General features: G+C 63.2%; 52 protein-coding genes (2 of these 52 only partly in view). 15 read left to right on the top strand and 37 right to left on the bottom strand.

The features are described from left to right. Together IPM12_10000 and IPM12_09995 are read right to left on the bottom strand one after the other, a co-directional pair. On the bottom strand, nucleotides 1-755 hold the 5' portion of the coding sequence (locus IPM12_10000) for an ABC transporter permease (GenBank protein MBK9148131.1). 127 nt of this gene lie to the left of the window's left edge; only the first 755 of its 882 coding nucleotides appear in the window; it begins with the start codon at nucleotides 753-755; the stop codon falls past the left edge of the window. Next, a complete protein-coding gene (locus tag IPM12_09995; protein MBK9148130.1) occupies nucleotides 752-3,169 on the bottom strand; it encodes a polysaccharide biosynthesis tyrosine autokinase in 2,418 nt (805 codons plus the stop codon). The genes IPM12_10000 and IPM12_09995 overlap by 4 nt, the downstream gene beginning before the upstream one ends. 384 nt (nucleotides 3,170-3,553) lie before the next feature. Here IPM12_09995 and IPM12_09990 point away from each other — a divergent pair, with 384 nt between their 5' ends. The 5 genes from IPM12_09990 to IPM12_09970 all read left to right on the top strand — a co-directional run bounded on the left by IPM12_09990 (nucleotide 3,554) and on the right by IPM12_09970 (nucleotide 7,442). Next, nucleotides 3,554-4,102 (top strand): archaeosortase/exosortase family protein, encoded by a 549-nt coding sequence (locus IPM12_09990; GenBank protein ID MBK9148129.1) that lies wholly within the window; start codon nucleotides 3,554-3,556, stop codon nucleotides 4,100-4,102. Between the two features lie 8 nt (nucleotides 4,103-4,110). Next, nucleotides 4,111-4,611, top strand: a complete 501-nt coding sequence (locus IPM12_09985; GenBank protein MBK9148128.1) for a hypothetical protein — start codon at nucleotides 4,111-4,113, stop codon at nucleotides 4,609-4,611. Between the two features lie 64 nt (nucleotides 4,612-4,675). Next, nucleotides 4,676-5,320 (top strand): OmpH family outer membrane protein, encoded by a 645-nt coding sequence (locus tag IPM12_09980; protein ID MBK9148127.1) that lies wholly within the window; start codon nucleotides 4,676-4,678, stop codon nucleotides 5,318-5,320. A 5-nt stretch (nucleotides 5,321-5,325) separates the two neighbouring features. After that, on the top strand, nucleotides 5,326-5,874 hold the full coding sequence (locus IPM12_09975) for a DUF4924 family protein (protein MBK9148126.1): 549 nt from the start codon (nucleotides 5,326-5,328) through the stop codon (nucleotides 5,872-5,874). After that, the gene (locus tag IPM12_09970) at nucleotides 5,874-7,442 is read left to right on the top strand and encodes a hypothetical protein (protein ID MBK9148125.1); all 1,569 of its coding nucleotides are present in this window, start codon (nucleotides 5,874-5,876) and stop codon (nucleotides 7,440-7,442) included. The genes IPM12_09975 and IPM12_09970 overlap by 1 nt, the downstream gene beginning before the upstream one ends. On the opposite strand, the gene IPM12_09965 is transcribed toward IPM12_09970, so the two are convergent. The 8 genes from IPM12_09965 to IPM12_09930 all read right to left on the bottom strand — a co-directional run bounded on the left by IPM12_09965 (nucleotide 7,443) and on the right by IPM12_09930 (nucleotide 16,696). Beyond that, complete coding sequence (locus IPM12_09965; protein MBK9148124.1) at nucleotides 7,443-9,617, bottom strand: right-handed parallel beta-helix repeat-containing protein; 2,175 nt, start codon at nucleotides 9,615-9,617, stop codon at nucleotides 7,443-7,445. Then, a complete protein-coding gene (locus IPM12_09960) occupies nucleotides 9,601-11,196 on the bottom strand; it encodes a CotH kinase family protein (GenBank protein MBK9148123.1) in 1,596 nt (531 codons plus the stop codon). The genes IPM12_09965 and IPM12_09960 overlap by 17 nt, the downstream gene beginning before the upstream one ends. Then, nucleotides 11,193-11,600 carry a hypothetical protein gene (locus IPM12_09955; GenBank protein MBK9148122.1) on the bottom strand — a complete coding sequence of 136 codons (408 nt, stop codon included), beginning with the start codon at nucleotides 11,598-11,600 and terminating at the stop codon, nucleotides 11,193-11,195. The genes IPM12_09960 and IPM12_09955 overlap by 4 nt, the downstream gene beginning before the upstream one ends. Nucleotides 11,601-11,681: 81 nt before the next feature. Then, on the bottom strand, nucleotides 11,682-12,146 hold the full coding sequence (locus tag IPM12_09950) for an ABC transporter ATPase (protein MBK9148121.1): 465 nt from the start codon (nucleotides 12,144-12,146) through the stop codon (nucleotides 11,682-11,684). 185 nt (nucleotides 12,147-12,331) lie between these two features. Beyond that, entirely contained in the window at nucleotides 12,332-13,123 is a 792-nt protein-coding gene (locus tag IPM12_09945) for a (Fe-S)-binding protein (protein MBK9148120.1), read from the bottom strand. Nucleotides 13,124-13,229: 106 nt separating this feature from the next. Then, on the bottom strand, nucleotides 13,230-14,558 hold the full coding sequence (locus IPM12_09940) for a (Fe-S)-binding protein (protein ID MBK9148119.1): 1,329 nt from the start codon (nucleotides 14,556-14,558) through the stop codon (nucleotides 13,230-13,232). After that, the gene (locus tag IPM12_09935) at nucleotides 14,555-15,589 is read right to left on the bottom strand and encodes an MCE family protein (GenBank protein ID MBK9148118.1); all 1,035 of its coding nucleotides are present in this window, start codon (nucleotides 15,587-15,589) and stop codon (nucleotides 14,555-14,557) included. The genes IPM12_09940 and IPM12_09935 overlap by 4 nt, the downstream gene beginning before the upstream one ends. Nucleotides 15,590-15,598: 9 nt before the next feature. Continuing rightward, a complete protein-coding gene (locus IPM12_09930; GenBank protein ID MBK9148117.1) occupies nucleotides 15,599-16,696 on the bottom strand; it encodes an N-acetylmuramoyl-L-alanine amidase in 1,098 nt (365 codons plus the stop codon). Nucleotides 16,697-16,901: 205 nt separating this feature from the next. On the opposite strand from IPM12_09930, the gene IPM12_09925 reads away from it, so the two are divergent. Continuing rightward, entirely contained in the window at nucleotides 16,902-19,283 is a 2,382-nt protein-coding gene (locus IPM12_09925; GenBank protein ID MBK9148116.1) for an LPS-assembly protein LptD, read from the top strand. Between the two features lie 222 nt (nucleotides 19,284-19,505). Here the strand turns inward: IPM12_09925 and IPM12_09920 are convergent, their stop codons facing one another. Together IPM12_09920 and IPM12_09915 are read right to left on the bottom strand one after the other, a co-directional pair. Next, on the bottom strand, nucleotides 19,506-21,557 hold the full coding sequence (locus IPM12_09920; protein ID MBK9148115.1) for a M3 family metallopeptidase: 2,052 nt from the start codon (nucleotides 21,555-21,557) through the stop codon (nucleotides 19,506-19,508). 235 nt (nucleotides 21,558-21,792) lie between these two features. Continuing rightward, a complete protein-coding gene (locus IPM12_09915; GenBank protein ID MBK9148114.1) occupies nucleotides 21,793-22,554 on the bottom strand; it encodes a DUF3575 domain-containing protein in 762 nt (253 codons plus the stop codon). A gap of 164 nt (nucleotides 22,555-22,718) precedes the next feature. Between IPM12_09915 and IPM12_09910 the strand changes: the two genes are divergently transcribed. Further along, on the top strand, nucleotides 22,719-23,108 hold the full coding sequence (locus IPM12_09910) for a rhodanese-like domain-containing protein (GenBank protein MBK9148113.1): 390 nt from the start codon (nucleotides 22,719-22,721) through the stop codon (nucleotides 23,106-23,108). An 87-nt stretch (nucleotides 23,109-23,195) separates the two neighbouring features. On the opposite strand, the gene IPM12_09905 is transcribed toward IPM12_09910, so the two are convergent. The 9 genes from IPM12_09905 to IPM12_09865 all read right to left on the bottom strand — a co-directional run bounded on the left by IPM12_09905 (nucleotide 23,196) and on the right by IPM12_09865 (nucleotide 33,637). Then, complete coding sequence (locus IPM12_09905; protein ID MBK9148112.1) at nucleotides 23,196-23,936, bottom strand: hypothetical protein; 741 nt, start codon at nucleotides 23,934-23,936, stop codon at nucleotides 23,196-23,198. 91 nt (nucleotides 23,937-24,027) lie between these two features. Then, nucleotides 24,028-25,086: a hypothetical protein gene (locus IPM12_09900; protein ID MBK9148111.1), complete on the bottom strand. Its 1,059-nt coding sequence runs from the start codon at nucleotides 25,084-25,086 to the stop codon at nucleotides 24,028-24,030. Next, nucleotides 25,073-27,508, bottom strand: coding sequence for a hypothetical protein (locus IPM12_09895; protein ID MBK9148110.1), 2,436 nt, complete (start codon nucleotides 27,506-27,508; stop codon nucleotides 25,073-25,075). The genes IPM12_09900 and IPM12_09895 overlap by 14 nt, the downstream gene beginning before the upstream one ends. A gap of 44 nt (nucleotides 27,509-27,552) precedes the next feature. Beyond that, nucleotides 27,553-28,554 carry a DUF4349 domain-containing protein gene (locus tag IPM12_09890; protein MBK9148109.1) on the bottom strand — a complete coding sequence of 334 codons (1,002 nt, stop codon included), beginning with the start codon at nucleotides 28,552-28,554 and terminating at the stop codon, nucleotides 27,553-27,555. Nucleotides 28,555-28,621: 67 nt separating this feature from the next. After that, nucleotides 28,622-29,782, bottom strand: coding sequence for an endonuclease/exonuclease/phosphatase family protein (locus IPM12_09885; protein MBK9148108.1), 1,161 nt, complete (start codon nucleotides 29,780-29,782; stop codon nucleotides 28,622-28,624). Between the two features lie 38 nt (nucleotides 29,783-29,820). Further along, nucleotides 29,821-30,714: a rhomboid family intramembrane serine protease gene (locus tag IPM12_09880; GenBank protein ID MBK9148107.1), complete on the bottom strand. Its 894-nt coding sequence runs from the start codon at nucleotides 30,712-30,714 to the stop codon at nucleotides 29,821-29,823. An 18-nt stretch (nucleotides 30,715-30,732) separates the two neighbouring features. After that, complete coding sequence (locus IPM12_09875) at nucleotides 30,733-31,503, bottom strand: rhomboid family intramembrane serine protease (GenBank protein ID MBK9148106.1); 771 nt, start codon at nucleotides 31,501-31,503, stop codon at nucleotides 30,733-30,735. Further along, nucleotides 31,503-33,329, bottom strand: a complete 1,827-nt coding sequence (gene mutL, locus IPM12_09870) for a DNA mismatch repair endonuclease MutL (protein MBK9148105.1) — start codon at nucleotides 33,327-33,329, stop codon at nucleotides 31,503-31,505. The genes IPM12_09875 and mutL overlap by 1 nt, the downstream gene beginning before the upstream one ends. Further along, nucleotides 33,317-33,637 (bottom strand): hypothetical protein, encoded by a 321-nt coding sequence (locus IPM12_09865; protein MBK9148104.1) that lies wholly within the window; start codon nucleotides 33,635-33,637, stop codon nucleotides 33,317-33,319. Before IPM12_09865 ends, mutL begins: the two co-directional genes overlap by 13 nt. Nucleotides 33,638-33,694: 57 nt before the next feature. Here IPM12_09865 and IPM12_09860 point away from each other — a divergent pair, with 57 nt between their 5' ends. Next, the gene (locus IPM12_09860) at nucleotides 33,695-34,156 is read left to right on the top strand and encodes a low molecular weight phosphotyrosine protein phosphatase (protein MBK9148103.1); all 462 of its coding nucleotides are present in this window, start codon (nucleotides 33,695-33,697) and stop codon (nucleotides 34,154-34,156) included. Continuing rightward, entirely contained in the window at nucleotides 34,137-34,865 is a 729-nt protein-coding gene (locus tag IPM12_09855) for an SAM-dependent methyltransferase (GenBank protein ID MBK9148102.1), read from the top strand. The genes IPM12_09860 and IPM12_09855 overlap by 20 nt, the downstream gene beginning before the upstream one ends. Here the strand turns inward: IPM12_09855 and IPM12_09850 are convergent, their stop codons facing one another. From IPM12_09850 to IPM12_09825, 6 genes are read right to left on the bottom strand one after another with little or no spacing between them, the layout of a single operon-like run. After that, on the bottom strand, nucleotides 34,866-36,302 hold the full coding sequence (locus IPM12_09850; protein MBK9148101.1) for a hypothetical protein: 1,437 nt from the start codon (nucleotides 36,300-36,302) through the stop codon (nucleotides 34,866-34,868). It abuts the gene before it with no gap. A 33-nt stretch (nucleotides 36,303-36,335) separates the two neighbouring features. After that, the gene (locus IPM12_09845) at nucleotides 36,336-37,208 is read right to left on the bottom strand and encodes an FKBP-type peptidyl-prolyl cis-trans isomerase (protein MBK9148100.1); all 873 of its coding nucleotides are present in this window, start codon (nucleotides 37,206-37,208) and stop codon (nucleotides 36,336-36,338) included. Continuing rightward, complete coding sequence (locus tag IPM12_09840; protein MBK9148099.1) at nucleotides 37,205-37,699, bottom strand: FKBP-type peptidyl-prolyl cis-trans isomerase; 495 nt, start codon at nucleotides 37,697-37,699, stop codon at nucleotides 37,205-37,207. The genes IPM12_09845 and IPM12_09840 overlap by 4 nt, the downstream gene beginning before the upstream one ends. Continuing rightward, nucleotides 37,696-38,721: a bifunctional oligoribonuclease/PAP phosphatase NrnA gene (locus tag IPM12_09835; protein ID MBK9148098.1), complete on the bottom strand. Its 1,026-nt coding sequence runs from the start codon at nucleotides 38,719-38,721 to the stop codon at nucleotides 37,696-37,698. The genes IPM12_09840 and IPM12_09835 overlap by 4 nt, the downstream gene beginning before the upstream one ends. 31 nt (nucleotides 38,722-38,752) lie before the next feature. Next, nucleotides 38,753-39,268: a hypothetical protein gene (locus tag IPM12_09830; protein MBK9148097.1), complete on the bottom strand. Its 516-nt coding sequence runs from the start codon at nucleotides 39,266-39,268 to the stop codon at nucleotides 38,753-38,755. A gap of 12 nt (nucleotides 39,269-39,280) precedes the next feature. Continuing rightward, entirely contained in the window at nucleotides 39,281-40,168 is an 888-nt protein-coding gene (locus IPM12_09825; GenBank protein MBK9148096.1) for a hypothetical protein, read from the bottom strand. 173 nt (nucleotides 40,169-40,341) lie between these two features. Here IPM12_09825 and IPM12_09820 point away from each other — a divergent pair, with 173 nt between their 5' ends. Then, nucleotides 40,342-40,761 (top strand): nucleoside-diphosphate kinase, encoded by a 420-nt coding sequence (locus IPM12_09820; GenBank protein ID MBK9148095.1) that lies wholly within the window; start codon nucleotides 40,342-40,344, stop codon nucleotides 40,759-40,761. A gap of 121 nt (nucleotides 40,762-40,882) precedes the next feature. On the opposite strand, the gene IPM12_09815 is transcribed toward IPM12_09820, so the two are convergent. From IPM12_09815 to IPM12_09795, 5 genes are all read right to left on the bottom strand, one after another. Beyond that, nucleotides 40,883-43,147, bottom strand: a complete 2,265-nt coding sequence (locus IPM12_09815) for a tail fiber domain-containing protein (GenBank protein MBK9148094.1) — start codon at nucleotides 43,145-43,147, stop codon at nucleotides 40,883-40,885. A 146-nt stretch (nucleotides 43,148-43,293) separates the two neighbouring features. Further along, a complete protein-coding gene (locus IPM12_09810) occupies nucleotides 43,294-44,271 on the bottom strand; it encodes a T9SS type A sorting domain-containing protein (protein MBK9148093.1) in 978 nt (325 codons plus the stop codon). Between the two features lie 329 nt (nucleotides 44,272-44,600). Further along, nucleotides 44,601-45,161 (bottom strand): hypothetical protein, encoded by a 561-nt coding sequence (locus tag IPM12_09805; GenBank protein MBK9148092.1) that lies wholly within the window; start codon nucleotides 45,159-45,161, stop codon nucleotides 44,601-44,603. Nucleotides 45,162-45,520: 359 nt separating this feature from the next. Continuing rightward, a complete protein-coding gene (locus tag IPM12_09800; GenBank protein ID MBK9148091.1) occupies nucleotides 45,521-45,811 on the bottom strand; it encodes a DUF721 domain-containing protein in 291 nt (96 codons plus the stop codon). After that, entirely contained in the window at nucleotides 45,780-46,913 is a 1,134-nt protein-coding gene (locus tag IPM12_09795; GenBank protein MBK9148090.1) for a DNA replication/repair protein RecF, read from the bottom strand. The genes IPM12_09800 and IPM12_09795 overlap by 32 nt, the downstream gene beginning before the upstream one ends. Nucleotides 46,914-47,016: 103 nt before the next feature. On the opposite strand from IPM12_09795, the gene IPM12_09790 reads away from it, so the two are divergent. The 4 genes from IPM12_09790 (at nucleotide 47,017) to IPM12_09775 (ending at nucleotide 49,157) form a co-directional block, all read left to right on the top strand. Next, nucleotides 47,017-48,042 carry a deoxyhypusine synthase family protein gene (locus IPM12_09790; GenBank protein MBK9148089.1) on the top strand — a complete coding sequence of 342 codons (1,026 nt, stop codon included), beginning with the start codon at nucleotides 47,017-47,019 and terminating at the stop codon, nucleotides 48,040-48,042. 6 nt (nucleotides 48,043-48,048) lie between these two features. Beyond that, complete coding sequence (locus tag IPM12_09785; GenBank protein ID MBK9148088.1) at nucleotides 48,049-48,462, top strand: hypothetical protein; 414 nt, start codon at nucleotides 48,049-48,051, stop codon at nucleotides 48,460-48,462. An 84-nt stretch (nucleotides 48,463-48,546) separates the two neighbouring features. Beyond that, nucleotides 48,547-48,963, top strand: a complete 417-nt coding sequence (locus tag IPM12_09780; GenBank protein MBK9148087.1) for a VOC family protein — start codon at nucleotides 48,547-48,549, stop codon at nucleotides 48,961-48,963. Continuing rightward, nucleotides 48,960-49,157, top strand: a complete 198-nt coding sequence (locus IPM12_09775) for a hypothetical protein (protein ID MBK9148086.1) — start codon at nucleotides 48,960-48,962, stop codon at nucleotides 49,155-49,157. The genes IPM12_09780 and IPM12_09775 overlap by 4 nt, the downstream gene beginning before the upstream one ends. Nucleotides 49,158-49,214: 57 nt before the next feature. Here IPM12_09775 and IPM12_09770 read toward each other — a convergent pair whose 3' ends face one another. The 4 genes from IPM12_09770 to IPM12_09755 form a co-directional block, all read right to left on the bottom strand. Further along, on the bottom strand, nucleotides 49,215-49,616 hold the full coding sequence (locus IPM12_09770) for a hypothetical protein (GenBank protein ID MBK9148085.1): 402 nt from the start codon (nucleotides 49,614-49,616) through the stop codon (nucleotides 49,215-49,217). A gap of 114 nt (nucleotides 49,617-49,730) precedes the next feature. Then, a complete protein-coding gene (gene guaB, locus IPM12_09765; GenBank protein MBK9148084.1) occupies nucleotides 49,731-51,260 on the bottom strand; it encodes an IMP dehydrogenase in 1,530 nt (509 codons plus the stop codon). A 32-nt stretch (nucleotides 51,261-51,292) separates the two neighbouring features. Continuing rightward, nucleotides 51,293-53,371, bottom strand: a complete 2,079-nt coding sequence (locus IPM12_09760; GenBank protein ID MBK9148083.1) for a gliding motility-associated C-terminal domain-containing protein — start codon at nucleotides 53,369-53,371, stop codon at nucleotides 51,293-51,295. Nucleotides 53,372-53,415: 44 nt separating this feature from the next. Then, nucleotides 53,416-54,366 carry a nitronate monooxygenase gene (locus IPM12_09755; GenBank protein MBK9148082.1) on the bottom strand — a complete coding sequence of 317 codons (951 nt, stop codon included), beginning with the start codon at nucleotides 54,364-54,366 and terminating at the stop codon, nucleotides 53,416-53,418. Nucleotides 54,367-54,518: 152 nt separating this feature from the next. On the opposite strand from IPM12_09755, the gene IPM12_09750 reads away from it, so the two are divergent. Beyond that, the gene (locus tag IPM12_09750) at nucleotides 54,519-55,484 is read left to right on the top strand and encodes an outer membrane beta-barrel protein (protein ID MBK9148081.1); all 966 of its coding nucleotides are present in this window, start codon (nucleotides 54,519-54,521) and stop codon (nucleotides 55,482-55,484) included. Between the two features lie 78 nt (nucleotides 55,485-55,562). On the opposite strand, the gene asnB is transcribed toward IPM12_09750, so the two are convergent. Continuing rightward, nucleotides 55,563-57,033: the 3' portion of an asparagine synthase (glutamine-hydrolyzing) gene (asnB, locus tag IPM12_09745; protein ID MBK9148080.1), read on the bottom strand. Its footprint extends 401 nt past the window's final position; only the last 1,471 of its 1,872 coding nucleotides appear in the window; its start codon lies beyond the right edge, outside the window — the gene reads right to left on this strand; its stop codon occupies nucleotides 55,563-55,565.

The raw sequence follows: 57,033 nt of genomic DNA, 5'->3' as shown, positions 1-57,033 counted from the left end.
GCACGGAAGCCCTCGATCACCGGGGTGAGCGGGTTCAATTCGATGGCAGCGCGGAGCTTGCTGCCGGGCGCGGTCATCGAGAGGGGGAAGATCACCGGGCTGGCGTACATCAGCAGTTGCACAGCGAAGCCGATGAGGAGGCCGAAGTCGCGGTAGCGCGCGGTGAGCGCGCTGACCCCGAGGCCGACGCCCAGGCCCATGACGGCGATGATGGCGATGAGCGCGGGCAACATGGCGGCCTCGGCCCCCACGGGCCATGGGTGCTTGCCGAGCAGCGCGTAGATGAGCGCGAACACCAGATAAGCCGTGAGCTGCACCCCGAAATTGAATCCGGTGGCGAGCACCGTGGCCAAGGGCGCCACCAGCCGTGGGAAGTACACCTTGGTCATCAAGGCGGCGTTGCTCAACAGGGTCTGGGAGGTGCGTGTGACCACGCCGCTGAAGAAGCCCCAGGGCACCACTGCGCTCAGGTAGAAGAGCAAGGGCGGTATGCCGGACGGCGCCATGCGCGCCATGATCCCGAAGACCACGGCGAACATGATGGAAGTGAGCAGCGGTTGCAGGACCTGCCATGCAGGGCCGATGAGGGTCTGCTTGTACACCGCGAGCAAGTCGCGCCGGACCAGCAGCAGCAGCAGGTCACGATAGCGCCAGATCTCGCGCAGGTCCAGGCTCCACCAACCGTGTTCGGGACGTACCACTACCTCCCATTGCTCCGATTGCGCGTCCCCGGCATCACGCATGGCCATGGTCATGCGGATTGGTTCCGGTCATCGCTCTTCTCCTTGCCTTTGCTCCGGCGGCCATAGCCATATCCATAGCCATAGCCGCTGCCGTAGCCGTACGCATAACGGTATCCGTAGCCGTAATTGGTATTGTAGTAGTACTTGCTCTTCTTCATCCGGACGCCGTTGAGGATGAAGCCAGCATTCACGCCAGGGTTGGTGGCCAGCACTTCCAAGGCATTGTTCACGTGGTCCTTGCTGGCGAACTGCGTGTTCACCACGAACATGGTGCAGTCGGCATAGCGCATCATGAGCAATGCATCGGTGATCAGGCCCACGGGCGGGGTATCGACGAGCACATAGTCAAACTCATGTCGGGCCTCAGCGAACAATTCCTCCAGCTTCTTGCTGAGCACGAGCTCCGAGGCATTGGGCGGGGTGGGGCCGCTGAGCATCACATGGAAATTCTCGAACTGGGTGGGCAGCACGGCGTCGCGCCAGGGCACCTTTCCGATGAGCACATTGCTCAGGCCCGTAGTGCTGCTCATGCCGAGGCCCGTGGCCACCTTGGGCTTGTGCAGGTCGAGTTCGAGCAGCAGCACGCGCTTGCCGGCCTTGGCCAGGATCGCGCTGAGGTTCACCGAGCAGAAGGTCTTCCCTTCGTTGGGCCGGTAGCTGGTCACCATCACCACTTTGCCGCCTTCGCCCCTGCCCTGCACGTATTCCAGATTGGTGCGCACGGACCGGAAGCTCTCGGTGATGGCGGCCTTGGGGTCGCTATCCACCACCACGTAGTTCTGTTCGGCTTTCTCGCTGGCGATGATCTCGCCGTAGATGGGCAGCGGTGTGAGTTCCTTGAGCTGGTCGGCGTTCTCGATGCGGTCGTAGAACATCACGCGGATGAAGACCACCAGCAGGGCCACCACCACCCCGCCGAGCATGAAGGTGTACAGGATCTTGGCCTTGTCCGGCCGGATCACGCCCAAGCCGCGCGCGCTCTCGATCACCTTGGTCTGCGGCACGATGCCCGCGCGGGCAATGATGGTGCTGGCGCGCTTCTCGAGCATGAACGTGTAGAGCCGCTCGTTCACGGCAAGGCGGCGCTGGATGTTGATCATGTCGCGCTGCTTCCTCGGGAGCTTCTGGAGCATGCGCTCATAGTCGCCGACCTGTGATTGCACATCGGCCATGCGCCCTTGCTTGGCGGAACGGGCGTTATTGATGTAGGTGAGCAGGCTGGCGCGGTCCCGGCGAAGCGTGCTATCAACCTCTTGCACCGCCATGTTGGCTGCAGTGCCGGAGTAGAGCATGGCATTGCGCTCCATCTGCTTGTTAACGAGGCTGCCGAGCATTTCGCGGAGGAACATGTCCTCGATGATGAAGGTGGCCGGCGGCAGCAGGCGCTCGTCCTCGCTATTGAGGACGTACTCCTCCAACGCATCAAGCGCCTGCATGTCGAGCTCGAACTGCCTCCGCTGCTTGTCGTAGGTGACCATCTCGCTGAAGAAGAGGTTCTCCTCCCGCTCGATGTCGATGACGTCCTCATCCTGCTTGTAGCTGAGCAATTCGCGCTCATGCTGGTCGAGCACCACGGTGACCTCAGCGAGCTGGCGGTCGATGTAGTTCACCGTATTCTCATTGATCTCGTATTCGCTCTTCAGCGTCTGCCGGATGTACTCCGCGGAGAGCGAATCCAGGAAGAGCTTGGCGCGCTCAGACACCTCATCCTCCGTGGTCACCTCAAGGATGGTGGTGAACTCCTGGTTCTCGACCTTGATGGACCTGATGCGCTCATTGACTTGCCGGGCGCGCTCATGCCGCACGAATTGGTAATCGGTCTGCGCGAACTGGGCCTGATTCTTCGCAGTCATGTACGGCGAGCGGTCCACGCGGATGACGAAATCATCATCGCGCTCATCCACATTGAACCGGAAGGTCTTGCGAGCGACCTCCCCATCCTTGTCGTAGCTCAGCTCGTAGCGGTCGATATCCAGGATCCGCAGGTCGATCGGCCGGTCATACAAGCGCTTGGAGAGCACCTGCATATTGACCTTGAAGGGCATGTTGCCGTAATGCTGCGTGGTCTTGAATCTGCCGACGATGAAGTACGAAACGTCGAAATCCAGCTTGTCCAGGGTCCGGTTCACAAGGTCGAAGCTGGTGAGCACCCGCTTCTGGTTCACGAGGTCGCTGTAAGCGCCAACGTACCCGATGCTCTTGTACACCTGGGTCTGGTAGTCGTACACCTCGCGGTCGCGCAGCAGGATCTGGGTCCGAGCGCCATATACATCCGGCAATTTGTAGCTGTACAGGTAGGCCAGCACGGCCGAGACGCCAAGGGCAACCGCCACGAAGTACCAGTTCTTCGTGGCTATGCGCAGGAAGGCACGGACATCCTTCGCATCGATGATGCTGTTGCGCTGCTGAGCCTTGGGGGAGGACATCCAGTGGGGTGCGGACGCGCAAGGGCGCGGTTTACCGCCGATGAAAGCGGCCAAATATAGGTGGGGGGTCCCGCGTGCCTAGGACGGAGCACTGCCTTCGTCGGTCGAAAAGTCATTTTGGCGAGATTGATTTGCTTTCGATACTTTTGGCGGCGATCAAAGTCCTCCTGATCTGATGCAACTGGTCCTACGCGCGCTCTTCGTCCTCGGTATGGTTGTGCTTCCCTGCGCTGGTGCCCTCATGGCACAGCCTGTCGGTGGGCCGCCGCCCTGCTGGCCCCCGCCTTGCATCCCGATTGACGGCGGATTGAGCGCTTTGTTGGCAGCTGGCCTGCTATACGGGGGCGCCAAGGCCGCGCAGATGCGCCGGCGTCAGGCATAGGCATGTCCCTCTCTTCCGGCTCCGCGACCAAGCGTGACCCGCTGATTCGTTTCCTTGTCGTTGGAGTAGGCCTTTGGCTGGCATGGCTCCTGACCTACCACCTAGGGCTGCATTCCTGGGGCAAGCTCGATCGGGCCGTGATCAACAGCCTGGTCTCCATCGCCACCTTCGTCCTCGAGGGCCTCGGACACGAAATGCTGCCTGAGCCGCGCATCGATCTGGAGCGCTACATCGGTATTCAGGGCGGAAGCCATCTCTGGATCGGCGATCCCTGCAATGGCATCCCGCTCTTCGCCGTGTTCATGGTCTTCATCATCGCCTTTCCAGGACCTTGGAAACACAAGGCCTGGTTCATTCCTGCTGGCATCGCCCTGATCCATTTGCTCAATGCTCTTCGTGTCGCGGTCCTGTGCATCGTTGTCACACACGGTTATGGCTGGCTCGAATTCAACCACGACTACACCTTCTATGTGGTGGTTTACGGCGCCGTATTCGGGCTCTGGTACCTCTGGGTGAAGCGGTTCAGCAATTGGACGAAGCGCGTTGCATGAACGCGGGCATGATTCAATCGTGGGCATCACGCGCCGGTACGGCGGTCTCCAACCTGGTCATCCCGAAGAAACGCGCGTTGATGAGCCTGTTCTGGCTTGGCCTCGCCTCACTGCTCGGGGCTGCCCGTGAATTCGTGGCCACCAACATCAATTTCCAGATTGACTTCCTCTCGAACAGCCGCGAGCGGAACTACGCGCATTCGGTGTTCCGTGACTGGGCGCAAGGCTGGGACCTCGCCGACGCCCAACGCGCGAAGTGGCTGGCTGCTGGCGCCTTCATGGTTTCCATGGCCGTGCTCACTGCGGCCATGGCGCGCACGCGATTCGGCGATCACCGCTACGCGGTGCCCGTCATGGTCTTTTTCGCTGCGCTTGGCGCATGCGCTGGCATCTGTTACTGGGCCAACCCGGCGCTGCTCAGGCCCGTTGCCATCGCCATCCTTCATGCCCTGCAATACCCCGTGCCGGTGCTCCTGGTCTGGGTGCTGAGTTGGGTCCGCATGCGCTGAACGTGCTCCCGCGATGGGGTTCACGCCTGGAGGCGAATACCTTCGCGCGCCGCGCTCAACGCCCATGATCAAGCCCCTGCCCACTATCCTCGTCATCTGGAACATCGCGCTGACCGGCCTTTGCGGCTGGCTCATGATGCGCCAACCTACCAGCCCCGATGCGATTGCCGAGGCAGTCCATGATCCCTCTGTCGCCCCAGCGCCCTCAATGGCCGACAGCGCCGGGCTGAACCGCGCGCGCATCGCCTTCTTCCGCATGGACAGCCTGCGCCTCGGCTATGAGCTGATCAAGGAGAAGGACCAGCGCTACATCACCGAAGGCCGACGGCTGGAGGCCGGGCTGCAGGCCGAGCAGGCCAAGGCGCGCGAGCGGTACCAGCAATTGATGCAGAAGGACCAGACCTACAGCACGAAGGCGGAGGTGGAGCGCGACGAAGCCGAGCTGCGCGGATTGATGGAGAAGCTGCAAGGCATGCAGGTCGAAGGCGAAGAGCGGCTGGCCCGCATGGAGGGCGAGATGCTGAAAGAGATCGCCAAAGAACTGGAGGATTACCTGAAGGAATTCAACGCAGGGGCCGGCCACGACTACATCTTCAGCGTGCAAGGAGGCGGGCAGATCTGGGTGGGCAATGAGGGCCTGGATATCACGCAGCAGCTGGTCGATGGGCTGAATGCTCGCCATCGCGCGCGCAAGGCCGCCAATAAGTAACGATGATGGACCCGCTCGCACAGCGCAAGCAGGAGAACATCGCGGGCTATGTGATCGGCATTTGGCAGGTCGAGGACCTCATGCGCGCGCTTGAGCTGGACTTGCAGCAGGTGGAGGACCGATTGATCGCCACTGCTGATGGCGACGAGGCGGCCAAGGCAGCCTTGCGCGATTGGTACCGGGAGTTGATCGTCCGCATGCGCGCCGAAGGTCTCGAGCGGATCGGCCACCTGGGCGAGGTTGAAGAGGTGATGAACGAATTGGAGCACCTTCATGAAGCCCTGCTCGAAGCAATCGAGGATGAGGCCTACCAAGCGCTTTTCGACAAGGCGAAGGCCGGTATCACCGCCGTGCAGCAGCACGCGGGCGGCGACCCCGACGGCCCGGTGACCAGCGCGCTCACCGCCGTGTACGGAGTGATGATGCTCCGCTCCCAGGGAAAGGAGATCAGCCAAGCCACCCTGGCCGACGACCACGCCATCCGCGAACTGCTTGACCGCCTGAGCCTGCACTACCGCCAGATGCGCCGGCTGCCCGGCGTATCATTGAATTGATGCGGTCCCCGCTCCCAAAAGCCTCGGCATGCGCATTGAACATGCGCAGCATCATGCGTGCCGCGCTATTCATGCCCGTGGCCATCATTTCCCCCGCGGTCGCCGCGCAATCAGCGGTGAGCGGAGGAGATGGCCGGGTGGAGATCCTCAATGCCGACGTGTGGCTCTATGACCAGACGGCCAGCGGCGCGCAACGGCTCCGCGGCAACGTGCGCTTCAAGCATGCCGAAGCGCTGATGCGGTGCGACAGCGCGCTCCTCTTCGCTGATCAGCGCGTGGATGCCTTCGGTCACGTGAGCATCGAGCAGGGCGATACGCTCCGCGCCGACGCCGACCTGCTGCGCTACAACGGCCAGCAGCGCGCAGCGCGCCTCGAGGGCAATGTGCGCCTGCGTGACCGCAGCATGGAGCTCACAGCTCCCGCGCTCGATTACGACCTGCGCGGCAAGCGCGCCGTGTACAGCCAGGGGGGGCGTATCGTGAACCAGGATGACGGCAGCGTGCTCACCAGCGGCACCGGCACCTATCTCGCCGATCAACGCCGATTCATCTTCGGCAGCAACGTGCTGCTGGAGCACCCCGATCGCCGCATCACCGGCGATACCATGCACTACGCCACGACCACCGGCATCGCGGCCTTCTTCGGGCCCACCGCGATCACGCAAGGCGAGACCGAGATCAGCACCCTCGGCGGCACATACGATACACGCAACGAACGCGCCCGCTTCAACCGCCGGACCCAGGTGCGCAGCAAGGGCCGGATGATCGAGGGCGACAGCCTGCACTACGAGCGCGCTGGCGGGATCGGCTGGGCTTGGGGCCATGTGGCCATCACCGACAGCAGCGGCGACCTGCGCGCCTTGGGAAGCGAAGGCCGCTACAGCGAGCGCGACGAGCGCAGCATGATCACCGGACAAGCCGAGCTGCAGCTGCGCATGGACGACGATACGCTATTCGTGCATGGCGACACGCTCTTCACCGCGCCTGATGGCCCGGGCCGACGCATCACCGCGCGCCGGAGCGTGCGCTTCTTCAAGCGCGACCTGCAAGGCGCTTGCGATACCCTGCTCTTCAGCGATGCCGACAGCCTGATCCGCATGCATCACCGGCCCGTGCTCTGGAACGGCGCCGACCAGATCACCGGAGATACGATCCGCATCGCCCTCAAGGATGGCAAGGCCCACCGGCTGCATGTGCGCGGCAACGGATTCCTGCTCTCGCGCGCCGACAGCAGCCGCTACGATCAAGTGACCGGTACCGTCATGACCGGCTACTTCGTGGAAAATGCGCTCGACCGCCTCGATGTGGAAGGCAATGCCCGCACGGTTTACTTCACACGTGAAGAAAAAGACGGCGCCGATGAGGTCTTCGGTGTGAACCGCGCTGATTGCAGCCGGATCCGCGTGCTCCTGAAAGAAGGAGCCATCAGCGACGTGATCTTCCTCGACAAGCCCGATGCGGTGCTCTATCCGATTGACAAGGCGCCGGCCGATGAACTGCTCCTGCAAGGCGCAGTGGACCGCAGCGCTGAACGGCCGGTAGATCGGGCAGGGATCTTCATTCCCTGATCAAGGCATCCCGAACATGCGGCGCACCTTCTCATCGAGGACCGCCTCGGTGATGATGGCGCTCTGCTCGTCCGCCTGCTCATCACGCGCATTCGCTTCAAGCACGTTGGTGTAGCGCACCAGTCGTGCCCCGCCGTAGATCGGCTTCTTGCGATAAGCCGCGAAGGCGATCCCGTTGCCGATGAAGCGATTACCCGAAGCGTAAGCGACGCTGAGGTCCTTGGAGACAAGCGCTGCGGAATTTCCATCGAAGCGCGAATCCATGGCCAGCAACTGACTGGCCTCGCCCACACTGATGCCCTTATCCTTCAAATTCGAGAATGTGCAGCCGGTCACGAGGATGCGCGAAGCGCTCACATCGAGGCCATCGCCGTTCGCATCCGCGAGGCCGTTGCGGAAGACCGAGCGATCAATGGTTCCTGTGCAGCGGTCCAAGTCCAGCAGATCAGCGTGACCGTTCTCGAAGATGCAATCGCGCAGTTGCACCTCGCCGCCCTTGATGTTCATGAGATCCTCGCCGTGCGACCCGCTGATCACGCAATCCCGCATGATGGTCCCCGCGGCGCCGTGGATGGCGAGCATGCCGCTGGCGTACACGCCGTTGAGCCTGCCCTCGCTCCCGCCGCTCATCTGCAAGCCCTCGATGCGTACATCGGTGGTGCCGTCGCCTACGACAGTGAAACTGCCGAAGGGCGCTCCATCATCCGCTGCCCGGATGAAGACCGGATTGCGCTTGGTGCCGCGCACATGCCATGGACCTTGGATCATCACGCTCGCTCCAGCAGCGATCTCGATCCGCGCGCCTGGCTCCATCACCACGGCATGGCCGTACGGCACGGTTAGGTCGCTGGAGATGAGGTATCGTCCACGCGGGAACACCAGTGTATCACCGCGCACGAATGCCTTTGTGCGCTCAGCGAACCCCGCGAGGATGGCCGCATCGTCATCGCCGGGCCAATAGCCTGTGGTCTCCAATCCAAGGCTAAGTGACGCATCGCCCGCATGCCGGGCCAAGGAGGCTTCGAGCCCTTTGATGGGGTCGGCGGCGAGCATCGCGGATCCCAGCAATTCCTCCTGAATCTGTTTCATGCGCGCCTGCGCTACGGCCAACGCTTGGCCTTCAGCCAGAATGGGCAGCCATGCCCGATCGATCGCGGCGAAGCGCTCGCGCACGCGCCAGGCCTCATCACTCAGCTTCGACCAACGCTCGCGAACGTACTGGCGGATCGTGCCATCCACTATCGCCAAGGTGAGTGGATCGCTCATGCGGAACGGGACGGCGGTCCGTGCAACCGGGTTCGCACGGCTCCGTCGGTACAAGGGCACCAAACGTCCGCGTGACCAATCGTAAGCCATCACATGCGCATGATCGAAGGCCGATGGCCCATGCTCGATCCAAGCCATGACCAAGAGCGCACCAGCGGCGCGCGCATCGACCAGGTAAGGAAGCAGATCCGTGCGGCCAGCGGCGAGCTCACCGTATGCCCGTGCAAGCACAGGCGTGAGATCGGTCATCGCCAGCGAATCATCATCGAAATCAGGGAAAAGGTGGTCAGGACGTGAAGCGTCGTGGCCGAACTCCGCAAGGGCAGCGCCCGGAAGCCCGCGCTTCTCCAGGAAGTCGTCGTCGATGCGTTCCTCTTTCAGGAAGAGCCCTTGGTCCTTGCCGCAGGCGATGATGCGCACGAAGCTCACCTCCGGGGTGATCAGCCCCAATTCATCCGCAAGGATCTCGAGGTACTTGGCGCGCAGGCTTGACACACGTGCTGGAGACAGCACGATATGCCGCTGCGAACGGAACGGCTCTGAACGCTTGAACTTGATGACGAAACCGCCGGGCTCCGTTCGCAAGCGGCGCACCTCGACCGAATCGCCAAAGCCTTCCGCCTCAAACCAGTGCGTGTTCCATCCGGGTCCGCGCTCTTCCATAAGGCACGCCTCGGGCGCGCTGGAAATCAAGTAGCGCTCAGCTGTGCCGGAAGCCGTATCAGAGCGCCAATCGAGCAGGGCTGCGTAGCCATCGACCTCATGATGCTCGATGCCTAAGGGCCAATCGCCCGCAAGCCGGTCGGTATCCACGAAGCGGAACCCGACGAAGAGCAGCACGGCCACCATCGCAACGGCCATGAGCCAGGCCCGCGCCCCGATCAATCGATGCTTAACGGATCGGCTCATCGGTGATGGCATTGGTGAGCATGAGCGACACAGGGATGGATCCGCCGAAATCGATGGTGGCATCGAGCGGCGCAACAACGAGTGCTTGTTTGTCGGCGAGCGGATGATCCTTGCCGCCCTCCTTCGCGACCAGCTCCCGGTGCAGCACGATGGTCCATCCATCCGCGAACGGTTCTGCCTGCACCGCCTCTCCGTTCACCAGCACTTGCTGCGGCGCATCCGTCCAATGCAAGCGGATCGGGGCCTCGGTTTCCGAGCGGATGCGCAGCGCCGCCCTGCGATCGACAACCGCCTCGGCACGCTCCATCCGATTCAGCGCCTGTTCCCAATGCGCAGCGGCTCCATCGCGCAAGCCGGCCAATGATCCGATCACATGCAGCACGGAGACGCGGTGCACATCCTCAGGCTCCAAGGTGACGTTCCCGAACTTGTTGCGATCGGCCAGCACCGAGGGCCGGATGCGCTCAACGACGGCATCGAGATGGCGGTTGAACCCGCCTTCGCGATGCAAGCGCTGCATGGCGTCGCGCGCATAACGATCCCGCTGAAGCCGCCACTCCGGTATGCGCATGATCCACCAGCTCATCGCATCATTCACGTAGTAAAGAGGCTCGCCGGGCGGCGCGAAGAGCATGAGCGCATCCCAGAGCACGGGATAGTAGCGGCCGCTGCGCGGATTCAGCACGAGCCATTGGTTGTGGTACTGATCGACATGGGTGGTGTTGATCACCAGCAACGCGGCTTCATAGCGCAGCCATGCATCCACATCGAGGAGCGCGGCGATGCTGTCCCGGTGCGCGGCCATGGGCAGGGTGTCCTTCCGCAGCGCGGCAATGAGCCGAAGGAGCTTGGCATGCGCGATCGTGCTATCGGCCTTGCTGCTGTATTCCCAGTGCGCCGCATCGGCCCAGAGCGTGCGGCCCTTGGAGAGGGTCCTCCCGTTGATCGGTGGGAAATCGCCCTTGTACACGGGCACCTGCTCCGGCCAGATATGACGATTGCGCTCGAAGTCGCCATCGACCTGCTCATAGAGCTCCATCACGCCGATGTCCTGGCCATTGATGCGCGCGATGACCATCTCATCCATCGGGACCGGAACGCCCATGCTGCCCGCCACCCACGCGGCCATGTGGTTGTTCACCAGGTTGTGCGCCTTGGGATTGATCACGTTCACGCGGCGGTAAGGCGCCCACGGGTTGCTGCGCTTCATGCTCAGGCGGAACGACTTCTTGCCGCCGAGGAAATGAGATGGCGTGTACATCCCGCGATAGCGGTAGCGCACCTTGTGCTCCACCCCGTTGTCGATCAGCCGGGCCTTCACATTGGTGCCACCGCTCCAGGGCAGGTCGGCATTCAGGCTATCGAGCGCCGCAGGATCGACACGCAGATCGATGATGGGGATGCGGTGCTCTCCGGGCTGTTCCGCGAAGCCATCGACCAGCACGTTCGCGACAGCAGCACCAGCAATGCGCGCGGCGCGCGATGGGCCGAGCGAGACCGCGAAGCCCAGGATTGAAAGCAGGATCAGCACCGTGAAGCCGATGCGGAGGATCGCAGCCGGTGAGCTGGGCTTCTTCATCGCTGCTGGCGCGCGCTGAAGAGCAGCGCGAGCAGGATCACCAGCCCGAGGGCCAGTGCGCTGAGATTGCGTCCCATGCCAAGCAGCGCGGAAAAGGCCATGGTCGGAATCCAGAGGCCGCGCGGATGCATGCTGCGGCCCAACAGACCCGCCAGAACGAGCCCTACGGCGATGATGATCGCGGGAATCAGCTCTTCACGGAATGCGCGAAGGAGCACGACCATGGCCGTGCCCGCCATCAGCAAGGGCACGCTCACCAATGGACCGCGGTCAGCCGGACGGAAGCCCCGGTTCCAGGCCCAACCCATGAGCGCCAGCGCGGTGAGCAGCACAGTGAACAGCGTGAGCAGCTCCACCCATCCATGGAAGAGCGCCCCTAACCAGCGATCGGCCTCACTGCGCATGCGTGCCCGACGAAGATGCGCGCAGCCAGGCGCTGCCACCTGGGCCCGGCCAGGACTTATCAAATGACCCTTGGTAGGATCTTACAGGAAGCGCTGCATCCAGCTGCTGCGCAAGGGCACGCGGAAGCGCTCGTTCAGGTCGGACACAGTGCCTACGAGATCGTCGAAGACAACGGTATCGGCGGTGATCGCACCTTCCTTGATCAATTCGGGCAATTCCTGCAGGCGGCAGCTGTGCACCTTGCCATCGCTGCCCTCGAACACCACCACCATGCGATCGGTGAGCATGAGGTTGAGGTCGTGCTCGAGCTGCTTGATGAAGCCCACGCTCTTGTCGATGCTGCAGCCGCTGGCGTTCGCCTGCTCTTCATCGACGGCGATCACGACGAAGCGGTTGTAAAGCACATCGACGCAGGCATCGAGCGGTGCGCCGTGCGCGGCCCACGAATCGGTGAAGGCGGCACCGCGCTCGCGGATGAGCTTCTGCTCGGCCTGGCTAAGGTCGCGCGCGGTCTTGTACGCCCACACGCGGGCATGCACAGGCATGGAGTCGACGGTACGGATGGGGGCGTGTGCTTCGGTCGTCATCGTCCTTCTGTGTTCGTGGTGCAGACGTTTCTCGAAAGGGCATCCGATGCCTGAGTCGAGGCCAAAGTGATTGAAATAAACGCGCCATCGCCCACCGCCGCCCGAACTCATTAACAGTTGTTGGTGGAACAAACGAGCCGGACCTACAGCTCCCCCGCCTCCGCGATCAGCTCCGCCACGTCCTTCACCACCACTTCACCCTCTTTGTTGAAGTGCTTCACGCCATCAGTAAGCATGGTGTTGCAGAAGGGGCAGCCCGCAGCGATGATGTCCGGCTTGGTGCCCAGTGCTTCCTCGCCCCTCTCGTGGTTCACCTCACGCGCGCCGGGCTCTGCTTCTTTGAACATCTGCGCTCCGCCAGCGCCGCAGCACAGGCCGTTCTGCTTGCTGCGCTTCATCTCCACCAGCGCGGCATCGAGCTTCAGGAGCACTTCGCGCGGGGCCTCGTACTCATTGTTGCCGCGACCGAGGTAGCAAGGGTCGTGGAAGGTGATGCGCTTGCCGTTGAAGCCGCCGCCCTGCACCTTGATGCGGCCTTCCTTCAACAGCGCATTGATGAACTGCGTGTGATGCATCACCTCGTAGCTGCCGCCCAACGCCGGGTACTCGTTCTTCAGCGTGTTGAAGCAGTGCGGGCAGGCGGTGACGATGCGCTTCACGCCATAGCCGTTCAGCACGGTGACGTTCTGCAGCGCCTGCATCTGGAAGAGGAACTCATTGCCCGCGCGACGGGCGGGATCGCCGGTGCAGGTCTCTTCCTGCCCCAGCACAGCGAACTTCACCTTGGCCGCATTCAGGATGCGCACGAAGGCCTTGGTGATCTTGCGCGCACGGTCATCGAATGATCCCGCGCAGCCTACCCAGAAAAGCACTTCGGGCACTTCGCCAGAAGCGGTGAAAGCGGCCATGGTGGGGATGGTGAGACTCTGGCTCATGGGACAAAAAGATCGAATGCGAAGCCACGAGCCACAAGGCTCAAGCCACAAGCTTCAACTGCGTAGCTTGAAGCTTGAAGCTTGAGCCTTGGAGCTTGGAGCTTACTCATGAATTCACCCAATCCATTCGTTTGTCCGCCCCGAACGCCCATGGCGCGCCGTTGTTCTCCACGTTGTTAAACATGCTCGTGAGCGCAGGCCGGGTGCTGCTCTCCTCCATCACCTTGTAGCGGCGCATCTCCATGATGATGCTCACCGGATCGATGTTCACCGGACAGGCCTGGGTGCAGGCGTTGCAGGTGGTGCAGGCCCAGAGCTCCTCTTCGCTGATGCGCGAGTGCAGGCTCTGGCCATCGTCCTCCCACTTGCCTTTGGCATCGATGGCCTCGCCCACTTCTTCCAAGCGGTCGCGCGTGTCCATCATGATCTTGCGCGGGCTGAGCAACTTGCCGGTGAGGTTGGCGGGGCACTCACTGGTGCAGCGGCCGCACTCGGTGCAGCTGTACGCATCCATCAGGCTCTTCCAGCTCAAGTCGAAAACGTCCTTCGCACCGAAGCGCTCGGGCACTTCCGCGCCAGCGACGGTTCGCGCGGGTGCCGGATCGGGCGGCGGCACGCTGGGGTCGATCATGCTCTTCACCTCGCCCGTGATGCGCGGCATGTTGGCGAACTCGGTCCTTGGCGCCAGTTTGCTGTACCACACGTTTGGGAAGGCGAGCAGGATGTGCAGGTGCTTGCTCACCACGAGGTAGTTGAGGAAGCCGAGGATGCCGACGATGTGGAGCCACCAGGCCGTGCGCTCCATGGTGATGAGGGTTGAAGGCTGAAGATTCGAGAGGTTGAGGGTTGAGGCGATCGCGGCGCTGACCGGGAAGGACCCGGCCTGCGTGTAATGCTCGGCGCCGAGGCCCTGCAACACGAAGTCGGCCGCGTTCATGGTGAGGAATGCGCACATGAGCACGATCTCGGTGACGAGGATGATCATAGCGTCCTTCGAGGGCCAGCCTTTCATCTCGGGCTTATGGAAGCGGGGCAGCTGGATGATGGCACGACGGGCGATGAAGACGATGCAAGCCAACAGCACGCCGATGGCCAGGATCTCGAAGCTGCCGATGAGGAAATCATAGAACCCTCCGAGGAAGGCGCCGATGCGATGCGTGCCGAAGAGCCCATCGATGAAGATCTCCAGCACCTCGAGGTTGATGATGATGAAGCCCGCGTAGATGAGGATGTGCATGATGCCGGCCACCGGGCGGACGACCATCTTGCTCTGTCCCAAGGCGACACGCGCCATGGTGCTCCAGCGCTCGGCCTTGCGGTCGTTGATCGCCTGCGGCTTGCCGAGGTGGATGTTGCGCCCGATCCGGCCCAGATTGCGGGCGAATAGCGCGATGGCCGCGATGAGGAGGATGCCGAAGACCACTTGCGCGATCATGGCTTCATGCGCTTGTCGTCCTGCAGCGCTTGCTTGATGCGCTGCACATCGCTGTCGGTGAGCTTGGGCAGCTTGTCCTTCTTGCCGAAGAGCGAGAGCTGCACGTAGCGGTTGGGATTGAGGCGGAGATCCTCGAGCAGCAGATCGAGCTCCTTGCTCGCGCTCTGCAGGTTGTCGTAGAGCGTATCGTTCTTCAGGAGCGCGCCGAGCGATCCTTCGCCCTGTTCCAAGCCGGTCATCACGCCCTTCAGCTTGGTGCTGGTCTCGGCAAGGTCAGCGAGCATCTGCCGGGTGCGCGGGCTCGCGAGGTCGCCGCTGAGGGTATCGAGGTTGGACAAGGTGGAACTCAGGCTGGCGTGGTAGCTATCGAGGTTGGTGGTGACTCGGCGCAGGTTCTCGAGCACGGCGTGGATGGTGACACTCTCGGCGGCCATGAGGGCATCGAGGCGGCGGCTGGTGCTGTTGAGGTTCTCGAGCGTACCGCGGATGCTGGAGAAGCTCGCGTCGATGTCGCCCAACGTGCTATCGTTGAGCAGGTCCTGCATGGTGGTGAGCAACGAGTCGATGTTGGCGAGCATGGCCTCGGCCTTGCGCTTCAGCGGATCGATCTGCTCGCCTACGGCATCGGTGAGGCTCAACTCGGTGTTGCCGATCAGCGTATCGCCGGCCTGCGCGACCTCTGGACTCTTGCCGATGATGATCTGCAAGGCCCGGCTGAAGAGGTCGGCGCTGTAGATCTGCACCTTGGTGTCCTTGGGCAGCTTCAGTTGGCGCTCATTCAGCTGGAAGCTCACGGCGATGCGGCCACTGCCATCGGGAAGCAGGCCGGTGCCCACCACCTGGCCCACCTTGTAACCATTGAGGAAGACCGGCGAGGCCGAGTTCACGCCGCTGATGTCGTTGTACACCACATGGAACACGTTGCGCTTGGTGAGCACATCGAGGCCGCGCAGGTAATTGATCCCGAAATAGAGCAGCAGCAGCCCGGCGATGGCGATGCCTGCAATGCTGTACTCGCGTTTGATCTTCATGCTCCGCTCCTATCGGCCTTGGGCCAAATTAACCGCTTCCTGCAGATCGATCCGTTGCCCATCGCGGAAGGCCACGATGAAGGCGCCATCGAATCCCCTTTCCTTGCATCGCCGCTGCACCGCCCGGGCAGCATCCAGTCTGATTTCATCGCCCACGGTGTACTTGAAGAGCCCCTGCCCCTTGTGCTCCTCAACACCTTCGAGGCCGTTGAAGTTCTTCGCCTTCGGTTCGATGCGCTTGCTGCTGGTGGCGATCTGCACCTTGAAGCGCACGCCGCTCTCCGTGCGCGGCTTCGGCTCGGGTTCCTTCACGGCCACGCGCGTGCAGTCGGGCTTCGCCTCCTGCGCTGTCTCGGTGGGCAGGCCCTCGACGATGGATTTGTATTCCTTGATGGCGCGGTAGATGGCGCTGGCCATGAAATCCTGCCCCTGCTCTTCCTGCAGGAAATCCTCTTCCGTTGGATTGGTGAGGAAGCCGAGCTCGATGAGCACCGCCGGCATGGTGGTGTAGCTGATCACCAGGAAGCCGGCTTGCTTCACCCCGCGGTCCGGCCGCCCCACGCGCTCCTTGAATTGCTTCTGGATGAGCGAGCTGAGCAGCAGGCTCTGGTCGAGGTGCACGTTCTGGCGCAGGCTCAACTCGATCTGGCTCTCGGGCCGCTTGGGATCGTAGCCTCCGTACTTCAGCTCGTGGCCGTCCTCGAGCAGGATCGCCGCGTTCTCCTTCATGGCCACCTTCATGTTCGCATCGGTCTTGTGCAGGCCCATCACGTAGGTCTCGCAGCCGTGCGGGTCCTTGCTGTCGTTGGCGTTGCAATGGATGCTGAGGAAGATGTCGGCCTTGGCGCGGTTGGCGATCTGGGTGCGCTCCATGAGCTCGATGAAGCGGTCGTCGTCGCGTGTGTACACCACCTTCACCTCGGGGAAGGCCTCGTTGAGGTACTTGCCCACGAGCTTGGCGACGTTGAGCGACACATGCTTCTCGGTGGTCTTGTAGCGTCCGGTGCCCAGGTTGCCGGGATCTTTGCCACCATGACCGGCATCGAGCACGATGGTGCGGATGCGATGCGGGTCGCGGCCCTGGCCCACGGCCGTTCCTACGAGCACAAGGATCGTTAAGGCTGAAAGGAGATGGCGGAGCGGGCGTTCCAAGCGGCGCGGGGGGCGATGCGTACTTTTCGCGCCGCTCATCCGCGAGGATTCCCGGACCATGCAGGCACAGCGACGCATCCGGCCCCCGTGGCGCGAAGAAAGAGGCGCCACCAGGGGCGGCAGGTCGGCATCGGTCTCAGTTTTCATCATTTTCCTGTTGATGTGCGAGGGCATCGGTGCGCGGGCGCAGAAGCTCAGCGACGAGGTGCGCTACAGCGCGCGCGACAGCATCCGGTACGACCTCGCTGAGCAAGCGGTGTACCTCTATGGCGCCGCGAGCGTGCGCTACAAAGGAACCCAGCTCACGGCCGACCGCATCGTGTTCAGCTTCAAGAACGAAGAGGCCATGAGCTTTGGTGCACCGGACAGCACCGGAGCCATCGCCGGAAAGCCGCGCCTGGTGCAGGATGGCCACACCATCGACGCCGACAGCATCCGCGTGAACCTCAAGACCAAGGTGGGCATCATCCGCGAGGTGCGCACGCAGGAGCAGGAAGCGTGGCTGCACGCCGGGCTGAGCAAGCGCCACGCGAACGGCGAGGTGCACAGCCGCAGCGGCAAGCTCACCACCTGCGATCGACCTAACCCGCACTACCACTTCCAGGTGAGCCGAATGATGGTGATCCCGGACGATAAGATCATCAGCGGCCCGGCCTACATGAAGTTCCGCAAGGTGCCCACCCCGCTGGCCATCCCTTTCGGGCTCTTCCCGAACAAGAAGAGCGGAAGCAGCGGCTTGCTGATCCCGGTCTGGGGCAACAACCCCACCCTCGGCTACTTCCTGCTCAATGGCGGCTGGTACCAGCAACTGGGCGAGCGCGCCGACCTGAGCCTCACCGGCGATATCTACAGCCGCGGCAGCTGGGCCCTGCGCGGCATCACGCGCTACCGCTCGCGCTACCGGTACAGCGGCAACCTGCAGCTCAACCACAGCACCCTGCTGAGCAGCGACCCCGAGTTCCCCGACTTCAGCCGGCAGCGCAACTTCTTCGTGAACTGGAGCCATCAGGTGGATGCGCGCGCCAGCCTCACCGACCGCTTCAGCGCCAGCGTGAACGTGGGCACCAGCAACAACTACCGCAACAACTTCAACAGCAACGTCGGCGATTACCTCAGCAACACCTTCCAGAGCAATATCAGCTACGCGCGGCTATGGCCCGGAAAGCCGTACTCCGTAGCCGTGAACGCGCTGCACCGCCAGAACACGCTCAACCGCAGCTTCGACATCACGCTGCCGGCCATCACCTTCAACCTGCAGCGCATCCTTCCGGTGCAGATGCTCCGGCCCATCGGCGCCCCGTCGCGCTGGTACGATCAGCTCGCGCTCACCTACACCGCCAACCTCGACAACCGGCTCAGCACCACCGAGGAAAAGCTCTACCTCGAGAACCTCTCGAATCTCACGCGCGAAGCCCGCAATGGCATGCGCCATACCGCCGCCATCACCACCACGCTCAAGAACCGCTTCTTCAGCGTGAACCCGGAGTTCCGCTTCACCGACCGCTGGTACCTGGAAACACTGCGCCGCACCTATCAGCCGGAGCCCGACACCGTGTTCACCGATACCGTGGGCGGTTTCCGCCGCGCGGGCGAATGGAGCGCGGGTGCCACGCTCACCACGAAGCTCTACGGCATGTACACCTTCCGTGGCGGAGCGGTGCGCGCCATCCGCCACACCATCACGCCCAACGTGGGCCTCAGCTACCGCCCGGATAACAGCACGCGGATCGAAGGCCCCTTCGGTGCCAATGGCTCGCTCGGCACCTACTCCCCCTTCCAGATCGGCATCTACGGTGAGCCGAGCGTGGGTGAGAGCGGCTCACTGAACGTGGGGCTGATCCAGAACGTGGAGGCCAAGGTGCGCGACAAGAAAGCCATGCGCGAGGACACCAGCGGACAAGGCGGCCTCGCGCTCAAGAAGATCAAGCTGCTCGACTTCCTCGGCATCAACAGCAGCTACGACATGCTGAAGGATAGCGTGCGCTGGTCGTCGGTGTCGATCGCGGCGCGCACGCTGATCGCGAACGCGATCAACGTGAACGTGAACAGCACCTGGGATCCCTATGCCGTTGACCTCGATGGGCAGCGCATCAACCGCAGCGAGCGCAGCGCAAGCGGCGCCCTGGCGCGCATGCTCTACACCAATGTGGCCTTGGGCGTGGAACTGAAGAGCAAGCGCTACGGACAAGGCACCAGCGCGGAGCCGCCCGGCAGCCAGGTGGTGCAGGACAGCGACCCTGCGAAGGGCGCGCGCCAGAGCTTCAGCATGCCGTGGCGGTTGGGCGTGAATTACAGTTACGACGTGAGCCGGTCATACCGGGAGGGCACCTACACGCAGGACGAGCGCAAGAGCGTGCTCTTCAACGGCGATGTGACCGTGCTGAAGCACTGGAAGCTCGGCGGCAGCAGCGGCTATGACCTCGTAGCCGGGGAATGGACCCCACCTCGCTCAACCTCTACTGGGACCTGCACTGCTGGGAGTTCAACTTCAACATCACGCCCATCGGCCTGCGCAAGAGCTTCATGGTGCGCATCAACGTGAAGGCAAGCATCCTGCGCGACCTGAAGTACGAGCAGCGCCGGCCCTACGGCAACGACAACAATCTGCTGTATTGAATGGAAGACCGCTGCCCTCCCCGGGCCCCCGGGGCGAATTGGCCCCGACCGCACTAGCCCCCCCGCCCCCCCGGGCCCCCCTCGGGGCTCCCGCCCGCGCCGCGCCCGGGGGCGTCTCCCGTGAAGAGGCGGCCTCGCCCCCGACCTGCTACCGCATCCCCCTTTTCTCCAGCAGCGGCTCCACGCGCGGGTCGCGGCCGGTGAAGTCGCGGTAGAGCTGGGCCTCGGGCTTGCTGCCGCCCTGACTGAGCACGGTGGCGCGCAGGCGATCGCCGTTGGCGCGCGTGAGGCCTCCGTTCTCCATGAACCACGCGAAGCCATCGGCATCCATCACCTCGCTCCAGAGGTAGGCGTAGTAATTGGCCGCGTAGCCGGTCCAGGCATGGCTGAAGTAGCAGCTGCGGTAGCGCGGCGGCACCTGCTCGAGGTCGAGGCCGTGCTTGGACAGCGCCGCGTGCTCGAAGGCATCGACATCCTCGACGAGCGGCGCATCGGCCGTCAAACCGTGCCAGGCAAGATCGATGATGGCCGCTGCGAGGTACTCGGTGGTGCGATAGCCCTGGTTGAACGTGCGTGCCTTGCGCAACTTGTCTGCAAGGTCTGCTGGCATGGGCTCACCGGTGCCGTGGTGCTTCGCATAGCGCGCCAGCACCAGCGGGTCGAGCGCCCAGTTCTCATTCACCTGCGAGGGGAATTCCACGAAATCGGTGCTGGTGGCCGTTCCGCTGAAGCGCGGGTACTTCTGCTCACTGAGCATGCCATGCAGGCCGTGCCCGAATTCGTGGAAGAGCGTGATCACATCGTCCCAGCTGAGCAGGCAGGGCTGACCCGCTGCGGGCCTGGTGTAGTTGCACACCTGCGTGATCACGGGCTGCTGGCCCAGCAAGGTGCTCTGGTCCACGAAGGTGCTCATCCACGCGCCGCCGTTCTTGTTGTCGCGGGCATAGAAGTCGCCGTAGATGAGGCCGATCACGCTTCCATCGGCATCCACGATGTCGAAGACGCGCACATCGGGATGATAGACGGGCAGGTCCTTGCGCTCCTTGAACGAAAGGCCGAAGAGCGCATGGGCGGCGAAGAAGACGCCATCGTGCAGCACGCGCTCGAACTCGAGGTAGGGCTTCACGGCGGATTCATCGAAATCGAATTCGGCCTTGCGCACCTGTTCGGCGCAGTAGTCCCAGTCCCAGGCGGCCAAGCGCCGTGGCCCGCTCCCGCTCATGCCCGATTCCGCATCCATTATGGCTTGCAGCTTTCCGGCTTCCTGGCGAGCATTGGCCACGGCGGCCGGTGCCAAACGGCCCATGAGCCCCAGAGCGTTCACGGGGGCTTTCGCCATCTGGTCGTCCATCACGTAGTGCGCCCACGACGCGAAACCGAGGAGCTGCGCCTTCTGCGCGCGCAATTGCGCCAAGCGCGCAATGATGGCGCGGTTGTCCCACGTGTTGCCACGGCTGTTGCGCGCCAGACTGGCTTTCAGGATGCGCTCGCGCATGGCGCGGACCTTCAATTCGGCGAGCACGGGCTGCGTAGTGGTATTGCGCAGGTCGATGAGCCATTGGCCCTCGTGCCCTTTCTCCTTCGCCGCCAAGGCAGCGGCTTCGATCGCCTCAGCGCTCAGACCCTCGAGCAAGTGCGCATCGTCAACCAGCACCGCCGAGGCCATGCGCTCCTTGAGGATATTCTCCTCGAAACGAGCCACGAGGCGGGCCTCTTCCTCGTTCAGGTCGGTCATGCGCTCCTTGCCGGCTGCATCGAGCAGGGCGCCCGCGCGCACGAAACGCGTGTAGCAGCGGTCGAGCAGGCGCGCGTCCACGGCATCGAGCTGCAGCGATTCCATGCGGTCGTGCAATTGCTTGATGCGCGCGAAGAGGCGCTCGTTAAGGGCGATGGCATCGTTGTGCGCCGCCAGCTTCGGGGCCATGTCAGCCTTCACGGCCTGCAGCACATCGTTGGTGGCGCTGCCCACGAGGTTGTAGAACACGCTGCTCGCGCGGCTCAGGTCCTGGCCCGCGCGCTCCAGCGCCACGATAGTGTTCTCGAAGGTCGGCGGCTCTTCGTTGTTGGCGATCCGATTCACCTCGGCGCGATGGCGCTTCATCCCCTCGGCCAACGCGGGGCGGAAGTGCTCATCGCGGATGCGATCGAAGGCCGGTGCCTGGAACGGGAGCGCGCTGATCAGAAGTAAGGGGTTGGTCATCGCAGGTAAGTGGTGGTCGGCTGATGGATGAGCGCATCCGGGCCCTGTCCCAAGGTGACCAAGGCCCAAGCGAGATCCGTTCTCATTCGCATCGGCGGGCAAATATGCGCGCTTGTTCTGTTTGCTTCCGGGACGCCGCGCAGCTGCGGGATGCGCAAGGAATCAATTGACCGGCCCGTTGGGCGGAATGAAAAGGCCCCAGGATTTCCCGGGGCCTTCGCGCAAAGGGTGCGGATCAGAAAGCGTAGCCGATGCAGATGCCGCCACGCAGGATCGCGAAGACCTTGTTCTCGAAATCGGCCCAAGCCTGGGTGTTGCTCGACCCGGCCTTCGGGTCGGTGAGGATGTCGCCCAGGATGAAGACCTGGATGTCCTCGTCGTCCTGATACTTCTCGATGTTCCGCTGGATGGTCTGATAGTCCTCCAGCTCCAGGTTGGGGTCGTTGGTCTCCAGGTGCGCATTGCCCACTGCCATGCCGTAGCCGAGGTTGAGGTCCATGTACACGCGCGGTCCAAGCGGGAACTGCGCGCCCAAGGCCAGGCCACCGCCAAAGGCAGTGGCGCTGCCATCGGCGTTGGCGCGGATCTTCCCACTGTTCTTCTCGTAATCGTAGGGCAGAAGGAAGCTGTAGTTGAAGTAGCGCAGGAAAGCCTCCACGTAGAAGCCCTTGAAGGTCTCCTTCGGGTAGAAGCGGAAGTAGGGATTCACGAAGATGCCCTGCGGCTCCACATCACCGGTATAGGTTTGCTTCTCGCCATCGATGGTGCCGATGGCCTCGACCTTGATCACATTCGGCAGCTTGTAGCCGGCCAGGAGGCCCACCGACGTCTTACCGCCCGTCTTCTGCTCGTAGTTCGCGTTGACCGACAACAGGGCATAACCAACGAGGTTGGTCTTCACGATGCGCTTCGGAGCGAAGAGGGTGCTGACCGCATCCTGAGCGTTCACCGAACCGCTGCTGATGACGACCGCGGTGGCGATGAGGAGCTGCTTCATGGTGGTGGTGTTTGGGCCTGAACAAATGCGAACAGGGGAACGAATGTAGGTGGAAACCTTGTCGAGCAGCAAGCAACTCCGATATGCGGGGCACCCAGGATCAGCCCTGCTGCCATTGCCGTGCATGCTTGCCGGATTGGATTCTTTCCGCAGCTTTGGGCACCATGCGCAACCTGATCACCAGCGTGCTCCTCTTAGCGGCGGCCTTTTGCTCGGCACAGGCTGATGCCAATTCCACCGCCGTGATCGAGGTCACCCCGGAGGCGGTACTCGCCATGCTAAAGGACAATGTGTTCCTAGCAGACGTGAATGAAGAGTTCACCTACGCCGAAGCGCACCTGCCCGGTGCCAGGCTGCTGGTGTACGATGCCATCGCAGCCGACCAGCTGCCGGCCGACAAGGCGCAGCCCATCGTGTTCTACTGCTACAGTCCCGAATGCCCTGCCGCGCGCATGGCCGCGGAAACCGCCATGAAGCTCGGCTACTCACGCGTGCATTGCATGACGGCCGGGATCACCGGCTGGCAGGATGCTGGCTTGCGCACGGAGCCATGAGCTCTGGGGGCTTTCCCATGAACCATTAACAACACGGACGCCGATGGTTGATAGCCATCGGCGTCCGTGCAAGAGGCTATCGGGGGATCACTCCACCTGCACGATGCGTCGGCCTTGCTGCTGGTAGAGGCCCGGTGCCCGCTCATTGCCCACCGGGCGGCCCATCACATCGTAAGACGGACCGCGCACGGAAGGAGCGCGCTGGTGCACCTCGGCAATTCCGGTCTGTGCGTTCTGCAAAGGACTTGCGGAGAGGATGAGCTCATCGATCGCCCAGCCGCCGCTGCCGCCTTCGTAAGGCTGGAAACGGATCTGCATGGTGCCGAATGGATTGCCCTCCGGGATCACCACATCGCCGAGGCCGGTCAGGGTCACATCGGTCCACGCGGTGGGCACTTGCGCATCGGCGATCTCTTGCAAGGGCTGCGCAACATCGCCGGTGTAGAGCACCTTAACGCGCTGCGGCCCGTCCTGGTAAATGGCATGGCGGAAGCGGATGCTGTCGATGCGCACGGGGGCCGTGGCGATCACGTTGAAGATCACGCTGTGGTCGGGTCCAGGCTGCACCGGCCAGCCGGCCGTGAAGATGGCATTGTCAGCAACCGTCACCGGCAGCGGGCAGGTCTGCACGCCGATCCAAGCCGCGTTGGTGCCGATGAGGGCTCCGCCCAGCGCATCGGGCATGTTGCAGGCGCTGCAACCGGCGTCGCAGTTCAGGATCTCGTCGCATGGGAAGTTGAGCCAGCGATACTCGATGCGGTATTGCTGCCCGTAGGCCTGGGTAGCCAAGGTGAGGAGCACAGCAAGGAAGGGTCGGTTCAAGGCCATCGCGTAGCGTTTTCAAACGCCGGTCCTCGGCGTTCGGGGCGCTCCTACGGCATTGGTCCCTTGAAGGTTCAAGCCCGGCGGATCACCGAACCTATTCGTCGTCCGCAGCGGGATCGAAGAGGCATTGGTGCAGGTGCCGATCGAGCAGATGACCCATGGTGGGCAGATCCTTGTAAGCTGCATCGCCGTGGTGCCTGGCCAATTCGTCGGCCAGCTGCCGGATGTTTTCCACTGGCGCGATCGCATCGGTCTTCATGGCGGAGATCAACGCGTTCAGGCGACCCTCCGCCAGGCGCGCCCGCTTGCGCATGAGCGCACGCTCCTCGCTTCGGTACTGCGCCGCGGTGGCCGCGCCGATGGCCTGCTGCGCGAGCTGCACATAGGGAAGGTTCTCCTTATAGAACTGCGGCAGGTAGCCGCGCAGCCGGCCATCGTGGCTCTGCTGGTCGAGGTCGATGGCGCGGAAGCGGTACTGCACCTGGTCCACGTCGTGGATCGCATCCACTACGAAGTTGTAGGCCCTCATGTCGCCCAGCAGCCGCACGAAGCAGCGCTCGTTGAACTTCACGAACTCCTTGCACAGGCGCACGCTGTTCAGCTTCCCGCCGAAGCGTGCGGGATCCGCGATGAAGGCATCGCCCGGCACGCCGATGATGTGCTCCTCGACCAGTGTGGCGCCATCGACCAGGTAGCTGATGCGGTACGGCGAAAGCAGGTGCTCGAGCTCCAATCCGTACACGCGATTGGCATCGGTGCGCTTCACATAGAAGTAGTCGTGGTTGTCGTTGATCTGGTTGATCACCTTCACCCGGAAGGGCTGCGAGTTGCCGTACGGGCATAGGTCCACCCCGCCGATCCGGAGGTGCTCGATGCGCCGGCCATCAGCCACCAGGCGCTGATAGGTCTGCACCAGGTGCAGATCCAGCTCTTCACGGTCGGCCGGACGGTAGAGCACCGTTTGCCAGAGCGTGTCCGCGCCGTCGGGGCCGCGCCGGGGCATCACGCCGTCGTGCCGGGTAAGGTCCGCATAAGCTATGGGCAGCTGCCCGGCACGGTCGCCCGCAACGAGGTAATCGCGCAGCTCAAGGCCAAGAGGGTAGAGCTTCTTCCTGAGCCCCGGCTCGAGGAATCCGGGATCAGCGCCCAACATGGAAGCTGCGCACGCCGAGCACCGTGCCATCGACATTGGTCAGCTGCAGCGCATACGCGCCTGGGGCCAAACTGCGCGTCTCGATCCGGAGCTCGGCAGGCGATTGGCGAAGAGTGTGCATCACGAGCCTGCCTTGCGCATCAAGGACCTTCATGTAAAACGCGCCTTTCACGGGCTGGCTCATCCGCACGGTGATCGCTTCATCGGCAGGCACCGGGAACACCGCGAATGCCGGACCGCTCGCCTGCTCTTCCATGCCGATGAAACCGCTCGCCTTCGCGAAGGCATACTGCCCTTTGAAAAGCGTGTTCACATCAATCCAGCCGCTGCCATTGGTGGTGCTGCCGGTGGTGATCACTTGGTCAGGATGGATCTGCCAGGGTTCGTCGGCATTGGGCCGCCACACCATCACCATGCCCGCCTCGTCGCCGTTGATCAGCGCATGATCGAACTGGCTGGGCGTTGATCCCAGGTACATGAAGCGCGCGCGCAGCACGGTGCCTTCGGGCCACAGGCCATCGACATTCCAGTAGTGCGTGCCGCTCACCTGCCCTACGCTCCAGCCCAGGTCCTCATCAGCACCGCTCCAGATGTGATCCACTCGGACAAGCGTCGAATCGGTGAGCGCGGTAGCGTACAGCCGGAACTCCACGCGTGGCAGGGCGCTGGAGAAGGCCACACCCGGCACCACGGTGATCTCGTGGTCCATGCGCGCCTGGTTCAAGCGCTGGTAGCGGTTGAGCACGGCCATCACCGGCTCGAAGGGGCAGGTGACCGAGGCCTCCGTGAGCAAACCGCTCGCGGTGATGAGCGATTCGTGCGTTTGCCCATCCGCGCCGATCAGCGTGAGGTCGAGCGGCGTTTCGCCGTGCAGGCCCGCCGTGCCGTACAGCTTCTGCCCGATCCGCAGATCGACCAGCCAGCCGTCGCCGCCCTGCTGCGCGGTGAACGAGCGCACCTCGAAGACGGAATAGCCGGGGCTGAAGACCCAATCGTCGAAGAAGGGATGCAGATCGCGGCCGGTGATCAGCTCCATGGTATCACGCCACATCTCCGGGGTGATCACGGTATCGGCCAGGCGCACCTGCGATTCCCGCATGGCCTCGCGGAAGAGCGTATCGCCGAGGTAGCCGCGCAGGTTGTGCATCACCGCAGCGCCCTTGTAGTAGGTGTGCGTGCCGTAGATGTGCTCATCGGGCATGGGCGAAAGGGCTTGGAATCCGTCATCATCGCCGTGCGCGGTGGTGAGGATGTCGAGCAGGTTGTCCTTCACCATGTTCACCATGGCCGCACGGCCGTTGAGCCATTCCTCGAAGAGATGGCCGCTGTATTCCGCCGGGCCTTCCTTCAGCCACATGTGGTTGTGCACGCGCGGCGTCACCTTATCGCCCCACCAATGGTGGCCGAGCTCGTGCGCGTAGAGCCCGCGATTGCGGCCCACCGACTGCCCGGGCATGAAGTCGGGGTACGCGATGTTGGTGACGATCTCCAAGGCGCCATCGGTGGTGAGCACGTAACCGATGCGTCCGTATGGATATGGGCCGTACCAATGCTCCAGCGCATCGATGCACGCGCCTAGATCGCCGAATTTGCCCACCATGGCGCTGAGCTGCGTGGGCTTGGCGCGGAGCGATACGGGGATGTCGCCATAGGCGCCGGTGTGCGTGTAGCTGCTCTCGGCGTAGTTCGCCACGGCGATGGCGCTCACGTGCGTGGGGATCGCATGCGGCAGGTCGTAGCTGCGGATCACGGTATCGCCGCCAAGCTGCACCTCGCCGATGAAATCGCCCTGGCCCAGCAGCCAGCGCCCGCCCGCGCTCTTCACATGGAAGGTGTAGGCCGCGCGCTCCATGAAGCTATCGAAGCAAGGGTACCACACCTTGCCGAAGTTGGGCGGCACCGTGGTGAGGCCGATACCCAGGTTGTAGATGTAGTTGCTGGCGAAGTAGAAGCCGCCCCAGCTCGGGTCGCCGATGGGCTGCCCGTGGTAATGCACGGTGAGTTGCTGCTCCTCACCCACCATTGGCTCATCCTCAAGCTGCACATCCAGGAATTGGCCATCGTGCGTGAAGGCGAGCGGGCCATTGGCGCCGATCACGGAGTCCACCGTGAGCGCCACGAGGTCGAAGCGGATGCCCGTTTGGCCCGCCAACCGTGCGGCATAAGTGATGGTGGTGGCGGCCGTGATCGCCTGCCCGGTGTAATCGGTCACATCGATCGAGATGTCGTAGTGCAGGATGTCGAAGGTGTCGCTGCGGGCGATGGTCTCATCGATCAGGTCGCGCTCGTCGGGGGTGAGGGCCTGTGGACGAGGCGGAGCGGCTCCATCGCGCAGCACAAGGCATCCGTGCATGCGGGGCTGGGCGGAGACGGCGGCGCAAAGGAGGAGTGTGAGACCAGCGAGGGTGAGTCGTGCTGTCATGGACTATGGATTCGCGCCCGAAGCTAAGCGCATGCGGCCCGCGCTCATCCCTGCGGCCTCATGCGCAACCACCGGCGCAGGAGGATGAATGCGATCGCAGCGAGCAGGATCACGCTCCAATTGCCGGCCACGAGCAGGAAGAAGCGAAGCAGCATCCGCCAGCCGCCCGCCACGGCCTTGCCCAGCTTGCTGAAGAAGCCCGGCTCATACCGGTCAACACCCCGCTCATTGGCCAGCAACTCCTGCCGCACGCTCTGCCGCTGGTAGATCTCGAGCGTGATCGTGCTGTAGTCAATGCGGTCCTGCAGGCTCATGTTGCTCAGCAGCGCGCGATCAGCGTGTTCCTGCCGGTTCAGCAATCGCTCCTCCGTGGCGCTGGTCTCCTTCAGCCGGTTGCCCTGCTCATCAACGGCCTTCTCCACCCGGTCGCTGTAGCGCGTGATGCGGCGCTGCTCCAGCAGGTTCGCGAGCATCAGCGGACGCACATCCTCCGCCTTCACGGTGCGGTGGTCAAGGAAATCAACGAAGCGAGCAAGCATCTTCAAGGTGGTGTCGAGGCGACCCGCGGGAACGCGCAGCACCGAGTTGCTCACCACCGTGAAGCGCGTGGTCTCCAACAGGCTGTCCTCGCTCACCGGCATGGTGTAACGCTGGTCGACCCGCGTGGTCAGGTGCGCATGCTCCACATGCCCGCCTTGCGCCGCGGCAATGTCCTCGATCGCATAGGTGGCCTGAACCACATCCCTCACCCTGAACTTCAGGTCGGCCGTGCGGATGAAGCGGCGCGCAGTATCACCATTCGTTAGGGCGGCGCTTGATGACATGAAGCGCGTGCTGGAATCCGCAGCCGCGGCAACGGACATGTCCGCAAGGCCGTTGTTGGTGGACCAGAAGGAAAGCGAACCGGCCTCGCCTGTTGCCTTCCCTTCCTCGGGTGCGCGTTCTTGTTCCAACATGCTCGTCGCCTCTGGATTCGCGGAGCGCTGGCAAGCAGGAATGACAACGATGAGGGCCATCAGAGCGAGAATGGCGAAGGGAAGCTTCATGGGCCTTGGGTGAATGGATCGTTAACGCAGGCGGTCGCCGTGCATTGCTGCGATACACCCGCAGCGGTCAATCGTTCAATTCCCTGCGCACCGCTACCATCACCGTTTGCCCATGGTGGTCGCTCAATTCCTCTGGCAGCCGCTCGAAGGCCCAGGAGGCAATGGACTCGTCGTGCAGGATGTGGTCGATGCGGAGCTTGGGCAACCTGCCGATGTAAGTGCCGCCCAGGCCGCTCCCGCTCTCCGTGAAGGCATCGTGCCTATCCCCGCGCAGCAGGTGGTAGGCGTAGCTCATGGGCACATCGTTGATGTCACCGCAGAAGATCACCGGATATGGGCTGGCGCGCATGGCGCTGTCGATCACCGCCGCCTCGGCCGCTCGCCGCACCAAGCCATCGCGAAGCAACCCCGCGATCCGCCCGCCATGCTGCTCCAGGAGCTTGGTGCTCGGATCAAGGCTGAGGGAATCGAGGAAATCGTAGTCGGCATCACCGAGGTGCAAGCTGGCCAGGTGCGCATTGAAGACCCGGACGGTGTCGGCGCCGAGCACGATGTCGCTCCAGATGCAGATGTTATTGGTCTTGCGGCCGAAGGGCACGCGGCCGCGGTTGGCGATCGGGTGCTTGCTGAAGGTCGCGATGCCGAAGTGCATGTCGTAGCGCGCCGTGCGCGACCAGGCCATGTGCTCCGACCGATGGCCGAGATCGCCCTTGATCGCATCGCGCGTGCGGAAGAAGCGCTTATCCGTGCTATGGAAGAACTCCTGCAGGCAAACGATCCCGGCTTCCTCGCGCTCCAGCACCTCGAAGATGGCGTCGCGCGTGCGCTCGTTGTCGTCCCAGTTATACAGGTCGAAGAGGCGCACGTTCCAACTGAGCAGCTTCACCGCTTCACCCATCCCTCCGGCAGGCGGTTCCGCGCGACCCATGAGCTGCACGTGGTCCGCGAGGTGCCCGAAGCCGATCAGCAGCGCAGCACCGGATAGCAGCATGCGCTTGCGGCGGAACAGAAGCCAGTACACCAGGAATCCCGCATGCACCACCAATTGGAATGGATACGCGAATGCCAGCAGCGCCAAGGGCCAGAAGAGCTTTGGAGGCACATGCGGCGCGAGATAGGTGAGCAGCAGGATCAGCACCGCAAAGCCATTGGCCCACCAGAGCGGCAAATGCCATCGCGAGGGGCGCTTGCCCGGGGCTGCGTTGGCCGGTGCGGTCGGTTCGTGCATGTGGCGCAGGTATCGGCCGACGGGATGAAGGCCGGACGTTATTTCCCAGCCTTGAACAGGACATCCTTCTCCTCCTTGCTCAGGCTGTCGTAGCCGCTGCGGCTGATCTTGTCGAGGATGGCGTCGATGCGCGCTTGCTGATCGCGTTTCGCGCGATTGAAATCGGCATCGCTCCGGCGCTTGCCGGTGAAGGGCTTCTCTACGCGCATGCGCGCACCGCTCTTCCGCCTGAACAAACCGAAGAAGCGCTCCAGTCCGTTCACGAAGGCCAGGGACCAATCGCTTGCACCAGTCTTCCGCTTCAGTACCATCGACGAGGCGTAGCCGTAGAGCGCACCGCCGATGTGCGCGAGATGGCCGCCGCTGTTGGCGCTCTCTTGCACGCTCACCAGATCGATGAGGAAGAGCACCAGCGCGATCCACTTCAGCCGCACCGTGCCGAAGAGCAGCAGCCGCACCTCATAGTCGGGCCGGTACGCCGCGATGCCCACGAGCACCGCCATCACCGAGGCCGAGGCTCCGTGGATGCTGCTGCCCGCCACCTGATCCGCGTACACCGGCAGCACGTTGTAGCCGATCAGGTAGAGCGCCAATCCGCTGAAGCCGCCGAGCAGGTAATTGCCCAGCACGCGCTTGCTGCCGAGCAGGTCCTCGAAGATCCGGCCCATGAACCAGAGCAGCAGCAGGTTGAAGAAGATGTGGCCGAAGCCCCAGTGCGTGAACATGTAGGTGAGCACCGTCCATGGGCGGAGCAGCAGCGCGCCGAGGTCGCTCCTGCTCCAGAGCCAGCCGAGGATATCCGGACCCGGCTGGCGCATGGCCCAGAATGGCAGGTTGATCAGGTGCAACGCCACGAAAACGGACGCATTCACCAGCACCAGCCGGATCACCATCCCGCCGCTCCGCCACTGCCGCTTCAATTCCTCAAACATGCCGCAAAGTTGGTGCGCTCAGCTCCATGGGCTCAATCGGCGGCGCCAGAGCAGGGCGAGCACAAGTCCCATCAACCCGCCGCCGAGGTGCGCGAAATGCGCTACGTTGTCGCTGCCGCTTCCCATCAGGCCCGCAAAGCCTGCGTAAGTCTCGTAAGCCGCGTAGAGCAGCACGAACCATTTTGCCTTGATGGGCACCGGGAAGAAGATGATCATCAGCTCCACGTTCGGGTACAGGATGCCGAAGGCCGCGAGGATCCCGAAGATGGCACCGCTCGCGCCCACCATCGGCGTGAAGAGGATGGCCGCCATTTCGTTCATCGCCGAATCGCCGAATCCTTCACCGCCGCGCCAGAGATTCACCAGCGCGATGCGGCCCTGCTCGCGCACCTGCTCGATGTCGGCCACGCTCATCAGCTCCGCCAACTGGTTGTACTCCCAGGCCTGCACGCCCATGTTGAGCGTCGCGCCGCCCAATCCGCAGAGCAGGTAGAAGTTGAGGAATCGCTTCGATCCCCAGTGGTACTCGAGCGGCGAGCCGAGCATGAAGAGGCCGAACATGTTCATGAAGATGTGCCCGATGCCGCCGTGCATGAACATGTGCGAGATCAACTGCCAGGGCTCGAAGGCCGGGCCGCCGACATAGTGCAGCCCCAAGGTGAGATTCATGGGCATGCCCATGAATACACCGCCGCTGACCATGGTCACACCGAAGACGATGGCGTTGATGATCACCAGGTTCTTCACCACGGTGGGCGTATGCTGCAAGGGTCCGGTGCGGTACTGCATCAGCGTTCGAAGCGCTCGTTAAGGTCGTCCAGGGTGAAGGTGAAGAGCACGGGCTTGCCGCTCGGGGTGCTCGTGGGCTGCTCGCAACCGAAGAGGCGATCGATGAGGCCGTGCATCTCGGCGATGCCCAATGCGCGGCCGTGGCGGATGGCCATGCTGCGGGCCATGCCACGCGCCAGCGCGGGATGCCGTTCGTTGCGCAGGGCGCTGCCTGCCGATCGCAGCTGCTCCAGCAATTGCTCGATGAGCCGCGCGGGGTCTTCATCGGCGTTCTCAGCGGGCATGCCGTTCACCTGCACGGTGCGTCCGCCGAAGAGCTCGATGTCGAGGCCCATGCAGCGCAGCTCGGGCAGCACGCCTTCGATCAGCGCGAGGTCGGTGGCGCTCAACTCCACATGGCGCGGGAAGAGCTCCGTTTGCGTGATGCCCGCGCCCTGCGCCAGCAGCTTCAGGTTGCGCTCGTAGAGTATGCGCTCGTGCGCACGATGCTGATCGACCACCAGCACACCGCTGCGCACCTGTGCCACGATGTATCGCCCGTGCAGTTGGAACACCGGACGGTCGCCAATCGAATCCTCTTCGCGCGAGGGCAGCACCAGGTCATCCGGAGCCGGGCGCGCAGTCAGGGTGGCCACCGTGGCCTCTTCCGCCGGCGAGGCCATGCCCATATCGAAGAGTTTCTGCCAGCCTTCGGGGCTTGGGCGCGGAGGTGAGGTGAACGCGCCGAGGTCGCTGGGGCGCCAGGCGGGCACTGCGGCCGCAGAGGCCGCGATCATGGCGGGCTCCGGCTCGAAATCCAGGCTGGGCGTGATGTTGAATCGGCCCAAGGCACGGCGCACCGCCGCATGCACGATCGCGTACACGGCGCGATCGTCGCGGAACTTGATCTCGGTCTTGGTGGGATGGATGTTGATATCGATCTGCGCAGGGTCGATGTCGATGAAGAGGAACCAGCCGGGATAACTGTCGGCTGAAACGAGCTCCTCGTAAGCGCGACGCACGGCGTGATCGAGGTAGTTGCTGCGGATGAAGCGGCGGTTCACGAAGAAGAACTGCTCGCCGCGCGTGCGCTTCGCGAATTCGGGCTTGCCCACGAAGCCATGCACCCGCACGAAGTCGGTGCCCTCCTCCACCGGCACCAGGCGCTCGTCGTGCTTGCGTCCGAAGAGACCCGTGACCCGCTGGCGCATGGCCGCGCTCCACGACGCATCCGCAGCGCCGGGCTGCAGGTTGAACTCCTCGCGCTCATTGCTCACCAACCGGAAACCCACGTCGGGATGCGCGAGCGCGATCCGGAAGAACTCGTCGAGCACGTGCTTCTGCTCCACGCTGTCGCTCTTGAGGAATTGCCGGCGCGCAGGCGTGTTGAAGAAGAGGCTGCGCACGCTGATGCTGGTGCCTGCCGGGCCGGCGATCGGCTCCTGCGTGCGCACACGGCTGCCCTCGATCAGCACCCTCGTCCCGAGTTCCTGATCGTGCTCGCGCGTGCGCAATTCAACCTGCGCGATGGCCGCGATGCTGGCCAATGCCTCGCCCCGGAAGCCCTTGGTGCGTATGGCGCTCAGGTCGTCGGCCTGACGGATCTTGCTGGTGGCGTGCCGCTCGAAGCAGAGGCGCGAGTCGGTGAGGCTCATGCCCTTGCCGTCGTCAATCACCTGGATCAGCGTGCGGCCCGCATCCTTCACGGCGAGGGTGATGCGCGTGGCGCCGGAATCGAGGCTGTTCTCGAGCAGTTCCTTCACCACGCTGGCAGGACGCTGCACCACCTCGCCCGCGGCGATCTGGTTGGCCACATGGTCGGGCAGCAGCCTGATCAGGTCGGCCATGCGCTGGGATCCACGAGCCCGAAGCCCTTGATGATGTAGTAGAGCACCACGCAGACAAGGGCCATGATCACCACCAGCCGCATCACGTTGGCGCGGTCGCCGCCCTCACGCTGCCAGCTGTGACGCATGCGCTCGCGCAATTCGGCGTGCCTCGTTGAAGCCGCACTCCTGCCTTCGGCTCGCGCCCGCTCGATGCGCTCCTTACGCTCCTCCTCCACCGGGTCGTAGTAGCGCGGCGTGTAGTCGAAGCCGCGCAGCTTCCGTTGCCGGAAGAGCCCGAAGGCGGTGGGCAGCTTGGGCGCTTGCATGGCGGCGAAGGTAACGGGGCCGCCACGCCTTCCCTTCCGGTGCCGACCTTCGTCGCCATGAGGATCCTGCTGGTCTGCCTGGGCAACATTTGCCGATCGCCCATGGCCGAAGGCGTGCTGCGCCACTTGGCCCAGGAGCGTGGCATCGCCATAACCACCGATAGCGCGGGCACTGGCGACTACCACGTGGGCGAGCCGCCCGACCGCCGCGCCCAAGCCGCCATGCGCAAGGAGGGCATGGCGATCAGCGACCTGCGCGCGCGGCAATTCACGCAAGCCGACTTCGACCGCTTCGACCTGCTCTTGGCCATGGACGCCGAAAACCTGCGCAACATGCGTCGGCTGGCACCATCGCCCGAGCACGCGAGCAAGGCGATGCTCATCATGGATCATGCGCCGCACCATCCGCTGCGCGAGGTGCCCGACCCCTACTTTGGAGGAGACGAGGGCTTCGATGATGTGTTCAGCATGCTGAAGGAAGCCAGCAACCAACTCCTCGATGGCCTTGAGCAGCGCTGATCACGGCACGCTCTACCTGATGCCCGTTTGGCTCGGAGAGCACGGCGGCTTGGAGCAATTGCCGCCGGAGAACATCACCATCGCTTCGCGCATCACGCTCTATTTCTGTGAGCACGAGAAGACCGCGCGGCAGATGCTTCGCCGCATGGTGCCGTCAATCGACCTTGCACTCCTCGAATTGCACCGGCTCGACAAGGACAGCTCGGCCCAGGAAGCGGATGAGCTATTGCGGCATTTGAAAGGAGGCAGGGACGCGGCCATCATCTGCGAAGCCGGCATGCCCGGCATCGCCGATCCGGGAGCTTTGCTGGTGCGTGCCGCGCACGCCGCAGGGATCACCGTGGTGCCGCTCATCGGACCTTCCTCCCTCCTGCTCGCGCTTGCGGCTTCCGGCATGAATGGCCAGCAATTCACCTTCCACGGGTACTTGCCGGTGAAGCCCACCGAGCGCAAGGCTGCGATCAAGCGCTTGGAGCACGAAGCGCAACGCACCGGCGCCGCGCAGCTCTTCATCGAGACGCCTTACCGCAACGATGCGCTCCTCGCCGACCTATTGGCTACCTGCGCACCTGGCACCGCGCTGTGCGTCGCGATCGACCTCACGCAGCCCGGAGGCAACGTGGCAACGCGCATGATCACTTGGTGGCGCAAGAGCAGACCGTCGCTCGGCAAGCGGCCGGCGGTCTTCATCATCGGATCACTTAGGTGATCAGCCGTTGGGCTGCGTGCAGGGCAAGGCCTCGCCACTGCCCGGCGCATGGGGCGCCTTCGGATTGCGCTTCCCCTTGCAGAACGGGCTGCGGTTCATGAGCCAGCGCACGCGGAAGTAGAAATCGGCGGCGTGCATGTCGCGCTTGCTCACCAGCGGGCCGATCCGATCGGTGCCCACCACGATCCCGTTGAAGCGCAGCATAAGGCCCATCGCGGGGCGGCGAAGGTCGTACTCCTCGATCACCAGCGGCATGGCCACTTCCATTTGCCGGGTCTCGTAGCGTGCATTGAAGGCGATGCTGTTGGCGCGGCGCAAGCGAAGGCCATCGCGCGCGCTCAGCTGCTGCACCACCGCGGCGCTCAAGTAAGCCCCACCGGCGATGCGCTTGTCGAATTGCACGCTGGCGGCTGTTGGCAGGCCTATCCGCATCCCAGGGCTGCGCGTCCATCGGGTGGCGCTGGCGATGAGGCTGTCGAGGTCGCCTTCGTCATCGATGGGAAGATCGTTGTAATCCGCAATGTCGAGACCGCCCGCCTCCAATTCGCCCGACCGCGCATCGCGGAAGCTCATTGCACCGAGATCGATGAGCGATGCACCGACACGGTAGTTGTAGCGCAACGGCGCGCAACCGCCGCTGCTGCGGTGCGGCATGTAGCCATCGGCCTCATCCTCAGTGCGCGTGTAGGTGACGCCCAGATCGGCGCCGAAGCCGCGTCCGGCGCTTGCGGCAGGCATCGCGAAACCATATCTCATGGTGGCAGCATGCACGCTGGCGCGCGCCGAATCGAGCACGGTATAATCGATCCCGGAGAAAGACAGCGAGCCGCCGGCATGCGCTTGCAGATAGCGTGCATTGATCCCCGCGCTCAGGATCCCGAAGCCTTGCGCCCTCAGCACCTGGCCCAGGTTCACGCCGAGTTCCGTCCACGCCGCTCCAACCACGCGAACACCTTCATCGGAGAATCGGATCCCATGCTGCGGCTCGAAATTCAACCCGTTGAAGATGAAGTTGCCCATCGCGGGCGATAGCCCCGATGCGCTCACGTGGGCACGGCTGCGCAACCCGAGCCCGATCGTGGTGCGTCCCAGCGCCAACGAAGCACCAGGCCCTGCAACGCCAAGGGAAACCGTCGCGCGATGCCCTTGACCTGCGCCAGCCGAACGCATCACCAGCACTCCATCGGACATGCCTTGGCGCAATTCGCCCACCAGCCGCCGGTCGCGACCGCTATAGGCCACGAGGCTGTTCCATGCGTGCGCATCAACACCGAGGAAGCGGATTTCGAGCCATGGCCACTGGCCGGCGGAGCGCGCCGGATTGACCCACGCGGCATCGGCGCCAGCGTAGTTGCTGTGGAATAAGCCATGGCGCTCCTGCGCATCGGCGGTGAGGGCGAGGAAGCAGGCGAACGGAATGGTCAGTGATGCGCGCATGGCGCGCTCTTACGCTTTCCAGGCACCGATGTTCTATAGCGCGGAGTCACGGGCCACGCTCACCGCGTAGCGCACCGGCATGCCGGGCTCCAAGGCTCCGGCCAAGCCGCGATCACCGAAGGCCATGCGCGAAGGAAAGATGAACTCGCCCTGCTGGCCCTCGCGCAAGAGGCTCACCGCCACTTCCAGTCCTTGCAGCAGTTGATCGGGCGTGCCGTAGGCCCATGCGAAATCGCCGCCATTGCGGGAAGTGGCGTCCAAGGCCCGGCCGTCGGCCAGGCAGAAGCCCTCCCAGCGCACGCGCAACGGATCGCCGAAGTCCCATCGCGCGGTATCGAGGGGCGCACCGCTGATCCGGTAGTGCAGGTCGCTCGTGCCCCAGCGCATCCACGCGCCGCTGTCCTGCGCCGTGTAAGCGTCGATCAGCATGCGCTCAAAGCCTTCGGGGTCATCGGCTTTGAAACGCGCCCTTCGCTCATCGCCGGCAGCGGGCGTGAGCAGGTCGAGCAGGAGCAGTTCCATGCGCACGGTGATCGTATCGTGCGGCGGTGCAAGGTCCGTGCGCAGGAGCGCGGGCCATGGCCACTGTGAAGCGGGCGCGATCACGCTCATGCTGTCGCCGGTGTGCAACCGGCGGAGAATGGGCCGCAGCGCTCCTTCGCGAAGATCGCCGCTCCGGTACCATCGCTCCGTGCTCCATAGCGAACCGGCCTCCCCGTTCAGGTCCGATGCGCGGAAGCGGATCAGCAGGCTGTCATCGTCCTGCGGCACGCGCTCGCCCTCGCCCAGGATGATGTACCTCAGGTGTGCTTCCTGTCCCACGGACTTGTAACCTTCGTACGGTGAACGGGAACAGGCTGCGAGCAGCGCGATCAGCAGGGTCGGCAGGATGTTTCTGCTGCTCATTCACGGATGCCGACGAGCGCGATGCGGTACACCACGGTGCTGCGAGGCGGCACCCGGTCCTGATCGCCGATGAGGCCGTGTGCCCGATAGCTGGGGATGATGATGATTGCGCTGTCGCCGGGCGACAGGTGCTGGATGGCCTCGTGCAGGCCGCTCTCCACATCATCCTCTTCCACAAGGAAACCCTCCGGACCCGACGGATCGCTGGCATAGGCGGTGTCGCCATTGAGCAGCTCCATACGGTAGCGCACCAGCGCCCATTGCCCCGGCTTCACCGTTTCGCCTTCGGCATCGCGCAGCAACTGGTGGCGCACACCGGTGCCGCTGGTGATCGGCTGCAAGGCCCATCGGCCCACGTAGAGCCCGATGTCACGGTCCTCGATCCGCACGGCGTCGCGGTTGCTGCGCAACAGATCGTCCTGCGAAACGGGTGCGGGCGGGGTGGCGGGCGGCTCACAGGCCAGCATGAGCAGCAGCGGCGCGTATCTCATGGATGCTGGGCGAAGTGCGCAGGCAGCAAGGCGCGAAGCCGATCCACCGCGGCGGACAAGGGCTCCTTGGCCTGGCCGCCGGCAGCGTTGCGGTGGCCGCCGCCATTGAAGTGGTTGCGCATGAGCCCGTCAACCGGAAGCTGTCCTTTGCTGCGCAGGCTCACCTTCACCAGATCGGGCCGTTCGATGAACAAGGCAGCGAGGCGGATGCCATGCATCGAGAGGCCGTAGTTCACGAAGCCCTCGGTATCGCCCTGCTGATAGCCGAAGCGCTTCAGGTCGTCGAGGCTGAGGGCGATGATGGCCGTGGCGAGCTCCGGCAGCACGGTCATGCGCTCCGTGAGCGCGAATCCCAGCAGGCGCAGGCGCTCGGGCCGGTTGTCGTCGCTCACCGCCTCATGCACATCGGTGATGCGCACCCCGCGCTCCATGAGGTGCGCCGCAACGCGCATGGTGTGCGGCGTGGTGCTGCCGAAGCGGAAGCTGCCGGAATCGGTGACGATGCCCGTGTAGAGGCAGGTGGCCGCCTCGGGGCTGATGAGCTCTTTCCAGCCCAGGGCATCGGCGATATCGAAGACCATCTGGCTGGTGGCGCAGGCACTGGTGTCCGAGAAGGCGATGGCCGCGAAGTCCTCCGGTTCCTGGTGATGGTCGATGAGCACGGTGAGGTGCGCCTGTCGCAATGCCTCTTCCAGGACGCCCACGCGGTCGCGCCGGTTGAAGTCGAGAGCGATTACGGCATCGGAGCTGCGCAGGGCGGCGATGCATTGCGCTTTCTGTGAATCCGCCGCGATCGACCCGTTGTAGCCCGGCATCCACCGCAGGAATGCGGGCGCCGCGTTGGGCAGCACCACCTGCGCCTGATGCCCGCGTGCGCGCAACAGATGCATGAGCCCGAGCGAGGACCCGATCGCATCGCCGTCCGGATTGTAGTGCGTGACCAAGGCGAGCCGCTTCGGCGCGGAGAGCAGCTCGCGCAGCGCGTCCAAGGCTCCCGCACTCACGGATGTGGCGTTCGGCATGGCGCCCAAGTTACCCGCGGGCCGTATCCGATCAGAAGCCGATGCCGGGCGAGGGCATGTGCTCGATGAGGATGCCCACGCAGCCCATGTCGATGTCGGCCTTCTTGCCCTTGCGCTCTGCCGCGCCTGGCGCATTCACCTCCACGGCGATCCGCTTGGTGGCGGTGCAGGAGAACTCGATGCTCGGCGCCATGTCGTGCTCGGTGTTGTCCCAGAGCACCTTCTCGGTCTCGATCATCTCGCCCTTGGCGCCGCCGGGCTTGGAGGTGCGGATCTTCTCCACCAACCGGATGGCCAGCCCTTCGCCCAGGATCTTCTCATCGTGGCAGACGCTGATGCGGTAATCCTGACCGCTGTACACGATGATATTGAGCTCCGTCTCCTCGCCGATCCGCACCATGGCGCTGCGGCTCTGCCCGTTGATGGAGAAGCGCGCATCACCAGACCGCTCGCAATTGAAGCGGTGATACGTGGGGCATTCCGTGATCTGTGCGGTCGCGGAGCAGGCGCTGGCCAGCACGGCCATGAACAGGAAATGACGGATCATGCGTTCGTTCGCTTAGGAGTTCGTGGCGCCCTCGGGCCTGGTCCATTCCGCGCGCAAGCGGTCGATGGCCTGCGACAATTCGAGGTACTTGTCCTGGGTGAGCTCGATGGTGACATCATCGCCCAGCACCATGCGTCCGCTCGGCGATGTGCCCTGATGGGGCGTTCGCTTGACATCGAGCTGGTCATAGATGGCGCGCACGGTGGCGAGGTCGGCGTACACGGCCGCCACGTCGGGCTGGTCGCGCGTGGCCTCCATCATGCCCAGCAGGTGGTCGAGCGTGACCTTCTGCTCGGCCACCCGGGCCATGAGGGCATCGCTGCTGCCGAAGGCCTCGATCTGGCGGATCACCAGGTGCATGCTCTCCATCCAGCCGCCGGCCAGCACCAAGTGAAGCACAGCGCCCATGTTCTCCTGCTGCATCCGCTCGTAGGCCCGGAGGTAGGCCTCGTTGCTGATGATCTCCAAGGAATCGCCGCGCGCCAGGTTCGACTCGAGGCGAACGAAATCGGCATCGGTGAAAGCAGCATCGAGCCCGAGCGAGCCGGCGAGCTTCTTCGATGTGAGGTAATAGCGGGCCACGTCCACATTCAGCTTGAAGCTGCTCGCGTAAACAAGATCAGTGGCATAGACCCCGAAATTGACGGCCCTTGAGCGCAGGCTCACGTAGCGGTCAACATGGGTCGATGGGTTCATCAGCCTGCGGTGGCCATCGCCGGCCATCTGGCGCACCAGCCCGAATAGCTCGTTGGGCGTGGGCATCTGGTACATGGCCGTCACCGCCACATCGTCGCCGCCGATCACCAGCCCTTGTGTGGCGCCGTCCTCGGGCTTCTCACCGCCGCCGCATGCGGTGAGCAGGATGCAGGGCAACAACCAGGTGGGCCGGAGAGTGAGCATGGATCGTGGCTTCAGGGCGCGGCAACAGGGCCGCAGCGAGGTGCGCGACGAAGGAAGAAGCCCTTGCCCCCTTGATCGGTGATGATGCCCGATTACTTTTGCGCCGCTTTTTCAACAACCCTTGGCCGGCGACCTGATTGGGTGCGGCCAGTAAACCGATGAGACCTTAGCGCATGGCGACGAACAGGACCTTCACGATGATCAAGCCCGAGGCGGTGGCCGCCGGCAGCATGGGCAAGATCCTGGATATGATCATGGACAATGGCTTCCGCGTGGTGGCCATGAAGTACACGCGGCTCTCGCGGCAGGAGGCCGGCACCTTCTACGCCGTGCATCAGGAGCGCCCCTTCTATGGCGAGCTCGTGGAATACATGGCAAGCGGCCCCATCGTGGCGGCCATCCTGGAGAAGGAGAACGCCGTGCAATCGTTCCGCGACCTGATCGGCGCCACCGATCCCACGCAGGCCGCCGAGGGCACCATCCGCAAGCGCTTCGCCGAGAGCAAGGCCAAGAACGCCGTGCATGGCAGCGACAGCGACGAGAACGCCGCCATCGAGGGCGCCTTCTTCTTCAGCGGCAGGGAGCAGTTCTAGAGGAAGCGTGCGATAATGCAAGGGTGCTAGAGCATGGCTCTCGCACCCTTGCGCTATTGTCGTGAAGCTCATTCCGGCGCGCAGGGCGCTGGGGTGTGAGGTAATCCAAGGGACTAACTGACTACCGCCCCACCTTCACCACGCGCTTCACCACCGGCTCGCCATCGAGCAAGAGGGTGATGTAGTACACGCCGGGCGCCAGGTTTTCGGTGCTCCACTCGAATTGGAACTCACCGGCCTCGCGCTGGCCCTCGCTTAGCACCAGCAGGCTGCGGCCATCGGCGCTGTTGGCCAGCAACTGCATGCGGCCCGCGCGCTCCAAGGTGCAGAACAATGTGGTGCGATCCGTGAAGGGGTTTGGCGCGATGCGGAGCACCGTGCCTTCGGCAGGCAGGGTGCGCTCTTGGGCGGGGGTGAGTTTCTCGTCATCCACAGCGGAGCCGGAGCGTTGGTCGATGCCGTCAGGGTTGGCGCAGCAGGCGGCGAGTTGTTGTTGCAGTTGGGTGACTGTAGTCTGCAGAGACGTGATTGCTTCGCTTTGGGCCTGATGGCCTGCGATCAGGTAAGGAATCAAGCCCTCGTAGTTGACCGCCTTGAATGTAACCGGTGGATGAACTTCAATTCCCGATGAGTCTAGTGCAGCTGGCTGCACCACCTGGGTAACGAGCTGCGGCAGAATCTGCTCAAGCTCTTGAGCGTAGACGCCTAACTGCACACCTTCGGGAAAGTCTAACTGCGGGCAAGCTGCGGCGATGAATTGAAACTGATGCAGCCCAATGTCGTCGAGCAGAGTACTCGCTGTGTTAGAATCGAGTACACCAACCTCTTCTTTCAAAGATTGATCAGACGCAGTCCACAATCCCCCTGGAGTGAACGTTCTGCCTGCGGAGTAAATGGCCCAATCGTTCGCGCCGCCACCTGCGGACTCACCGTACACGCTGTACTTAACACCATTGGCACCACCAGTTGCACGCCCATATACGCCGTACACATTGGCGTTCGAAGGGCCATTGCCCCACAGGTAAGCACCATAGGTGCTCGTTGTGCCTTGCACGCCGTAGCCGTAAACCCCGTAGGTGGTTGTCGCAGTGCCACCTCCTTCGATGAGGCCGTATAGCCCTATAGCCTCCGTGGTGGTGGCCCCACTTCCCAGGCTCACCTTGCCCTTCTGCCCGAACGCCGAAGTCACTGTACCCGCAGTTGTCAGCGCATGGCCTTCGACCCCACCGACAACCGTGGTTGTCGATGCATCCGCTTCCGCTGTGCCGCGCACGCCCCAACCCTCCTGCGTTGCTTTGGATACAGAGCCTTGCACTCCTGCGGCATACTGCATGGAGCCGCCAGATGATGGCACGAGTTCCGACTTCACGCCATAGGTCCAACCGCTCTGACCTGTCGTGTACTTCACACGCAAGCCGCCGGATATTGGATCCGAGCTGCCGTCGTGCTCGATATCCAGTTTGTACGCCATCGAGGAAGTGCCGATGCCCACCAGCCAGTCCTTCTCAGGGCAATCATCGTTCGTTCCAATCGCAGCGGTTGCGGTCCAAAGGCGGTTGGTCGCTTCATCCAATTCCCAATCGCAATCGTCTCCGGCTGGCGGCGTGGGCAAGGTGGCCCACTTCACCACGCCGCGCTCATCGCTGGGGTAGGCCGTATCGTCCACCACCATCACCTTGTAAGCGCCGGTGGCTTCGCCGGTTGATTCGGGCAGGTCGCGGATGCGCAGCCGACCGTTCACCATGTCCATGCGCTCGGTTGGCTCGGTGATGTTGGCATCGACCAGGTTCGCCGCGAAGAAATCGCCCACGCCGATGTGCGGCTCATCCACCCGCAGCGGGAACATGCGCATGAACTCCAGGCCCTCTTGGCTCTCGGCACCGCTGGTGGCACTGGAGTTATGCCCGCTGGTGAAGAGGAAGCGCATGCGGTCCTTGAGGAACTCGCCGGGGTTGTCGCTCCAGTGGATGATCAGGTCGGTCTCATCGAGCGTCCTGCCCTTCTGCCCGATGTATTGGTGATCGGCATTGCCCGTGAGGGTAATGCCTGTGCGCATCCAGTCGCGGTAACTGGCGGCTTGGGCGTTGTCATCGTCACCGGCCAGGTGCAGCAAGGTGAAAGCGCCTGGCCCGCCGTTGGTCCTGAAGTTCGAAACGTTCTCGCCCAACAGCGTGAAGCCCGGTGCTGGCACATTGTTATACCCCCCCAGCATGCCGTAGGTGGCCGTCTCGTTCATCCACAGGCGCCAGACGTTGTCTGTGTGCATGAAGATCGGCTGGTTGGCCTCGTGCTTGATCTCCAACGGGTCGGTGGTCATGGTGGCGTCCCAGCCAACGAAATCGCCAGCGCCGCCGTTGTTGAATGGCGTTGAAACTTGTGCGCGCATTGTCAGCATTGCAAGCACGCAAACGGCCATGTTACATGGCCTTAGAACTGTCTGTTTCATGATCTTCGGTTCTGTTGGTTTGTTGACTTCCGAAGACCGGACTTCGTCCGCCATAGCCCACCAAGGCGCGAGTAGGCGGACTTCCTCTACTCGATCAACACGAACTTGAACGAACGAAGCCTCCCCTGTCGCTCCAAGCGCAGCACATAGGTGCCTCTTGCCCATGGCAGCACGTTCTTCCGCCAATTGCCACCCACGTCCACTTCATTCAAAACCAGCCGCCCCAACGCATCATGGATGCGGATCCTACTCCCTAGTGGCACGCCGCTCAACGCGATCTCCGTGCTCGCCGGATTGGGGAATAGCACCACTGCATCCATACCTGGCTCTTCTACGCCCAGCGCCAAGGGGCACCCCTTGGAATCCGCCGTTACGCAAACGTTGTCAATCAAGGTGTGTGCTCTAGGGTCCCAAGGAAAATCCGCGAAATGCAACGTGTCCGTCATGGCATTGTCGAAATGGTTCCCGATCATCAGGTACTGGTAAGCGCTATCAGCCACGAAGCTGCCACTCACCAAGGTCCAGCCCACGGTATCGGTGATGAGCCATGGATGATACACATGCGCAAAATTCCCCCCGGTGGGCCAGGGATCAGCATTGCTCCAATGCCTTGGTTGTGTGGTGAACAGCATGCCGATGTGACTACTGGCAAGGTACATCTGAGGTTGTGGTCCACCCCACGTTGGGCTGGCGTAGAAGCTGGCGTAATACATCTGCCCCGGCACTAAGGGTTGCGCAAGCTGGATCATGAAGTACTCGCGAATGCCTGTACTTTGAATGTAGGTAATCACCCCCAGGTAGCATTCACCATCCTGCGGGTACTGGAAAGCCCATGAGCTTAGCGGCACCCCATTGAAGCCCCCGTACGGAATACAACTCAGGAAGTAATCGCCAGTACCTCCTGCCGAGAACCAGCCCAATGGTCCCGTTTCCACGGTGTAGGCGGTGTTCACCTCCAGGCATGAGTCGCGTTCTTCAAAAGAATGATTCGGCACCAGGTTCTGCGCTGCGCAGCGCGGAGCAGCAACGAACAACAGGCAGTGCGCACCTAACTTGAGTGTCAAGCGGCACCACCTGTTGTTCATCGCAGTTGGAAGCATCGTCGTTCGTTTCAATTCCGCCGTTGCTGGGGCGCAGGCGGGTTCTGTTCGTGTTGTTCCTTTCTCACTGTCCGGTCTCTTCCGCTTGCGCTAATGCCATCGTCCGGCGCGGGTTGCGGCGTGGCATCCGAAAGATAGACCGCCATCGGTGGGCGTGCGCTGCCTGGCTAGCAAGAGCAGCGCGTGTCGAGCTTACCCCAGCCCTTTGCGTAGCGCATCGGGCCGGGGCCGTCGCAAGCGCTGCCTGAGGAAGGCGGCGCGCCTGCCGATTGCTTGTTGTTGGCGCAATGTGCTCATGGCGCTGTTGCAATGGTGTCCGTTTGCACGAGGGAATCGCTGGAGAATCCATCCACGACGAGGGCCATCCTGTACAGCAGGCGCTGGGCCTCGGCGCTGTCCAATGGCGCGAGTACTTCCGCTGCATTAGCCTGTCCAAAACCTGGGTCCTGCTCATCGGTCCACCGCACAAACCGGTCGATCGCGCTCTCCGCAACGGCCTTGGAATTGGTCATTGGCTCGGCGTACACCCCATAGGAAATCGAGGTCCGCTGCCAAGGGCGGTAGCCGAGAGCTTGGGGCGGCTCCTCCACCAACTGCAAGAGCTCGAAGGGGCCGGGCTTGGGATGCGGGAAATAATCGAATCGGCCCACCCCGGAAAAGCCCGTCCCGATTCCTTGGGCCGTACTGTCGCAAAGTTTCGTTGACGTTGGGACCGCACGCGTGGCGCTAACCGGTGCGGATACTTCGCGAAGGTCCGTCGGGGCGGATGCAGCGAGTGCAATGCCTTGTTCGCGCTTGCCCGCAACGAGCACCGCGAGCAGTCCAACGAGGGTGATGACAAGCAAGGGCTTCATGGAATCAACAGGTATTGGTGGCAAGCAGTTGCAACCGTTGGCACGCGCTGCACGCATGAACACGGAGCGGTGCGCAAGAAGGGAGCGCGCGATTGCTCCGCACGAACTGATGCGTACGAACTTGGGGCTTGCTTTTCAGCGGCCCAGCGGCCCAGCGGCAAAGTGTTTCGAATTGGACTTGCTCATGGCCTTGCCTGCATGGAGTACGAAGCTATTGGCTCAGCCACAGAAACAGCACTCACAGGCGGCGTCGAGTTGCCCACATTGAATCAACCGGGTATGAACCGGCTTTCAATTGAAGCCAGTTCATCCTTTGAACGCACCCAAGGACACTCCTTGTTCAGCGCAAGCGCGCCGCCTCATTGCACCACCACCTCCTTCACCACTTCGCGCCCTGCCCGCTCGTTGAGCCGCGCGAGGATGTCGGCCCGCAGGTAGCTGAGCTCGTGCCGCAGCGGGGCGCTGTCGACACTGATGCGCAGGATGGCCTTGCGCAAGCGGATGGCGGTGGTATGCCGGGCCACCATGGCGCCCGCAACCTCGGGCCATGCCTCCGTGATGGCGGCCTCATCGAGGCGCTCACGCATGCCGGTGCCATCGACCAGGTGGCCGATGGCCTCAGCCAGCGATTGCTCGTTGCGGCGCTTCACGGTGGATGCCTTCGTGGGTGAGGTGGAAGAAGCGGGTCTCGAGGTCGAGGCCGTCGAGCGCGGCGTGCAGGCGATGCGGATCGGTATCGGTGATGAGCACCTGCCCGAAGCGGTGATCGCTGAGCAGCTGCAGCAGGTGGCGCATGCGCTGCGGATCGATCTTGTCGAAGATGTCGTCGAGCAATAGGATGGGGCGCTGTCCGGCGCGCCGTGCGGTGAGCTCGAATTGCGCGAGCTTGAGGGCGATGAGGTAGGTCTTCTGCTGGCCCTGCGAGCCGAAGCGCTTGAGCGGCTGGCCGCTGAGGGAGAAGGCCAGGTCGTCCTTATGGATGCCCGTTGTGGTGTGCTGCGCGGCGCGGTCCCTGTCCCAACTGGCGGCGATCAGCTCGTTCATGGGCGCATCGTTCAGCGGCGACCGGTAATGCAGCGCGACCTCTTCGGGCCCGGAACTGATGGCCGCATAATGCTGCTGCAGCAAGGGCGCGAGCTCCGCGATGAAGGCGCTGCGCGCCGTGTGGATGGAAGCGCCGAGGCCGCACAGCTGCTCGTTCCAAGGCTCGAAGGCCGATGACGCGATGCCGCCGCGCTCGGCCGCCCGCTTGAGCAGCGCATTGCGCTGGGTGAGGGCACGGTTGTAGCGGATGAGCGCCTCGAGGAAGGCCTTGTCGAATTGCGCGATGAGGCCGTCGATGAAGCGGCGCCTCGACTCGCTGCCATCGAGGATCAGCTGGCCGTCGTACGGCGTGATCATCACCACCGGGTAGCGGCCTACATGGTCGGCGAGGCGGTCGTACTCCTTGCGGTTGCGGCTGAGCACCTTGCGCATGCCGCGCCGCACACTGCAGAGCACGGTGTCGTCGCCGTCATCGCCGCGCATGATGCCCTGCACCACGAAGAGTTCCTCGCCATGCCGCACGTTGTGCTGGTCCTGCGATTCGAGGTAGCCTTTGCCCAGCGCGAGGTAATGCACCGCGTCGAGCAGGTTGGTCTTGCCCGTGCCGTTGGGCCCGGTGAAGCAGTTCACCTCGGGGCAGAGCTCGGCCTCCGCATCGTGATGGTTGCGGAAGTTGAGCGCATGCAGCCGGGCCAGGTGGAAGGCCATGCGGCGAAGCTAACCGGTGCGCGCGCGATCGGGTGATGGCGGCGCTTTTGCCGAACATCCGCGCTTCTATCTTCGGCCCCTTCAATACCGCCACGCGAATCACATGAGCACGCAGCCACTCGCCAAGCCCGCCCCAACCCTGGCGGCGGGCGCCGCTGAGCACCGGCCCGTTTCGGCCTTCATCGAGAAGCACTTCCTGCACTTCAATGCCGCCGCGCTGGTGGATGCCGCCAAGGGCTACAAGGAGCACCTGGGCAAGGGCCGGAAGATGATGATCACCCTCGCAGGCGCCATGAGCACCGGCGAGTTGGGCAAGATCCTCGCGGAGATGATCCGCCAGGGCAAGGTCGACATCATAAGCTGCACCGGCGCGAACCTCGAGGAGGATGTGATGAACCTGGTGGCGCACGACCACTACGAGCGCATCCCCAATTACCGCGACCTCACCCCGGAGCAGGAGCGCGCCTTGCTCGACCGCGGCATGAACCGCGTCACGGACACCTGCATCCCCGAGCATGAGGCCTTCCGCCGGCTCGAGAAGCACGTGCTCGACCTATGGACCGCCGACGACAAGAGCGGCAACCGCCGCTTCCCGCACGAGTACTTCTACGCCATGATCAAGAGCGGCGTGCTCCAGCAGTACTACCAGATCGACCCGAAGGACAGCTGGATGGTGGCGGCTGCTGAACGCAACCTGCCCATCATCTGCCCCGGCTGGGAGGACAGCACCTTGGGCAACATCTTCGCCGGCCATTGCCTGACCGGTGATTGCAAGCCGCAGATGATGAAGAGCGGGATCGAGTACATGATGTTCCTGGCCGAATGGTACACGGCCAATTGCGGCACGGACGGCATCGGTTTCTTCCAGATCGGCGGGGGCATCGCCGGCGATTTCCCCATCTGCGTGGTGCCCATGCTGCATCAGGACCTGCAGCGCGAGCACATCCCCTTCTGGAGCTACTTCTGCCAGATCAGCGACAGCACCACCAGCTACGGCAGCTACAGCGGGGCCGTGCCCAACGAGAAGATCACCTGGGGAAAGCTCGACACCGACACCCCGAAGCACATCATCGAGAGCGATGCTACTATTGTGGCGCCCCTGATCTTCGCCTACGTCCTCGACATGTAAGCACCCATGCAGCGCCTGATCCGCTCCTTCAACACCTTGACCGACGAGCTCAAGGAGACCTTGCAGGAACAATATCCTGACGGGATCGATAGCTCGCACATCAAGACCATCCCCACCGCCAAAGGCGAGATGCTGCGCGTGATCGAACTGCGCACGCCTGAAGCCATGTACCTGATCAAGATCAACGCGGAGAGCCGCGCGGAGATCGATGAGTTCCTGGATCAGGACAGCGATAGCCCGTCCGGCCCGGACGATGCCGATGGTGAGGGCCTTGACAGCGAAGGCGCCGAAGGGTCCGACGATCTGGGCGGCGATGACGACTCCGAAGAGGATGATGAACTGGACGGCGATGATGAGGACGATGATGAGGATGATGAAGATGCCGGTGGAAATGACGAAGACGAAGAGGACGATGATTGACAGCCACCCCTTGTGGCGCTGACAACAGGCCTTGGCTCCACCCGGAACCAAGGCCTGTTTACTTTCGGACCGATCCGCACCACCATGACCGGAACCTTCCACCTGGCCTTCGCCACCACCGACCTGAAACGCGCCAAAGCCTTCTACGGGAAGTTCCTGGGCCTGAAAGAAGGGCGCAGCGCCAAGACCTGGGTGGACTTCGACTTCTTCGGCCACCAGCTCACCATCCAGGAAGTCCCGGTGACCTACCGGACCGCGCGCATCTACAATCCAGAATCGAATGTGCCGAGCGACCACTGGGGCGTCGTGCTCACCATGGCTGACTGGAAGAAGCTGCGCGACAAGCTCAAGAAGCTGGGCCACCCCTTCTTCATCGAGCCGCGCACGGTGATGAAGGACGAAGTGGGCGAGCAGCGCAGCATGTTCATCGAGGACCCCGATGGGCACGCGATTGAATTCAAGGCGTTTGAGGACGTCGGGGACCTCTTCCGCAGGTCATGACCGCGCGCGGGGCCATCGTTCTCTTCCTCTTCGGCCTTGCCCTCACCATCATCGGCGCCACGATCAGGGTCATGCATTGGCCCTATGCAGAAGCATTGCTCAACGGAGCCTCGCTCTTGCAGACCATCGCAGTGCTCGTACTCATGTACAAAGTCTTCACCTATCCTGGCGCGAAGGAATTCCTGGATCGCTGAGCAGCAACGAAGAAGGCGCCCGATGTGGCGCCTTCATCCATTGGGTCAAGAACCGTTTCAGTACTCGCGCATCGCCACCAGCTCGCCCGAATCATCGAACTGCTCACCGCGCTGGATCAAGCCTTCGCTATAAACCAAGCGGCACAGCACGGTGTTGCTCGCATTGCGGAACTCCCATACGCCTTGGCGCAGCCCGTTCCGGAATGTCGCCGCTGCCAGCAAGGCCCCCGAATCACTGAATTGCTTCCAAGCACCATCGCGCCGCCCTTTCCTGAAACAGCCCATCTCCTTCACCCGGCCGTTCTCGTGGTAGGTGATGAAACGGATGCGGTCGCCCTCCCGGTAGCGCGTGGCTTGCAACGTGCCATCAGGATAACGCTCCTGTTGGAGCAACTCCGTGCGCTGCCCGAATAGCGATGCGGTCAAGAGCAAGGCTGAAAGGATGGTGATGCAGCGCATGGTGAACGGATTGATGCCCCTTGGTACGCCCAAAGGTACCATTTAGTTCACCAACAATTAACGTTGGCTTCACACAGAGTTTTGAAGGGCTCCGTGTTAGGCTCGACGCGCGAACTAGAGATGACTGTAATTCGGGGCCTCCCGCGTGATGTACACGTCGTGCGGATGGCTCTCCTTCACCCCGGCCGAGGTGATGCGGATGAACCGGGCATGCTTCAGGGCGGCCATGTCCGGCGCACCGCAATAGCCCATGCCCGCTCGCAGCCCGCCCACGAGTTGATGCACCACCTCGGCGAGCTTGCCTTTGTATGGCACCCGGCCAGAGATGCCTTCGGGCACCAGCTTCTTGATGTCGTCCTCCATGTCCTGGAAGTAGCGGTCCTTGCTGCCCTGCTGCATGGCCTCGATGCTGCCCATGCCACGGTACGCCTTGAAGCGGCGCCCCTCATAGATGATCGTCTCACCGGGGCTCTCCTCCACGCCCGCGAACATGCTGCCCACCATCACGGTACCGGCACCAGCGGCCAGGGCTTTCACTATATCACCGGTGTAGCGGATTCCGCCATCGGCGATGACCGGAACGCCGGTGTGCTCGATTGCGCTGGCACAATCAAGCACGGCTGAGAGCTGCGGCACGCCCACGCCGGCGATCACGCGCGTGGTGCAGATGCTCCCTGGGCCAATGCCCACCTTCACCGCATCGGCGCCGGCCTCTACCAGCGCGCGCGCGGCTTCCGCCGTTGCGATGTTGCCAGCCACCACATCGACGCTGGGGAATGCAGCCTTCACCTGCTTCACCATGCTCATCACCCCCTTGGTGTGTCCGTGGGCGGTATCAATCACCAGTGCATCCACCCCGGCATCAACAAGCGCCTTCGCGCGGTCCATGGTGTCGGCGGCGATGCCAATGGCGGCGGCCACGCGCAATCTGCCCAAGCGGTCCTTGCACGCATGCGGATGCTGCTTCAATTTCAGGATATCCTTGTAGGTGATCAGGCCCACGAGCTTGCCAGCGAGATCCACAACGGGCAGCTTCTCGATCTTGTGGCTCTGAAGCACGTCCTCGGCTTGCGCCATGGTGGTATCCGGCTTGGCCTTGATGATGTTCTCGGAAGTCATCACCTCTGCCACGGGCCGGGCCATCTTCTTCTCGAAGCGCAGGTCGCGGTTGGTGACGATGCCGACAAGGAGATTGGCCTCATCGACCACGGGTATGCCGCCGATCCGATTCTCGGCCATCAAGCGCAGCGCATCGCCCACGGTCGCAACGCGGCTGAGCTTCACCGGGTCGAGGATCATCCCGCTCTCGCTGCGCTTCACGCGGCGCACTTCGGCTGCCTGCTCGGCGACAGGCTGGTTCTTGTGGATCACGCCGATGCCACCCTGCTGGGCGATGGCAATGGCCAGCTCAGCGCCGGTCACCGTGTCCATGGCGGCGGAGACCACGGGCACATTGAGGCGGATATTGCGTGAGAAGTGCGAACGGACGTCCACGTCGCGCGGCAGCACCTCGCTGTACGCGGGCACCAAGAGCACATCGTCGTAGGTGAGGCCCTCGCCGGTGAACTTGTCTTGGGGCAGCTTGCCGTTGGCTGGCAGCGGGCGAACGCCCGTTGCGGGCGCTGAGGTTGCCGATCGTTCCATGCACAAAGGTAGATCGGTGCGCCGAAGGTCGATCATTCGTCGCGCAGGAGCAGCACGGTGCCGCGCTTCACCACCATGCGGCCCGCCCCGTTGCGAACACTGCAGTAGTATGCATACATGCCCTGAGGCATCACCTGGCTGCCCACCACGCCATCCCAGCCTACCTCGACCTGCTCGGTCTCCCAGATCACTTGGTTCCATCGATTGATGATCAGGAAGCGGTATTCCGCCACATCGCCGAATGCGATGATGGGCCTGATCTCGCGGTTCGCCTCAATGGGGCTGCCCACGATGAAGGCGTTCGGGATGTAAATCAGTTCCTGCTGGAAAGCGCAGGCAATGTTGCTGGATGAATTAGCATTGATGCCTGAGGGGTTGCCGGCCTCGATGGCCTCCACGTAGTAGCAGAAGTTCCCCGTTTCCGAAGCGTAGGCGTTCACGTCGTCGGCGAATTCCCAAGGGTCGCTCGGCAGGTTGGCGATCGGCTCAAATGGCCCGTCGTCAACACTGCGATGGACCAAGTACCCCGCCACCGCGCCCGCCCACTGGATGTACCCGTTCCAAGTGAGACGGTTGATGCCGTCCAGTCCAGGGTCCGCTTTCAATACGATGTTCGCGCCGAGGTTACTGGCCACCGAAGCCCGCCCGCAACTGTCGAGCACCTGCATGCGGTAGCGATAACCGTTGATCGAGGGGTCCACGCCCGCGTCGGTATAGGTGATCACCGGGCCTGCCGTGGCCGGGAACACGGCCACCTGCTCATAGGCCGCGCCATTCACCGAGCGCTCCAGACGGTAACCGCTAACCTGCGCATTGAAGTCCACGCTGTCTATCACGGTGATGGCATCCGGCGCGGTGACCGTGACCGTGCGGATGTAGTTCCCGACGGGCAGTTGCGGGTATTCCGTGAAGCGGCAGGTCTTGTTGCTGAGCGAACCGGGTAGCCCTGGTCCTTGGATGGCCTTCACGATGTAGCAATAGGTGTTGCCCGGCTGCACCTCGTGCTGGTAGCTGGTGGCCTCACCCGGCAGGTTGGCCAGCACCGCCCAAGCACCGCCATTGAATTGAGCCAGGATCTGGATGCTCTGCGGCGCCCAGCCCACATATGGCGACCACAGGATCCGCGTTCGGGCCGCGCACCGGTCGTATTCGGTACGGGCGAACATGGTGCTGTGCGAGGCTCCCGTCGCGCTGGTGTTCGGGCTGGGCGGCGTGCCCGAGAAGCACGTGTCGAACGAGGCGATGGTGAAGGATTCCGGCCCGCCGAACGGATAGCTGTCTGGCCAGGTGTAGCTATTGTTGAATTGCCCAAAGACGGTATCGATGATCACCGCACCGCCAGCTCCGTTGTACACGATGATGTAGCCATCGGTGTCGGGCTCCGGGCTGGCCCCCCAGGTAATGTTGCTCAGTCCGCTGGTGCTATCCACGCTCACGGCTTGGATCACCGGGACCGAAGGGGGCGTGACGTCCCGGAACACCTCGCCATCGCGGTTGCTGAAAGAAACGCAGCCGTTGGCATCGGCTAGCCCCACACGGAAGGTGAGCGAATCCTCGCAGATATCCACCACCCATTGATAGGCGAATGCGGTGGTGGGAACCGTGGCGATCTGCGTCCAGATGCCGATCGGGTGCTCGAGCCAGATGGTGAAATCGGTGGCTGCGGAGCTCGCGGTCGATGGCGCATTCCAAGAGAGGTTGGCGCTGCCCAATGGCGTGCTCTGGAAGACCTGCAGGAAGAGCGTGGCGATGGTGTCGCTGGGGGCCGATACCTCCGGCGGCACCGCATTGCTCTCTGAAGCCATGTAGTAGAACTGCGGGCCAGCATTGGCACCTGCCCCTGCATGGAAATAGGTGGTCGTCCCGCAGGCCACATTCGCTAGCAAGGCGAATGGCCCCAAAGGCGAGTTGGCGTGCCAGATCTGGTATTGCCCGCAAGTGCCGTTGGGGTCCGGAGGAATGGACCATGAGAGGTTCACATCGCCGCTGATGTTCACCGAAGCGCAGCGCGGCGCTGGTGGATCGGGTGCTTGGGCAACGGCCTCAGGAAGCAGAAGGAGGCTGCCCATGAGCAGGATCCCGACGATGACCAGCGGCCGCAATTGGTTCACGGCTATAAGACGCTCAGCCGGGGAGCCTTGTTGCCAGTGCTGCATCATCCGTTAAGCATCGGTGCCAATTGCTGACGGGCCTGTTCGTATTCGGACAACATGCGTCCTAATATGGTTGCGGCAGGCAGGATCTCGGAGAAGCGGCCGCTTGCTTGGCCGATCTCCAACTCGCCCTCAGACAAATCACCTTCGAACATGCCCTTCTTCGCTCTACCACGCCCGAGCAATTGCTTCAATCCTTCGAACCCAACCCCCTGCTTGTAAGCCGATTGAACCTGTTCGAAGAAACCGTTCCGCAGCAGCCTAACGGGCGTGATTTCCTTGAGCGTGAGCAACGTGTCGCCTTCACCTGCATCAGCCACGCGCTGCTTGAACGCCTGATGCGCCGAACTTTCCTCGGAGCAGACGAATCGGCTTCCGACCTGCACACCTTCAGCCCCCAAGGCCATGGCGGCCAGCATGCTCCGCCCATCGCAGATGCCTCCTGCCGCAACCAAGGGCAGGCCAATCGCATCGCGCACCATGGGCACCAGCACCATGGTGGTGGTCTCCTCGCGGCCATTGTGCCCGCCTGCCTCGAAGCCCTCGGCCACCACGGCATCAACACCGGCCTTCTCAGCCTTCACAGCGAACTTCACGCTGCTCACCACATGCACCACCTTGATGCCCCGCTCTTTCAGCCATGTGGTCCAGGTTGCCGGATTGCCGGCTGAGGTGAACACGATGGGCACCCCTTCTTCAGCGATGATGGCCATGTGCTTCTCGATGTCCGGATAGAGCATCGGCACGTTCACTCCGAAGGGCTTGGCGGTGGCGGCTTTGCACTTGCGGATGTGCTCCCGGAGCACTTCCGGGTACATGCTCCCGGCACCGATCAAGCCAAGCCCTCCGGCATTGCTCACCGCCGAGGCCAGTCGCCAGCCGGAGCACCAGATCATGCCCGCTTGCACCAACGGGTATCGGATGCGGAAAAGGCTGGTGATGCGCGGCTTCATCGTGCTTTTGCGAAAGGCCGGCAAATCTAGGCTCACCCGAATGGGCAGACATGGAAATGACTGTTGAAAAAGCCTTGCCGATGAAGATCGTTCATGTTGCCGGTTCTTTCCTAAGTTTGCGCGTCATCCATCACGCTCCCAACGCCTTGCGCATGCGCCTTGCTACGCTACGACTTCCGCTCCTCTTCCTCGCTCTGGCAGCCCTGTCAACGTCAAGGGCCCAATATGCCTGGGACATCGGTTTCCACATCGGCGGAGCTAACTACTTGGGCGAGATGGGCGGCAAGGACCAGCCCCGTCGCGATTTCATCTGGGACATGAAGCTAAGCCAGACGCGCTGGGCCATCGGAGGCTTCGCCCGGCGAAAGCTGAACCGGTCATTCTCCATCAGCACCGGCTTGATGTATATGCGCCTGCAGGGCGCGGATGCCCTCACCGAGAGCTATCGCCCGCGTCGTGGCCGCAACCTGAACTTCCGCAACGACCTGATTGAATGGTACCTACGCCCGGAGTTCACCATCTTCCAGGATAATGATGTCGGAGGCCGGGGCCGTTACAAGACTGACTTCCGGTTGTTCGGATACGTGGGCGTCGGCGTGTACTACCACAACCCGAAAGGGCAAATCAACCGCGAGGGTGCCTATTACAACCTGCAGCCCCTCACCACCGAGCTCGTTGACTACTCGCGCATCGGCGTTAGCATCCCGGCCGGGATCGGCTTGCACTTCACCAAGAAGCGCCGGCACCGCTACGGCTTCGATATCGGCTGGCGCACCACCTTCACCGATTACATCGACGATGTGAGCACCACCTACAAGAATCCGGATTTGCTTCCGGGAGGTGCTACCGGCGATGCGGCTCAACTGGCTGACCAAAGCTCTTACGCTTACGCGCTTGACCCCACCCTGCCGGACCCGAATAACTATGGATGGGGCTCGTTGCAAGCCAATGGCCAGCCCGAGAACATCCGCGGCGATCCCACGCACAACGACAGCTACCTGACCATGACCTTCACGTACAGCTATGTGCTGCGCGGTCAATCCAACTTCTACCGCCAGCGCTACAGCTGGATCCGTGGCGGGAAGCGCGTGGGCCGCAAGTCGAGGGCGAAATTCTGATTGCGCTTAGCCGCGGGCCTTGCCCGTCGGAATACGAAGGCCGGGCCAAAAGCCCGGCCTTCGCATGGAATGACACGCCTATTCGATGCCGTGCCGCTCGAGCCAATCGCCCAGGACCACCAGCGACCAGAGCCGCGACCAATTCACGCGCTGGTCACCGGCCAGGAAACGCCGCCATAGGCCCGCCACGGCTCCTTTCCGGAACTCGGGCCTGCGCTCGAGGTAGGCGATCCGCGCTTCGCAGAATGCACGAAGCTCGTTGCGCATCCAGAGCTCCCACGGAAGCGTGAAGCCCATCTTGGGGCGGTTCACGATCTCCGCTGGCAACAGGTCGCCGAGCGAATCGACCAAGAGCTGCTTCGGAGTGTGCGGGTACTTCTGCGCATCGCTCACGCCGAGCACGAACTCCACCAATTCATGATCAAGGAAGGGCACGCGCACCTCGAGCGCATGCGCCATGCTCATCTGGTCCGTATCGCGCAAGAGCACGCTTTGCAGGTAGGTCGACAGTTCGCCCAAGGACACCTGGCTCAGCAAGGGCAATGCATGACCGCCATCGTCGCGGATCAGGGCGTGCATCATCTTCGCCACACGATTGGCCGGCATGGCATCGCGCCTCAGCAGTTGCCGCAGCTCGGAATCGGTGCGGGTGAGCCGGGAGACCGGGAAGGTGTCATCGACGCTGAAAGAAGCCAGTCCAAGCAGCGCACCGAGCTTCTCACTGGTGATGCCCGGGCGGGCAAGCGCAATGGCCGTTGCGGCCAATGACCTGAGCCCTCGTGGGAACTGCGTCACCCATCGTTTCTTCCACAAGGCGATCGTGCGCGTGAATACCGGATAGCCGGCGAAGACCTCATCGCCGCCCAGTCCGCTCAGGGCCATGGTGATGCCGGCCTCCTTGGTCACCTTCGAGACCAAATAGGTGTTGGAGCCGTCGGCGCTGGGATGGTCCATGGCGGCGAGGGCATCGGGCAGCAGACGAAGCATGTCCGCCGGCTGCACGCGGATCGCGGTATGCTCGGTGCGGAACTTCATCGCGACGATCCGCGCGTACTTCTCCTCGCTGAAGGCCTCTTCATCGAAGACCACCGAGAAGGTGTGGACCGGCTGCGCGCTGGCCTGCGCCATGAGCCCTACCACCGCACTGCTGTCGATGCCGCCGCTGAGGAATGCGCCGAAGGGCACATCGCTCACGAGCCGTTTCTCCACTGCACGAGAGAGCCGATCACGCACCTCTTTCCGCACCTGCTCGATCGGCAAGCGCTCCGCGGAACGGTCCACTGCGGTGACCAGGTCATACCATCGCCCGGAGCGCACCTCTTGGTCGTTGATCCGCAACCAATGACCGGCCTCCAGCATGCGGACCCCCTGCACCATGGTTGCGGGCGCGTGAACGGTCTGGTAGCGGAGGTGATCAACGAGCGCATCGGAGTCGAGGCGGCGCGGCACCATTCCGGTGGCCAGCAGGGCACGCAGCTCGCTCGCAAAGAGCACATGGCGATCGTCGCGGTACCAATAGAGCGGCTTGATGCCCATGCGGTCGCGGGCG

This window comes from Flavobacteriales bacterium (assembly GCA_016716605.1).
Classification (GTDB): Bacteria; Bacteroidota; Bacteroidia; order Flavobacteriales_F; family PHOS-HE28; genus PHOS-HE28.
The sequence above is the reverse complement of the archived record's forward strand: the minus strand, read 5'-3'. Positions and strand labels throughout refer to the sequence as shown.

Coding starts and splice junctions, on each gene's coding strand:
- IPM12_09995 (MBK9148130.1), bottom strand. CDS start 3,169: ATGTCCTCCCCCAAGGCTCAGCAGCGCAACAGCATCATCGATGCGAAG.
- IPM12_09990 (MBK9148129.1), top strand. CDS start 3,554: ATGTCCCTCTCTTCCGGCTCCGCGACCAAGCGTGACCCGCTGATTCGT.
- IPM12_09985 (MBK9148128.1), top strand. CDS start 4,111: ATGATTCAATCGTGGGCATCACGCGCCGGTACGGCGGTCTCCAACCTG.
- IPM12_09980 (MBK9148127.1), top strand. CDS start 4,676: ATGATCAAGCCCCTGCCCACTATCCTCGTCATCTGGAACATCGCGCTG.
- IPM12_09975 (MBK9148126.1), top strand. CDS start 5,326: ATGGACCCGCTCGCACAGCGCAAGCAGGAGAACATCGCGGGCTATGTG.
- IPM12_09970 (MBK9148125.1), top strand. CDS start 5,874: ATGCGGTCCCCGCTCCCAAAAGCCTCGGCATGCGCATTGAACATGCGC.
- IPM12_09965 (MBK9148124.1), bottom strand. CDS start 9,617: ATGAGCCGATCCGTTAAGCATCGATTGATCGGGGCGCGGGCCTGGCTC.
- IPM12_09960 (MBK9148123.1), bottom strand. CDS start 11,196: ATGAAGAAGCCCAGCTCACCGGCTGCGATCCTCCGCATCGGCTTCACG.
- IPM12_09955 (MBK9148122.1), bottom strand. CDS start 11,600: ATGCGCAGTGAGGCCGATCGCTGGTTAGGGGCGCTCTTCCATGGATGG.
- IPM12_09950 (MBK9148121.1), bottom strand. CDS start 12,146: ATGCCTGTGCATGCCCGCGTGTGGGCGTACAAGACCGCGCGCGACCTT.
- IPM12_09945 (MBK9148120.1), bottom strand. CDS start 13,123: ATGAGCCAGAGTCTCACCATCCCCACCATGGCCGCTTTCACCGCTTCT.
- IPM12_09940 (MBK9148119.1), bottom strand. CDS start 14,558: ATGATCGCGCAAGTGGTCTTCGGCATCCTCCTCATCGCGGCCATCGCG.
- IPM12_09935 (MBK9148118.1), bottom strand. CDS start 15,589: ATGAAGATCAAACGCGAGTACAGCATTGCAGGCATCGCCATCGCCGGG.
- IPM12_09925 (MBK9148116.1), top strand. CDS start 16,902: ATGTGCGAGGGCATCGGTGCGCGGGCGCAGAAGCTCAGCGACGAGGTG.
- IPM12_09920 (MBK9148115.1), bottom strand. CDS start 21,557: ATGACCAACCCCTTACTTCTGATCAGCGCGCTCCCGTTCCAGGCACCG.
- IPM12_09915 (MBK9148114.1), bottom strand. CDS start 22,554: ATGAAGCAGCTCCTCATCGCCACCGCGGTCGTCATCAGCAGCGGTTCG.
- IPM12_09910 (MBK9148113.1), top strand. CDS start 22,719: ATGCGCAACCTGATCACCAGCGTGCTCCTCTTAGCGGCGGCCTTTTGC.
- IPM12_09905 (MBK9148112.1), bottom strand. CDS start 23,936: ATGGCCTTGAACCGACCCTTCCTTGCTGTGCTCCTCACCTTGGCTACC.
- IPM12_09900 (MBK9148111.1), bottom strand. CDS start 25,086: ATGTTGGGCGCTGATCCCGGATTCCTCGAGCCGGGGCTCAGGAAGAAG.
- IPM12_09895 (MBK9148110.1), bottom strand. CDS start 27,508: ATGACAGCACGACTCACCCTCGCTGGTCTCACACTCCTCCTTTGCGCC.
- IPM12_09890 (MBK9148109.1), bottom strand. CDS start 28,554: ATGAAGCTTCCCTTCGCCATTCTCGCTCTGATGGCCCTCATCGTTGTC.
- IPM12_09885 (MBK9148108.1), bottom strand. CDS start 29,782: ATGCACGAACCGACCGCACCGGCCAACGCAGCCCCGGGCAAGCGCCCC.
- IPM12_09880 (MBK9148107.1), bottom strand. CDS start 30,714: ATGTTTGAGGAATTGAAGCGGCAGTGGCGGAGCGGCGGGATGGTGATC.
- IPM12_09875 (MBK9148106.1), bottom strand. CDS start 31,503: ATGCAGTACCGCACCGGACCCTTGCAGCATACGCCCACCGTGGTGAAG.
- mutL (MBK9148105.1), bottom strand. CDS start 33,329: ATGGCCGACCTGATCAGGCTGCTGCCCGACCATGTGGCCAACCAGATC.
- IPM12_09865 (MBK9148104.1), bottom strand. CDS start 33,637: ATGCAAGCGCCCAAGCTGCCCACCGCCTTCGGGCTCTTCCGGCAACGG.
- IPM12_09860 (MBK9148103.1), top strand. CDS start 33,695: ATGAGGATCCTGCTGGTCTGCCTGGGCAACATTTGCCGATCGCCCATG.
- IPM12_09855 (MBK9148102.1), top strand. CDS start 34,137: ATGGCCTTGAGCAGCGCTGATCACGGCACGCTCTACCTGATGCCCGTT.
- IPM12_09850 (MBK9148101.1), bottom strand. CDS start 36,302: ATGCGCGCATCACTGACCATTCCGTTCGCCTGCTTCCTCGCCCTCACC.
- IPM12_09845 (MBK9148100.1), bottom strand. CDS start 37,208: ATGAGCAGCAGAAACATCCTGCCGACCCTGCTGATCGCGCTGCTCGCA.
- IPM12_09840 (MBK9148099.1), bottom strand. CDS start 37,699: ATGAGATACGCGCCGCTGCTGCTCATGCTGGCCTGTGAGCCGCCCGCC.
- IPM12_09835 (MBK9148098.1), bottom strand. CDS start 38,721: ATGCCGAACGCCACATCCGTGAGTGCGGGAGCCTTGGACGCGCTGCGC.
- IPM12_09830 (MBK9148097.1), bottom strand. CDS start 39,268: ATGATCCGTCATTTCCTGTTCATGGCCGTGCTGGCCAGCGCCTGCTCC.
- IPM12_09825 (MBK9148096.1), bottom strand. CDS start 40,168: ATGCTCACTCTCCGGCCCACCTGGTTGTTGCCCTGCATCCTGCTCACC.
- IPM12_09820 (MBK9148095.1), top strand. CDS start 40,342: ATGGCGACGAACAGGACCTTCACGATGATCAAGCCCGAGGCGGTGGCC.
- IPM12_09815 (MBK9148094.1), bottom strand. CDS start 43,147: ATGCGCGCACAAGTTTCAACGCCATTCAACAACGGCGGCGCTGGCGAT.
- IPM12_09805 (MBK9148092.1), bottom strand. CDS start 45,161: ATGAAGCCCTTGCTTGTCATCACCCTCGTTGGACTGCTCGCGGTGCTC.
- IPM12_09795 (MBK9148090.1), bottom strand. CDS start 46,913: ATGGCCTTCCACCTGGCCCGGCTGCATGCGCTCAACTTCCGCAACCAT.
- IPM12_09790 (MBK9148089.1), top strand. CDS start 47,017: ATGAGCACGCAGCCACTCGCCAAGCCCGCCCCAACCCTGGCGGCGGGC.
- IPM12_09785 (MBK9148088.1), top strand. CDS start 48,049: ATGCAGCGCCTGATCCGCTCCTTCAACACCTTGACCGACGAGCTCAAG.
- IPM12_09780 (MBK9148087.1), top strand. CDS start 48,547: ATGACCGGAACCTTCCACCTGGCCTTCGCCACCACCGACCTGAAACGC.
- IPM12_09775 (MBK9148086.1), top strand. CDS start 48,960: ATGACCGCGCGCGGGGCCATCGTTCTCTTCCTCTTCGGCCTTGCCCTC.
- IPM12_09770 (MBK9148085.1), bottom strand. CDS start 49,616: ATGCGCTGCATCACCATCCTTTCAGCCTTGCTCTTGACCGCATCGCTA.
- guaB (MBK9148084.1), bottom strand. CDS start 51,260: ATGGAACGATCGGCAACCTCAGCGCCCGCAACGGGCGTTCGCCCGCTG.
- IPM12_09755 (MBK9148082.1), bottom strand. CDS start 54,366: ATGAAGCCGCGCATCACCAGCCTTTTCCGCATCCGATACCCGTTGGTG.
- IPM12_09750 (MBK9148081.1), top strand. CDS start 54,519: ATGCGCCTTGCTACGCTACGACTTCCGCTCCTCTTCCTCGCTCTGGCA.